Source organism: Rhizobium sp. BR 249 (assembly GCF_047445895.1).
Taxonomy (GTDB): domain Bacteria; phylum Pseudomonadota; class Alphaproteobacteria; order Rhizobiales; family Rhizobiaceae; genus Rhizobium.
The window spans coordinates 171310-228980 of the sequence record NZ_JARWKX010000004.1; the positions used below are offsets into that span (position 1 = coordinate 171310).

43 protein-coding genes and 1 tRNA gene (1 of these 44 running past the window's edge) are annotated in these 57671 nt (G+C 62.6%); 25 read left to right on the plus strand and 19 right to left on the minus strand.

All coding sequences use genetic code 11. The annotated features are described in order from the left end of the window. Positions 1-1226: the 5' portion of a glutamate synthase subunit beta gene (locus tag QD408_RS06070; protein ID WP_414138670.1), read on the minus strand. 229 nt of this gene lie to the left of the window's left edge; only the first 1226 of its 1455 coding nucleotides appear in the window; it begins with the start codon at positions 1224-1226; its stop codon lies off the left edge, out of view. A 226-nt stretch (positions 1227-1452) separates the two neighbouring features. Further along, positions 1453-6174: a glutamate synthase large subunit gene (gltB, locus tag QD408_RS06075; protein WP_088683179.1), complete on the minus strand. Its 4722-nt coding sequence runs from the start codon at positions 6172-6174 to the stop codon at positions 1453-1455. A 540-nt stretch (positions 6175-6714) separates the two neighbouring features. Between gltB and QD408_RS06080 the strand changes: the two genes are divergently transcribed. After that, the gene (locus QD408_RS06080) at positions 6715-7767 is read left to right on the plus strand and encodes a threonine aldolase family protein (protein ID WP_414138671.1); all 1053 of its coding nucleotides are present in this window, start codon (positions 6715-6717) and stop codon (positions 7765-7767) included. Positions 7768-7786: 19 nt separating this feature from the next. Here the strand turns inward: QD408_RS06080 and QD408_RS06085 are convergent, their stop codons facing one another. Beyond that, on the minus strand, positions 7787-8641 hold the full coding sequence (locus tag QD408_RS06085; RefSeq protein WP_414138711.1) for a LysR family transcriptional regulator: 855 nt from the start codon (positions 8639-8641) through the stop codon (positions 7787-7789). An 88-nt stretch (positions 8642-8729) separates the two neighbouring features. Between QD408_RS06085 and QD408_RS06090 the strand changes: the two genes are divergently transcribed. Further along, positions 8730-9734, plus strand: a complete 1005-nt coding sequence (locus QD408_RS06090) for a bile acid:sodium symporter family protein (RefSeq protein WP_414138672.1) — start codon at positions 8730-8732, stop codon at positions 9732-9734. 61 nt (positions 9735-9795) lie between these two features. Here the strand turns inward: QD408_RS06090 and QD408_RS06095 are convergent, their stop codons facing one another. Next, positions 9796-10266: an Hsp20 family protein gene (locus QD408_RS06095; protein ID WP_097597249.1), complete on the minus strand. Its 471-nt coding sequence runs from the start codon at positions 10264-10266 to the stop codon at positions 9796-9798. A 423-nt stretch (positions 10267-10689) separates the two neighbouring features. Between QD408_RS06095 and QD408_RS06100 the strand changes: the two genes are divergently transcribed. Beyond that, positions 10690-11664 (plus strand): alpha/beta fold hydrolase, encoded by a 975-nt coding sequence (locus QD408_RS06100; RefSeq protein ID WP_414138673.1) that lies wholly within the window; start codon positions 10690-10692, stop codon positions 11662-11664. A gap of 49 nt (positions 11665-11713) precedes the next feature. Here the strand turns inward: QD408_RS06100 and hisN are convergent, their stop codons facing one another. After that, the gene (gene hisN / locus QD408_RS06105) at positions 11714-12487 is read right to left on the minus strand and encodes a histidinol-phosphatase (RefSeq protein WP_414138674.1); all 774 of its coding nucleotides are present in this window, start codon (positions 12485-12487) and stop codon (positions 11714-11716) included. Between the two features lie 283 nt (positions 12488-12770). Then, positions 12771-13652 carry an N-formylglutamate amidohydrolase gene (locus QD408_RS06110; RefSeq protein WP_414138675.1) on the minus strand — a complete coding sequence of 294 codons (882 nt, stop codon included), beginning with the start codon at positions 13650-13652 and terminating at the stop codon, positions 12771-12773. Between the two features lie 188 nt (positions 13653-13840). Between QD408_RS06110 and cpdR1 the strand changes: the two genes are divergently transcribed. The 5 genes from cpdR1 (at position 13841) to QD408_RS06135 (ending at position 17411) form a co-directional block, all read left to right on the plus strand. Continuing rightward, positions 13841-14203, plus strand: coding sequence for a response regulator CpdR1 (gene cpdR1 / locus QD408_RS06115; protein WP_003542883.1), 363 nt, complete (start codon positions 13841-13843; stop codon positions 14201-14203). Between the two features lie 84 nt (positions 14204-14287). Beyond that, positions 14288-14362: transfer RNA gene (locus tag QD408_RS06120), tRNA-Val, on the plus strand. Between the two features lie 99 nt (positions 14363-14461). After that, a complete protein-coding gene (locus QD408_RS06125) occupies positions 14462-14743 on the plus strand; it encodes a hypothetical protein (protein WP_414138676.1) in 282 nt (93 codons plus the stop codon). Positions 14744-15454: 711 nt separating this feature from the next. Beyond that, on the plus strand, positions 15455-16498 hold the full coding sequence (locus QD408_RS06130) for a porin (RefSeq protein ID WP_414138677.1): 1044 nt from the start codon (positions 15455-15457) through the stop codon (positions 16496-16498). Between the two features lie 418 nt (positions 16499-16916). Then, positions 16917-17411, plus strand: coding sequence for a hypothetical protein (locus QD408_RS06135; protein WP_414138678.1), 495 nt, complete (start codon positions 16917-16919; stop codon positions 17409-17411). A 6-nt stretch (positions 17412-17417) separates the two neighbouring features. Here the strand turns inward: QD408_RS06135 and QD408_RS06140 are convergent, their stop codons facing one another. Continuing rightward, positions 17418-18140: a hypothetical protein gene (locus QD408_RS06140; protein WP_414138679.1), complete on the minus strand. Its 723-nt coding sequence runs from the start codon at positions 18138-18140 to the stop codon at positions 17418-17420. Between the two features lie 185 nt (positions 18141-18325). On the opposite strand from QD408_RS06140, the gene QD408_RS06145 reads away from it, so the two are divergent. After that, entirely contained in the window at positions 18326-18838 is a 513-nt protein-coding gene (locus tag QD408_RS06145; RefSeq protein WP_414138680.1) for an MgtC/SapB family protein, read from the plus strand. Between the two features lie 55 nt (positions 18839-18893). Here QD408_RS06145 and QD408_RS06150 read toward each other — a convergent pair whose 3' ends face one another. Then, the gene (locus QD408_RS06150) at positions 18894-19073 is read right to left on the minus strand and encodes a hypothetical protein (protein WP_414138681.1); all 180 of its coding nucleotides are present in this window, start codon (positions 19071-19073) and stop codon (positions 18894-18896) included. 60 nt (positions 19074-19133) lie between these two features. Then, positions 19134-19352, minus strand: coding sequence for a hypothetical protein (locus tag QD408_RS06155; protein ID WP_414138682.1), 219 nt, complete (start codon positions 19350-19352; stop codon positions 19134-19136). Positions 19353-19701: 349 nt separating this feature from the next. Here QD408_RS06155 and QD408_RS06160 point away from each other — a divergent pair, with 349 nt between their 5' ends. Beyond that, on the plus strand, positions 19702-20793 hold the full coding sequence (locus QD408_RS06160; protein WP_414138683.1) for a DUF475 domain-containing protein: 1092 nt from the start codon (positions 19702-19704) through the stop codon (positions 20791-20793). 117 nt (positions 20794-20910) lie between these two features. Here the strand turns inward: QD408_RS06160 and QD408_RS06165 are convergent, their stop codons facing one another. From QD408_RS06165 to QD408_RS06180, 4 genes are all read right to left on the minus strand, one after another. After that, positions 20911-21081: a hypothetical protein gene (locus QD408_RS06165; protein ID WP_088681722.1), complete on the minus strand. Its 171-nt coding sequence runs from the start codon at positions 21079-21081 to the stop codon at positions 20911-20913. 157 nt (positions 21082-21238) lie between these two features. Then, positions 21239-22756, minus strand: coding sequence for a tripartite tricarboxylate transporter permease (locus QD408_RS06170; protein WP_088681721.1), 1518 nt, complete (start codon positions 22754-22756; stop codon positions 21239-21241). An 87-nt stretch (positions 22757-22843) separates the two neighbouring features. Further along, the gene (locus tag QD408_RS06175) at positions 22844-23335 is read right to left on the minus strand and encodes a tripartite tricarboxylate transporter TctB family protein (protein ID WP_414138684.1); all 492 of its coding nucleotides are present in this window, start codon (positions 23333-23335) and stop codon (positions 22844-22846) included. Continuing rightward, positions 23332-24276, minus strand: a complete 945-nt coding sequence (locus QD408_RS06180) for a Bug family tripartite tricarboxylate transporter substrate binding protein (RefSeq protein WP_088681719.1) — start codon at positions 24274-24276, stop codon at positions 23332-23334. The genes QD408_RS06175 and QD408_RS06180 overlap by 4 nt, the downstream gene beginning before the upstream one ends. Positions 24277-24780: 504 nt before the next feature. Between QD408_RS06180 and QD408_RS06185 the strand changes: the two genes are divergently transcribed. Continuing rightward, positions 24781-26349, plus strand: a complete 1569-nt coding sequence (locus QD408_RS06185; RefSeq protein ID WP_414138685.1) for a right-handed parallel beta-helix repeat-containing protein — start codon at positions 24781-24783, stop codon at positions 26347-26349. Between the two features lie 6 nt (positions 26350-26355). Here QD408_RS06185 and QD408_RS06190 read toward each other — a convergent pair whose 3' ends face one another. Then, positions 26356-27402: an ABC transporter substrate-binding protein gene (locus tag QD408_RS06190; protein WP_088681717.1), complete on the minus strand. Its 1047-nt coding sequence runs from the start codon at positions 27400-27402 to the stop codon at positions 26356-26358. 372 nt (positions 27403-27774) lie between these two features. On the opposite strand from QD408_RS06190, the gene QD408_RS06195 reads away from it, so the two are divergent. The 14 genes from QD408_RS06195 (at position 27775) to QD408_RS06260 (ending at position 51792) form a co-directional block, all read left to right on the plus strand. After that, entirely contained in the window at positions 27775-29643 is a 1869-nt protein-coding gene (locus tag QD408_RS06195) for a TPR end-of-group domain-containing protein (RefSeq protein WP_414138686.1), read from the plus strand. Between the two features lie 96 nt (positions 29644-29739). Continuing rightward, a complete protein-coding gene (locus QD408_RS06200; protein WP_088681715.1) occupies positions 29740-30417 on the plus strand; it encodes a response regulator transcription factor in 678 nt (225 codons plus the stop codon). After that, entirely contained in the window at positions 30414-31796 is a 1383-nt protein-coding gene (locus QD408_RS06205) for a sensor histidine kinase N-terminal domain-containing protein (RefSeq protein WP_414138687.1), read from the plus strand. Before QD408_RS06200 ends, QD408_RS06205 begins: the two co-directional genes overlap by 4 nt. A gap of 110 nt (positions 31797-31906) precedes the next feature. Beyond that, positions 31907-35230: a DUF2126 domain-containing protein gene (locus tag QD408_RS06210; protein ID WP_414138688.1), complete on the plus strand. Its 3324-nt coding sequence runs from the start codon at positions 31907-31909 to the stop codon at positions 35228-35230. Between the two features lie 37 nt (positions 35231-35267). After that, the gene (locus QD408_RS06215; RefSeq protein WP_414138689.1) at positions 35268-37685 is read left to right on the plus strand and encodes a circularly permuted type 2 ATP-grasp protein; all 2418 of its coding nucleotides are present in this window, start codon (positions 35268-35270) and stop codon (positions 37683-37685) included. Then, positions 37682-38569 (plus strand): transglutaminase family protein, encoded by an 888-nt coding sequence (locus QD408_RS06220; RefSeq protein ID WP_414138690.1) that lies wholly within the window; start codon positions 37682-37684, stop codon positions 38567-38569. Before QD408_RS06215 ends, QD408_RS06220 begins: the two co-directional genes overlap by 4 nt. A gap of 114 nt (positions 38570-38683) precedes the next feature. After that, positions 38684-39916, plus strand: coding sequence for a TadE/TadG family type IV pilus assembly protein (locus QD408_RS06225; RefSeq protein WP_414138691.1), 1233 nt, complete (start codon positions 38684-38686; stop codon positions 39914-39916). A 277-nt stretch (positions 39917-40193) separates the two neighbouring features. Continuing rightward, complete coding sequence (locus tag QD408_RS06230; protein WP_088681709.1) at positions 40194-42656, plus strand: glycogen/starch/alpha-glucan phosphorylase; 2463 nt, start codon at positions 40194-40196, stop codon at positions 42654-42656. Next, positions 42653-44860, plus strand: coding sequence for a 1,4-alpha-glucan branching protein GlgB (gene glgB, locus QD408_RS06235; RefSeq protein WP_414138692.1), 2208 nt, complete (start codon positions 42653-42655; stop codon positions 44858-44860). Before QD408_RS06230 ends, glgB begins: the two co-directional genes overlap by 4 nt. An 18-nt stretch (positions 44861-44878) precedes the next feature. Beyond that, on the plus strand, positions 44879-46141 hold the full coding sequence (gene glgC / locus QD408_RS06240) for a glucose-1-phosphate adenylyltransferase (RefSeq protein WP_414138693.1): 1263 nt from the start codon (positions 44879-44881) through the stop codon (positions 46139-46141). A 3-nt stretch (positions 46142-46144) separates the two neighbouring features. Next, the gene (gene glgA / locus QD408_RS06245) at positions 46145-47587 is read left to right on the plus strand and encodes a glycogen synthase GlgA (protein WP_414138694.1); all 1443 of its coding nucleotides are present in this window, start codon (positions 46145-46147) and stop codon (positions 47585-47587) included. 6 nt (positions 47588-47593) lie between these two features. After that, positions 47594-49225 carry an alpha-D-glucose phosphate-specific phosphoglucomutase gene (locus tag QD408_RS06250; RefSeq protein WP_414138695.1) on the plus strand — a complete coding sequence of 544 codons (1632 nt, stop codon included), beginning with the start codon at positions 47594-47596 and terminating at the stop codon, positions 49223-49225. Positions 49226-49237: 12 nt separating this feature from the next. Then, a complete protein-coding gene (glgX, locus tag QD408_RS06255; RefSeq protein WP_414138696.1) occupies positions 49238-51214 on the plus strand; it encodes a glycogen debranching protein GlgX in 1977 nt (658 codons plus the stop codon). Between the two features lie 89 nt (positions 51215-51303). After that, positions 51304-51792 (plus strand): MaoC family dehydratase, encoded by a 489-nt coding sequence (locus QD408_RS06260; protein WP_088681728.1) that lies wholly within the window; start codon positions 51304-51306, stop codon positions 51790-51792. Between the two features lie 13 nt (positions 51793-51805). Here QD408_RS06260 and QD408_RS06265 read toward each other — a convergent pair whose 3' ends face one another. The 5 genes from QD408_RS06265 to QD408_RS06285 all read right to left on the minus strand — a co-directional run bounded on the left by QD408_RS06265 (position 51806) and on the right by QD408_RS06285 (position 57481). Continuing rightward, the gene (locus QD408_RS06265; RefSeq protein WP_088681703.1) at positions 51806-52204 is read right to left on the minus strand and encodes a VOC family protein; all 399 of its coding nucleotides are present in this window, start codon (positions 52202-52204) and stop codon (positions 51806-51808) included. A gap of 47 nt (positions 52205-52251) precedes the next feature. Continuing rightward, positions 52252-52800, minus strand: coding sequence for a sarcosine oxidase subunit gamma (locus QD408_RS06270; protein ID WP_088681702.1), 549 nt, complete (start codon positions 52798-52800; stop codon positions 52252-52254). After that, positions 52793-55786, minus strand: a complete 2994-nt coding sequence (locus tag QD408_RS06275) for a sarcosine oxidase subunit alpha (protein WP_414138697.1) — start codon at positions 55784-55786, stop codon at positions 52793-52795. Before QD408_RS06275 ends, QD408_RS06270 begins: the two co-directional genes overlap by 8 nt. After that, positions 55783-56124 carry a sarcosine oxidase subunit delta gene (locus QD408_RS06280; protein WP_088681700.1) on the minus strand — a complete coding sequence of 114 codons (342 nt, stop codon included), beginning with the start codon at positions 56122-56124 and terminating at the stop codon, positions 55783-55785. Before QD408_RS06280 ends, QD408_RS06275 begins: the two co-directional genes overlap by 4 nt. Before the next feature lie 103 nt (positions 56125-56227). Then, the gene (locus QD408_RS06285) at positions 56228-57481 is read right to left on the minus strand and encodes a sarcosine oxidase subunit beta family protein (protein ID WP_088681699.1); all 1254 of its coding nucleotides are present in this window, start codon (positions 57479-57481) and stop codon (positions 56228-56230) included. Between the last annotated feature and the right edge of the window lie 190 nt (positions 57482-57671).

Below are 57671 nucleotides of genomic sequence, written 5' to 3' on the forward strand. Positions count from 1 at the left end.
GTCGTGAACGGGCCGCGAAAACCGATGGCGATGAAGGCGAGATCGGCACGGATGACGAATTCCGTGCCGGCAACCGGCCGCCGGCGCTCGTCGACCTCGCAGCATTTGACACCCGTCAGCACGCCGTCTTCGCCGACGAATTCGAGCGTCGCCACCTGGAATTCACGCACGGCGCCCTCGGCCTGCGAGGAGGAGGTGCGCATCTTCGTCGCCCAGAAGGGCCAGACGGCGAGCTTGTCTTCCTTCTCAGGCGGCTGCGGCCGGATGTCGAGCTGAGTAACCTTGACGGCCCCCTGGCGGAACGCCGTGCCGACGCAGTCCGAAGCCGTATCGCCGCCGCCGACGACGACGACATGCTTGGCTCCGGCCAGGATCGGATCAGACGGCCAGCCGACGCTGTCGATGTTTTCGCGCCCGACGCGGCGGTTCTGCTGCACGAGATAGGGCATCGCATCATGCACGCCGGCAAGATCCGTGCCCGGAATGCCCGCCTCGCGCGGTGTCTCGGAGCCGCCGCAGTAAAGAACCGCATCGTGATCGGCGAGCAGCTGCTCGACCTTGACGTCGACGCCGACATTGACGCCGCAATGGAAGGTGACGCCCTCGCCCTTCATCTGCTCGACGCGGCGATCGATGAAGTTCTTCTCCATCTTGAAATCGGGGATACCGTAGCGCAGCAGCCCGCCCGGCTTGGTCTCGCGCTCGTAGACATGCACCTCATGGCCGGCGCGGCCGAGCTGCTGGGCAGCCGCCATGCCGGCGGGACCGGAGCCGATGACGGCGACCTTCTTGCCCGTATGAACGGTGGCCGGCTGCGGCCTGATGAAGCCGAGCTCATAAGCCTTGTCGGCGATCGCCTGCTCGACCGTCTTGATCGCGACCGGCGCATCTTCGAGATTCAGCGTACAGGCTTCCTCGCAAGGCGCGGGGCAGACGCGGCCGGTAAACTCCGGGAAGTTGTTGGTCGAATGCAGGTTCTGGATCGCCGCTTCCCAGTTGTTGTTGTAGACGAGGTCGTTCCAATCCGGAATCTGGTTGTGAACCGGGCAGCCGGTGGGGCCGTGACAATAGGGGATGCCACAGTCCATGCAGCGCGCGGCCTGTTTCTGCACTTCCGGGTCCGACATCGGGATCGTGAACTCGCGGAAATGCCGGATGCGATCCGACGCCGGCTGGTACTTCGCCACCTGCCGGTCGATTTCCAGAAATCCTGTAACCTTACCCATTTCTTCGTCCCTTACCCTCATGACCGCCTCACCGCGGCCAGTTGTCTGTCGTCAGTCCCCGGTAGTCCGGGCGGGTTGCTTGTCTTGACCGTCATTGGAACGGATCTCCTGAAGGACACCGGGCGATCCGGACGGCCCATCGCCGTCGTCATGATCGTTCGAGTCATCGAGATGTTTCCGTCATCCGCCACCTGCGATCGGCAAGTGGCGGATGCTCCGGTTCAAATCATTCCGCGGCGATGCCCATCCGGCTGCGCTCCATTTCCTCAAGGGCACGTCGGTATTCCACAGGCATGACCTTGCGGAATTTCGGACGGTAGTCGGCCCAGTTGTCGAGGATCTGCTTGGCGCGGACCGAGCCCGTATAATGCAGATGGTTGGAGATCAGCTGGTAGAGGCGCTCCTCGTCGTGACGGGTCATGTCACCGGAGACGTCGACGCGTCCCTTGTGCATGAGATCGCCACCATGATGATGCAGCTTCTCCAGCATGTCGTCCTCTTCCGGCACCGGCTCGAGCTCGACCATCGCCATGTTGCAGCGGCTGGCGAAATCGCCGGTTTCATCGAGCACGTAAGCAACGCCGCCGGACATGCCGGCCGCGAAGTTGCGGCCCGTGGCGCCGAGCACGACGACGACACCGCCGGTCATATATTCGCAGCCATGGTCGCCGACACCCTCGACGATGGCGATCGCACCTGAGTTGCGCACGGCGAAACGCTCGCCCGCCACGCCGCGGAAGTAGCATTCACCCTCGGTCGCGCCGTAAAGCACGGTGTTGCCGACGATGATCGAATTTTCAGCCACGATCCTGGAATTCTCCGGCGGCCGGATGATGATCTTGCCGCCCGAAAGCCCCTTGCCGACATAGTCGTTGCCGTCGCCGATCAGGTTGAAGGTGACGCCGCGCGCGAGGAATGCGCCGAAGCTTTGGCCCGCCGTGCCGCGAAGCGTCACGTTGATCGTGTCTTCCTTCAGCCCGCGATGGCCGAAACGCTTGGCGACCTCGCCGGAGAGCATCGCACCGGCCGAACGGTCGACGTTCTTGATGCCGACTTCGAAGGCGACGGGTGTCTTGGCGGTCAGCGCCTGTTGTGCCTGCTCGATCAGCGCGCGGTCGAGAATATCGTCGATCGGGTGCTGCTGCCGGCTCGTCCAGAAGGTCTGTTCCTTCGCAGCCTCGACCTTGTGGAAGATGCGGCTGAAATCGAGGCCCTTCGCCTTCCAGTGCGCCAGCATCTCGTCCTTCTCCAGCAGCTCCGAGGCGCCGATGATATCGTCGAGCCGGGTGAACCCCAGCGAGGCGAGGATCTCGCGCACTTCGTTGGCGACGAAGAAGAAGTAGTTGATGACGTGCTCAGGCGTGCCCTTGAAGCGCTTGCGCAGCACCGGGTCCTGCGTCGCCACGCCCACCGGACAGGTGTTGAGATGGCACTTGCGCATCATGATGCAGCCGGCCGCGATCAGCGGCGCGGTGGCAAAGCCGAACTCATCTGCTCCGAGCAGCGCCCCGATGATGACGTCGCGGCCGGTCTTGAGGCCGCCGTCCACCTGCAGCGCGATGCGCGAACGCAACCCGTTCAGCACCAGCGTCTGCTGGGTCTCGGCAAGGCCGATCTCCCAGGGGCTGCCGGCATGCTTGAGCGAGGTCAGCGGCGATGCACCCGTGCCGCCGTCGAAACCGGCGACCGTGATGTGGTCGGCGCGCGCCTTGGCCACACCGGCGGCAACCGTGCCGACGCCGACTTCGGAGACGAGCTTGACCGAAACGTCTGACGTCGGGTTGACGTTCTTCAGGTCGTAGATCAGCTGCGCCAGATCCTCGATCGAATAGATGTCGTGATGCGGCGGCGGCGAGATCAGGCCGACACCCGGCGTCGAGTGACGGGTCTTGGCAACGGTCGCATCGACCTTGTGTCCGGGCAGCTGTCCGCCTTCGCCGGGCTTGGCGCCCTGCGCCACCTTGATCTGCAGCACGTCGGCATTGACGAGATATTCGGTGGTGACGCCGAAGCGGCCCGAGGCGATCTGCTTGATCGCCGACCGTTCCGGGTTCATCGAACCGTCAGAGAGCGGCATGTAGCGGTCGGACTCCTCGCCGCCCTCGCCGGTGTTCGACTTGCCGCCGATCCGGTTCATGGCGATCGCCAGCGTCGTATGCGCCTCGCGGGAAATCGAGCCGAAGGACATCGCCCCCGTCGAGAACCGCTTGACGATATCCGCCGCCGGCTCGACCTCGTCGACCGACACCGGCTTGCGGCCGAGCGCTTCGGCGCTCTTGATGGTGAAAAGCCCGCGGATGGTGTTCATGCGCAGCGCCGAATTGTTCACCATCTCGGCGAATTCGCGGTAGCGATCCTCGGCATTGCCGCGCACGGCATGCTGAAGGGCGGCAACCGCATCCGGCGTCCAGGCATGGCTTTCGCCGCGCATGCGGTAGGCATATTCGCCGCCGATATCGAGCGTGGTGGCCAGCAGCGGGTCCTTGCCAAAGGCCGCCGTGTGGCGGGCGACGGTTTCTTCGGCGATCGCCTCGAGGCCGATGCCTTCGATCATCGTCGCGGTTCCGAAGAAATACTTGTCGACCAGTTCCGACGACAGGCCGATCGCATCGAAGATCTGCGCGCCGCAATAGGACTGATAGGTCGAGATGCCCATCTTCGACATGACCTTGAGGATGCCTTTGCCGACCGCCTTGATGTAGCGGTAGACGATTTCGGAAGCATCGACTTCCTTCGGGAATTCACCCTTGGCATGCATGTCGAGCAGCGTGTCGAAGGCGAGATAGGGGTTGATCGCCTCGGCGCCGTAGCCGGCGAGCAGGCAGAAATGATGCACTTCGCGCGGTTCACCGGTCTCGACGACGAGGCCGACCGAGGTGCGAAGCCCCTTGCGGATCAGATGATGGTGCACGGCCGCCGTGGCGAGCAGCGCCGGAATGGCGATTCTATCAGGCCCGATCTGACGGTCGGAGAGCACGATGATGTTGTAGCCGCCCTTGACGGCCGCTTCCGCGCGCTCGCAGAGCCGGTCGAGCATTTCGGGCATACCGGCAGCACCGCGTTCGATATCATAGGTGAAATCGAGCGTCTTGGTGTCGAAACGGTCTTCCGTATGGCCGATCGAGCGGATCTTTTCGAGATCGCCATTGGTCAGGATCGGCTGGCGCACTTCAAGGCGCTTGGCGTTCGCCATGCCTTCGTGATCGAGGATGTTCGGGCGCGGGCCGATGAAGGAGACGAGGCTCATGACGAGCTCTTCGCGGATCGGATCGATCGGCGGGTTCGTCACCTGCGCGAAGTTCTGCTTGAAATAGGTATAAAGCAGCTTCGGCTTTTCCGACATCGCCGAGATCGGCGTATCCGTGCCCATCGAGCCGATCGCCTCTTGGCCGGTCGTGGCCATCGGCGACATCAGGATACGGGTGTCCTCGGTCGTATAGCCGAAGGCCTGCTGACGGTCGAGCAGCGACACGTCGCGGCGCAGCGCCCGCGGCTCCACCGGCTTCAACTCTTCAAGGATGAGCTGGGTGCGATCGAGCCAGTTGCGATAGGGATGCGCCGTCGCAAGCTGCGACTTCACCTCGTCGTCGGAGATGATGCGGCCTTCTACCATATCGATCAGCAGCATCTTGCCCGGCTGCAGGCGCCACTTCTGAATAATCTTCTCTTCCGGAACCGGCAGAACGCCGGCCTCGGAGGCCATGATGACGCGGTCATCGTCGGTCACGAGATAACGCGCCGGCCTGAGGCCGTTGCGGTCGAGCGTGGCGCCGATCTGCTTGCCGTCGGTGAAGGCGACGGCAGCCGGCCCGTCCCACGGCTCCATCAGCGCGGCATGATATTCGTAGAAAGCCTTGCGTTCGGCCGCCATGGACTGGTTGCCGGCCCAGGCCTCCGGGATCAGCATCATGACGGCATGCGCCATCGAGTAGCCGCCGCGCACCAGGAATTCCAGGGCATTGTCGAAGCAGGCCGTGTCCGACTGCCCCTCGTAGGAGATCGGCCAGAGCTTGGAGATATCCTCGCCGAACAGCGGCGAAGAAACCGAAGCCTGGCGCGCCGCCATCCAGTTGACGTTGCCGCGCAGCGTGTTGATCTCGCCGTTATGGGCGACCATGCGATAGGGATGGGCAAGCTTCCACGACGGGAAGGTGTTGGTCGAGAAACGCTGGTGCACGAGGGCGACCGCGCTTTCGAAACGCGGGTCCGCCAGGTCCTTATAATAGGCGCCGACCTGATAGGCCAGGAACATGCCCTTGTAGACCACCGTCGCCGAGGACAGCGACACCGGATAGAAATTGCTCTCCTCGCCGTCGAACTCGTCATAGATACGGTTGGAGATCACCTTGCGCAGCGTGAACAGCCGGCGCTCGAACTCGTCGTTGTTTTCGGCATCCTCGCCGGCGCCGATGAACACCTGCACGTGATGCGGCTCGGTCGCGGCGATATCAGGCGCCTTGGAGAGCGAGGAATTGTCGACCGGCACGTCGCGGAAGCCGATGAAGACCTGGCCTTCCTCGACGATGACGTCCTTGATCACCTTCTTGAAGTGCTCGATCTGCTTTTCGTCGCGCGGCATGAAGATATGGCCGACGCCATATTCGCCGGCCGGCGGCAGGGTGATGCCCTGCGCGGCCATCTCCTCGCGGAAGAAGCGGTCTGGGATCTGCACCAGAATGCCGGCGCCGTCGCCCATCAGCGGGTCGGCGCCGACGGCGCCGCGATGCGTCAGGTTTTCGAGGATGAACAGGCCGTCCTTGACGATCTGGTGCGACTTCTCGCCCTTCAGATGCGCGACGAAGCCGACGCCGCAGGCATCATGCTCGTTGGCAGGATCGTAAAGCCCCTGCTTCTTCGGCAGGCCGGAAGCGGATTTGGACGTCTTGGCCGTCGCGCGCGCCTCTGCAGCGGCAAACCGGTCAAGTTCCATGGATGGCGTCTTCGTCATCGTCTTTCCTCCTGTCGAAGCCCGCGGGGCTGCGGGCGGCTTTTCGTCTTGCGCCGCAACCCGAAAATAGGTCCGTCGCATGACAGCGCTGTTGCATTGTGAAGATCGGCCGCAGACATCTGCTTCTCGAGGAAAGCAAACCGTCGCGTTCCGCGCCCGCCATTCGCCTCCGCGCGCCTCCTGGGGCTTGACGCTCGGAAGAACTATAGCGTGAAAGCCCGTCGCTGCCAGGGTTTTCGGCACCTCTTCGGCCGCAAGGGCCAAAATAGGACAGCAACACTGCCCTAATTCATCAGTTCCATGCCAGAAACGATCTCGGTCCGCAAGAGCGTCACGTCAAAAATCGTGATTTTGCGACGTAAGATTGCCAGATAATCCACGATGGCGAAATAAAATTACGCATTCAAGCCTTATTCTTTTTATTGATTGCGCAATTCAATTTTCGTGATGTGTCGGGGGCGATAACCTTGATCCCGTGAAGCTTTGGCGTAAAGTCCGCTGCGAACCTCCCAGCTCCTTCCACTCCCCACGGTCTCCGCCATGTTCTTTGCTTCCGATAATTGGGCTGGCGCCCACCGATCCATTGCCGAACGCCTGCTCGCGGAATCGGCCGGCTTCGCTCCTGCCTATGGCGCCGGCGATCTCGACAAAAAGGTCGAGGCCCGCTTCTCAGAGATCTTCGAGCGTGAGGTTTCCGTCTTCTTCGTCGCCACCGGCACGGCCGCCAACTCGCTGGCGCTGGCGAGCGTCCAGCGGCCCGGCGGGATTACCTTTTGCCATTCGGAAGCCCATGTGATCGAAGATGAATGCGGCGCGCCGGAATTCTTCTCCGGCTCCGCCCGCCTGATCGCCGTCGAAGGCGAAGCGGGCAAGATCGATCCGGCCAGTCTCTCGGCGAAGATCGCGCACTTCCCCGAGGATGCCCTCCGTCATGGCCGCGCCAGCGCCGTGACCATCACCCAGGCGACCGAGATCGGCACCGTCTATTCGCTGCCGGAGATCGGTGAGATCGCCGCCATATCGAGGAAGCGCAACCTGCCGCTCCACATGGATGGCGCCCGCTTCGCCAATGCACTGGTGGCCCTCGGCGCCACCCCAGCCGAAATGACCTGGAAGCGTGGCGTCGACATGCTGTCCTTCGGCGGCACCAAGAACGGCTGCTGGTGCGCGGAAGCGATCGTCTTCTTCAACCCGGACCAGGCAAAGGAGATGCCTTTCATCCGCAAACGCGCCGCCCAGCATTTCTCCAAGTCGCGCTTCATCGCGGCCCAGTTCGATGCCTATTTCGAAAACGGCCTCTGGCTCGATCTCGCCCGCCATTCGAACACCATGGCCGACCGCTTGCGCGCCGGCATCGGCGCCAGCGGCGCCGCACGCCTGGCCTGGCCGACCGCATCCAACGAAGTCTTTGCCGTCATCAGCAAAAGAGCAGCCAAAACCGCCGAGGAAAAGGGCGCGAAATTCTACGAATGGCCTGTCCCCACGACAACGCCCGATCTCGTTTCCGAAAGCGAGACCCTGATCCGCCTCGTCACCAGCTTCGCGACGACCGAGGCAGACGTCGATGGCTTCCTCAAGTGTCTGGCGGCCTGATCGCCCGGACGGCGATGTCTTACGCCGACTTCAGCCTTCTCACCTTTTGCAGAATATCGTCCGAAAGTGCGGCGACCAGCGCCTGATCCGCTCCCTTGCGCGGCACCAGCACGAATTCCACATCCTCCAGCACCGGCAGCCGTCCCGCGGCAATTTCCTTCAGCCCTGAAGGAGCCATGCTGCGCGGCTGCACCAAGACACCCATTCCGGCCCGCGCCGCCGCCGTCAGGCCGCTGAGGCTGCCGCAGGTGCAGACGATCCGCCATGCCACGCCGTTTCGCCCAAGCGCCTCCAGCGCGATCGCCCGCGTGACGCTCGGCGGCGGAAAAGCGATCAGCGGCAAGAGGCCGGAGGCGAGCACATGCTCGGGATCGCGCGCCAGCCAGACGAGCGGCTCGCGATAGACCAGTTTCCCCCGCGCGTCGCCGAGCCGGCGCTTGGCGAGCACCAGATCGATCTCGCCATTGTCCTGCATCTCGTAAAGGACGCCCGATAGCGCCACTGTCAGTTCCAGGTCGACGGATGGATGCGAGCGAACGAAATCCTCCAGCACCGCCGGCAGCTGGCTGGTGACGAAATCCTCCGAAACCCCGAGCCGCAGGCTGCCGCGCAGGCTGTTGCTCCTAAACAGCGACTGCACCTGCCCCTCGATCGAGAGCATGGCGCGCGCATGCGAAAGCAGCGCCTCGCCATCGCCGGTCAGCATTACCTTGTGCGTGTCGCGCGCCAGCAGCTTGCGCCCGAGCGTGGCTTCAAGCCGCTGTATGTGCTGGCTGACTGTGGATTGGCCGAGACCCAGCCTTTCCGCGGCAAGCGTGAAGCTGCCCATCTGTTCGACGGCAACGAAACTGCGCAATTGCGAGAGGTCGATCAAATCCTGATCCTCGATAACTGTTATTTCTTGCATCCTGGATCATAATGGACGACAGAACAATGACTATTCTTATTGCTGCGAGACCGCCATGCGCCGTTTTCTGCCCGATACGTTCACGATCCTGCTCGTCTGCACCGTCATCCTCGCCTCCCTGTTTCCGGCGAGCGGCAGCTTCGCGCATTATTTCGGCATCGCGACCGACCTTGCCATCGCGGCGCTGTTTTTCCTGCATGGCGCGCGCCTTTCCCGTGATGTCGTCATATCGGGCCTCCTGCACTGGCGCCTGCATCTCGTCATCCTGCTGACGACCTTCGGCGTCTTCCCGCTGCTCGGTCTGGCACTCGGCTTCATCCCCGATACGATCCTGCCGCAGCCGCTTTATCTCGGCATCCTCTTCCTCTGCGTGCTGCCGTCGACGGTGCAGTCGTCGATCGCCTTCACCTCGATGGCCGGCGGCAACGTGCCCGCCGCGATCTGCTCGGCTTCTGCTTCCAACATTTTCGGCATGTTCCTGACGCCGCTGCTCGTCGGCCTGCTCTTTTCCGTGGGCGGCCATCGCGGCTTCTCCTTCGACGCGCTTCAGCAAATCCTGCTGCAACTGCTTGCGCCCTTCATCGTCGGCCAGATCCTGCAGCCCTGGATCGGTGATTGGATTCGCGCCAAGAAGAAGATCCTGATGCCCGTCGACCGCGGCTCGATCCTGATGGTCGTCTATCTCGCCTTCTCGACGGCGGTCGTCGAAGGACTGTGGCGCACCTTCTCGATCGCCGACATCGCGGTCGTCATCGTCGCCGACATCGTGCTTCTGGCGTTTGTCCTGGTTTTGACGATGTTCGGCAGCCGCCGGCTGGGCTTCAACAAGGCCGACGAAATCACCATCACTTTCTGCGGCTCGAAGAAGAGCCTGGCCAGCGGCGTGCCGATGGCGAATGTCATCTTCGCCGGCCAGTCGATCGGCGCGATCGTTCTGCCCTTGATGCTGTTCCACCAGATCCAGCTCATGGCCTGCGCCGTCATCGCCCAGAAATACGCCGCCGCTGCGGCCCGCCGCGCAACGGAACAGCAGATCAAGGATGCCGCCAGCCCTGCCTGAGCGGCAAATGAAAACGGCGCCCCGTGGGAGCGCCGTCCGCTTCCTCGCAAGGGAAGAATGATCAGCCGTTGATGACCTGCGCCTCGATGGCCTTCGGAGCCTCGACCGGCTCGGCGGCAATCGCGATCTTGCGAGGCTTCATGGCCTCGGGAATGTTGCGCAGAAGGTCGATGTGCAGCAGGCCGTTCTTCAGCGAAGCGGCTGACACCTCGACGTGATCGGCAAGCTGGAAGCGGCGCTCGAAGGCGCGCTTGGCAATGCCGCGATAGAGGAATTCGCCGCCTTCGGCGGTTTCCTCGTTCTTTTCGCCCTTCACCGACAGCACATGGGCATGGGCCTCGATCGAAAGCTCGGTTTCGTCGAAACCGGCGACGGCCATGGTGATGCGATAGGTGTTTTCACCGGTGCGCTCGATATTGTAGGGCGGATAGGTCTGGGCCTGCTCCGGCTGGGCAAGGCTGTCGAGCATGGTGAAGAGACGGTCGAAACCGACGGTCGAGCGATAGAGGGGAGAGAAGTCTACGTGACGCATGATGTCCTCCTGCGGAAGCGACGTGTTGCGATAAAATGCCCCTGAAACCCCATCTTTGGCGGCCTCGGGACGGTTGCGCGGGCCCTGTCCGGCACCCGCAGGATGGAGATGGTGATGGGATTTACGGAGTTCAAGACCTTTCCGGAATCACCTCGATCGGCCGTGAACCTGGCATGAACGGCTGGTTCGGAACGCGTTCAGGCACCACCGCCTAGGAATCGCAGGTCGGGTAAATCTGGTCCCGATGGCTGAAGTGCATCGTCCCTTCTTCTTCGGCCTCAACTTCGGCCGGCTGCGAGCACCCTCATGCTCCTGCCGGCCCTTTTACCCCCGCCTGCCTTGCCGGCGCACCGCTTTCCAAGCCGCATGCCATGCGCTATCCCTGATAGGCGAAGCAGTCAGCAGCGGCGCATTGGCAAGGTCATGGATCAGGTTCTCTATTCGACGCCCGACAATCCCGCCCCGGAAAACCGGACCGAAGGGTTCTTCGAAACCCATGACGGCCACCGGCTGCGTTACGCCGTTTTTCGCGCCAATGCCCAGGTCGCCAAGGGCACGGTCGTCATCATGCATGGCCGCAACGAGTATATCGAAAAATATTTCGAGACGATCCGCGACCTGACGGCCAGGGGTCTCTGGGTCGCGACCTTCGATCTGCGCGGCCAGGGCGGTTCGTCGCGGCTCTTGAAACGCCGCAATCACGGCCATATCAGACGCTTCGCCGATTACGAGCGCGATCTCGATACCTTCCTCGAAAAAGTCGTGCTGCCGGATACGCGCCTGCCCTTCTACCTGCTCGGCCATTCCACCGGCGGGCTGATCGCGCTGTCGGCTGCCCCCTATCTCAACACCCGTATCGATCGCATGGTGCTATCGGCGCCCTTCATCGGGCTGACCGGCCAATCCGCCTCGCCCCGCGTCATCCGCACCCTTGCCGGCGCGCTGACCGCCGTCGGCCTCGGCTTCATGCCGCTGACCTCGAAACTGAAGGAGCCGGATTTCCGCGACAATCCCCTGACCTCGGACGAAACCCGCTTCGAGCGCAATGTCGCGATGATGAAGGCGCATCCGGAATTGACGCTCGGGCCGCCGACGGCCCGCTGGCTGACCGAAGCCTTCCGCACCATGGACCGGGTCACCTCGCCCAATCATCTCTTCTCGATCACCATCCCCACCATCGTCATTGCCCCGACACGCGACGGCGTCGTGCCCTACACGGCGCAGGAGCGGCTCTCGCGTTACTTCCGCGCCGGCCAGTTGGTGCCGATCAACGGCGCCCGCCACGAGATCTTCCAGGAAAGGGATATCTACCGCGCCGCAGCGCTCGCCGCCTTCCACGCCTTCATCCCCGGCAGTGATGCCGAGGAGAACCAGGACGTCGCCGCCCTCGGCACGTGAGGGCATCGGCTTCGCCGAGCCCGGGGGCATCGGCTTCGCCGAGCCCGGATTAACGCTGCAGGATGGCGATTGCCTGCTCGTAGACGGCGCGGCTGCCGGCGGCGATGATCGAGCCGCCATTTTCCGGCCGTCCGCCGTCCCAGGTGGTGATGATGCCGCCCGCCCCCTCGATGACGGGAATGAGGCCGCCGACGTCATAAGGCTTCAGACCGTTTTCGACGACGAGATCGATATGACCCGCGGCAAGCAGCGCATAGGCATAACAATCGCACCCATAGCGGAAGAGCCGTACCTGGCTCTCGATCTCCCGGTATTTCTCCATCTCCTCGCCGGCGAAGAGATGCGGCGAGGTGGTGAACAGGATGGCGTTCGAAAGCGCCTCGCACCGGCGCGTCGCCAGCCGCCGCTCACCTTCCGGGCCGATATAGATCGAGCCGTTCTGGTCGGCGAAATAGCGCTCGCCGGTAAACGGCTGTTCGATCATGCCCATGATCGCCCGGCCTTGTTTCTGCAGGCCGATCAGCGTCCCCCATACCGGCAGGCCGGAGATGAACGCGCGCGTACCGTCGATCGGATCGATCACCCAGACATAGTCGCGGTCGAGCCCGATATTGCCGTGCTCCTCGCCGAGGATGCCATGATCGGGAAAACTCTCCTCGATCAGCGCCCGGATGGCGAGTTCGGCCGCCCGGTCTCCCTCCGTCACCGGATCGAAACCGGAGGAAAGCTTGTTCGTGACATCGAGGCCGGAGCGGAAACGCGGCAGCGTCTCGGCCTTGGCGGCCTCCGCCAGGCGATTGAAGAACGAGCGGTCAGGAAGCATGATGGCACCGTTTGGCTGGCGGGATTGGCGCTTTTCATAGCGAAAAGCAACGGGAATGCAAACGCGGCAGGCAATTTCCGTTTGATTGCCCAAAGATATCGCAATGCAATATATTGCTTGACATTTGTGCAATGCAAAAGTAGTGTCTTCAGTACAGTCTTCTGACTGTAAATACCCTCCTTGGGTGTTTCCTCCCTAGACTTAGCCGCGCTCACGAGCGCGGTTCTTTTTTGGCCTTTGACAAAAGACCAAGCTCCTGAAGATCCCTGAAATCGACAAAAGTTTATTCGGCGGCCAGAGCCCGGTCGCCGGCGAATTTCTCGACGTAATCCGCCATCTGCCGCATGAACGCCTCTACGGCGTCGGCCACCACCGCAAAATCCTCGCGTTTCTCCAGCGTCACCTCGTCGACATAGATCGCCCGGTTCACTTCGATCTGCAGCGCATGCAGCCCGCGCGAAGGCCGGCCGTAATGTTCGGTGATGAAGCCGCCGGCATAGGGCTTGTTGCGGATCGCCGCAAAACCCATCTCTTCGAGGATCGCGATCGCCGCACGCGAAAGCTCGGCCGAGGCGCTGGTGCCGTAGCGATCGCCGATGATGAAATCGGGCCGCCCGGTGCAGCCCGCCACCCGCACATTGCCCGGCATCGAGTGGCAGTCGATCAGCACGCCGAAGCCGAACTGCACGTGGGTTCGGGCAATCAGCCGGCGCAGTGCCGCATGATAGGGCTTGTAGACCGCCTCGACCCGATCGAGCCCTTCCTGCACCGGCAGACGCCGCGCATAGATTTCCATATTTTCGGCGACGATGCGCGGGATGGTGCCGAGCCCGCCGGCGACACGCAGCGAATTGACATTTGCATAGGGCGGCAACAGCCCGTCGAACATGCGCGGATCGAGTTCGTAGGGCTCGCGATTGACGTCGAGATAGGCGCGCGGAAAGTTGGCGACGAGCAGCGGCGCGCCGAGGGCGACGGCCGAAGCGAAGAGCTCGTCGACGTAATGATCCTCCGAGCGGCGGATGGCGATGCCTTCCAGCCTCGACTGGGCGATGAATTCCGGTGGATAAACCCGGCCGCTATGGGGGGAGTTGTAGACGAAAGGAATGGTCTGCGACACGGGCTCAAGAACCTCAAAAAGCTCGTATTCGCCTATTTCCGGCACTTCTGGCCCTCTTTACCATGTCATGAACTGACTGCTTCGCCCATGTTGCCAGTTGCCCGGCCTCAAGTCCATACTATGTAGAAGGGATGGCGGTCGCGCATAGGCAATTCACCGGTTGTTTACCGGGCAAAGACTAGTGTAAACGGCTGGCAGCCCACCCAAAACCTATTGATTAGCGGTCTGGATTGATGACTCAGAAGATACTTCTCGCCGAAGACGACAATGATATGCGCCGTTTCCTGGTGAAAGCGCTCGAAAAGGCCGGCTACAAGGTCCTTTCTTACGACAATGGCGCGAGCGCCTATGACCGGCTGCGCGAGGAGCCGTTTTCCCTGCTCCTGACCGATATCGTCATGCCCGAAATGGACGGCATCGAGCTGGCGCGCCGCGCCACCGAACTCGATCCCGACCTGAAGGTGATGTTCATCACCGGTTTTGCCGCCGTGGCGCTGAACCCCGATTCGAAGGCGCCGAAGGATGCGAAGGTCCTTTCCAAGCCTTTCCACCTGCGCGACCTCGTCGACGAGGTCAACAAAATGCTTGCCGCGTAAGGCTTATCGGGCGGCGCGTCACAAAACTGAAAAAAGCCTATTGACGGCTCCGAAGGTTTTGTGATCTATGCGCCGCCATCGGATGGGCGTGTAGCTCAGCGGGAGAGCACTACGTTGACATCGTAGGGGTCACAGGTTCAATCCCTGTCACGCCCACCATCCTAATTCGCTGAAAAGCAAGGCCTTTCGAGAAATCGAGAGGCCTTTTTACATAATGGCCCCGCAGGTTCGATAAACCTGCCAATAGGAGTTCTCAGCGTGGCGCAGGTTATTAAACGACGCAAAACTCTTGTGGTTTCCAGCGACAAGATTTCCCTCGCAAAGGGCATCAGCCTCCCGCAGGGACGCTATCCCGTCACTGCCGAATATGTCGTGTCACATATGCGCGGCAGGCCGGTCGAGCAGGCCGGCCGGGTGATGCTTCACCTGACGCGGCAGAATCTCCTGGACCATGGCGTCGATCTCACAGGCAGCGCGATGTTGGGCAGCGACATCGATGTAAGCGGCAACGTGGCGCGCAAGGAAGCCACTCTGGAGTGATTTGCAGGGCATGGATGGTTGAGCACCGTCCTGCCCGGCAGGATGCGCGCCTCGAGAGGGCTCAAGCCAAATTCGGTCATGGAACCATGTGATTTTTTGCTGATCCGGCGCGCGGTGGGTTCGCCCGTCGCAAGCGGATGGGATTTAAAGGCGGAGAATTAGATTCTCGGTCGGTAGCGCCACAATTTTTCCGCCGCCTCGCCTTGCCGGCTTCCACAGCACCAACGGCTACGAAGGGCTGCAAGAACAAACTTGCAAATCGTCACCCGGCCACGGCCTGACTTCCATCCTCACCGGAGGCGAACCGGTGGAAAAGACAAGCAACATGTCCTGGCGATTCACGATGGCCGTCCGGTTTTACCCGAGTCATGCGGATGGCGTTTGCGGCATGCCCGCATATGAGAACCTGCTCACGCCAGCGACAATTGTATAGTGACGCCGACAGCTCAACCCCTCGTTGCCGAACCTCGTTTTTGTGACGGAGAGATGACAGGTTTGTGACAAAACGCGTGTTATTTCAGCAACATAGCTGACACGCCCTGTTGTCATGATCGACAATGACGTTGCAGCGCAACATGCCCTGTGTAACTTCCGCGGCGAGGCAGGCACCGAGCCAAAAAGGGGCCGCTTCGGTCACACGGGATGAAGATACGTAGGGACTGCCGATGGCAACGGTCTTCATCCTCTTGCATCTGAACTGGAGGTTATTCCATGAACATCAAGAGCCTTCTTCTCGGCTCCGCTGCTGCTCTCGCAGCAGTATCCGGCGCTCAGGCTGCTGACGCTATCGTCGCTGCTGAGCCGGAACCGGTTGAATATGTCCGCGTCTGCGACGCTTACGGCACCGGCTACTTCTACATCCCGGGCACCGAAACCTGCCTGAAGATCAACGGCTACGTCCGTTTCCAGGTTGACGTCGCTCCGAACGCCAGCTCGATTGGCGCTGGCGGCGGCGGTTCCGTCGCCAACGACTCCGATTGGGACGCCCGTACGCGCGGTCAGGTTCAGTTCACGGCCAAGAGCGACACCGAGTACGGTCCGCTGACCGGCGTCATTGTCATGCAGTTCAATGCTGACAACGCTTCGGCCCAGAAGGCCCAGCTCGACTCCGCTTACATCGACATCGCAGGCTTCCGCGCTGGTCTGTTCTACAGCTGGTGGGACGACGGCCTCTCCGGCGAGACCGACGACATCGGTTCTCCGGTAACGCTGCATAACTCCATCCGTTATCAGTACGAAACCGACGCCTTCTACGCCGGCATCAGCGTCGACGAGCTGGAAGACAGCCCGTTCTACGATGGAGAAACCGCCAACAACGTCGGCGTTGCCGTCGGTCTCGGCGGCAAGGCTGGTATCTTCAGCTACCAGGTCACTGCCGGTTACGACACCGACAACGAAGAAGGCGCCGTCCGCGCCATGGGTACGGTTGCCGTCGGCCCGGGCACGCTCGGCCTCGCAGTCGTCTACGCATCCAACCCGAACGCCTACTACAACAAGGCTGAATGGGCGATCGCTGCTGAATACGCCATCAAGGCGACTGACAAGCTGAAGATCACCCCGGCTGTTCAGTACTACGACAACTACGGCATCACCGCTGGCGAGTTCAACGATGACGTCAACGCCTGGAAGGCCGGCGTAACGATCGACTACCAGATCGTCGACAACTTCTCGGCAAAGGTTTCGGTTCAGTACCTCGATCCGGACAATGCCGACGACGTAACCTCGGGCTACTTCCGCCTGCAGCGCGCGTTCTAACAAAGGGCTGCCGGCTAAACCGGCAGCTGCATATTCCTGATCCGACTGACCTCCGATCGGGAAAGAATGGGCCTGGACTTCCCTGCCTGGGCCCATTCCCCTTGAGCAGACACGCATCCAAGACGGCAGGCGCTTGATGAGCGCCTTGCCACCGTCGTGTCACATCGATTCATTGTCGATACCAGGCAGCCTTTGCCAAGCTGGATCTCGTAGCCAGCAAGCTCAACCAACTTTTCATTCATCTGCCGCCGATCGCCGAAACCGAGCCGGCGGACGACGGAATCTTTGTACCGCAGGAATAATCCAGCCAAATTCGGACACAGAACCATGCCATGGCGAACCGAGGATGAGGCAGTGATTCGCCTTGCCGGAATACGAGGCCGGGATTTGGGCCTAGGACATGGGGTTTGAGATCGAAATGAAATTATCCGCGCTTGCCGCCGCCGCTCTTTTTTCCACCGCCCTCGCCTTGCCGGCCTCTGCCGCGCCGGCTCCCGCCCCCGAGACCTTTCCCGGGGCGCCCGGCGTCATTACGCTTTCCGGCAAATGCGCCAAGCTCGTCGTCGCCAAGTTCGACGCCACGAAAGGCTGCAAGAACGAACTTGCCAGCGTCACGCTCGCCAATGGCACCGTGACCTTCATCTTCACCTCGGATGGCAAGGCGCTCGGCTTCCAGGGCGACGGCAGCGGCATCAAGCCCGCCTCCAACGGCAATGCCCGCCTGCCGCTCAGCCTCGTGACGACAGGTGTCGGCAACAAGATGACCGGTCAGGTCAAGGTCGCCGGCTTCTGCACCTTCGGCAATCCCTATGCCGGCAAGCCGATCGCGATCGAATGCACGGCCGAAAGCAAGGATTCCTCCTTCACCGGCAGCTTCCGCACCGGCGGCAAGCTGGTGAAGAAGGGCAAGTAACTCCCATCAGGCGGCACACCAGGGGCCGCCTGCAGTCCCCGGCTTGCGCGCCAATCCCTCGTTGATCAGCTGCGTACCGAAAGAACGCCCGTCGCGCGAGACGACGCGCGGCGCGCCAGAAGTTTCGGTCTTGCCAGCCGCGTTCATCGTGAAGGGTCCGGCGTTCAGAAGCGCCAGCAGACGCGCCTTGGCGGTAAAGGCTACCCTGCGCTCGTCATCGCAGCGCGCCCGGTCGGCGATCGGGCTTGTCATGTCGGCGATCACGATCTTTTCGCCCTTGTACCAGAAGACGCCGCCGTCGCCGACACAGTTGATGTGCGCGCCCTGCCCGCAATAGCCGAAGGCGGCCGTCCCGGTTTCCGGGGTCGCTGGAGAAGAAGCGGACGGCGTTGCCTTTACCGGCTGAGCGGTCGGCGTGGGGATGGCTGCCGGCGGCAACGGCTGCGCGGGCGACGGCGCCGCTTTCGGCGTCGGTGCGGCGAGCGCCACCTGCTTCGGCGGCGTGTCCTTCCTGACGGCCGGCTTCGCCTCCGTCATCTCCCGCATCGTCGCAGCCGGCTCCTTGCCGAGCATCGGCTTGATGCTCTTCCAATTGTCATAGGCGGCGATGCCGGCGATTGCGGCAATGCCGATCACCGTCCAGGGCAGCAGTCCGCCACCGCCGCTGCGCGCCTTGCTCTTTCCTCTGGCCGGCGCCTTGCGGCGGCCGCGTGTCCCTGTCTTGGCCATCTGTCCGATTCCCGTGAGGCCGGGATTATCGCCGCCCAATCCTTTCCGAAAGGTTGGCGCGGCGAAAGGATGATGCATCCTTCCCCGAACGGCCGCGCCAGACCGCGAAAGCCAGTGCGAAAACCGAACAAATCCAGCGCCCAGACGTTAGCCAGCGAAAAATGCCGCAGCCCGAGGAAATTTTCATGGATCTCATCTTCGCCGACATGATACCGGCATCGCGCATCCACTATCCCGTCATCTTTGCCCGCCTGCTCGGCGCCATCGTCTTCGGCGGCCTCATCGGCTTCGAGCGCGAGGCGCGTGACCGCCCTGCCGGCTTCCGCACGCATATTCTGATCAGCCTTGCCGCCGCCCTCTTCGCCATCATTTCGATCGAGGCCGTGCATATGCCGGGTTTTGCCGATGTCGAGCAGGTTCGAATCGATCCGCTGCGCGTCATCGAAGCCGTGACCGCAGGCGTCGCATTCCTGGCGGCAGGTATGATCGTCTTTGCCAGAGGTCGGATCCACGGGCTGACGACGGGCGCCGGCATGTGGCTCTCCGGCGCGATCGGCCTCGCCATGGGCTTCGGCTATTGGCCCGTTGCCTTCTTCGCGACGCTTGCCGCAATTTGCGTCCTCTTTGCCTTCGGCAAGCTCGAACAGCGGCTCGGCTATAATTCCGGACAGCGTGTCGATCGGGACGAGCGTCGATAGACAGCAAACGCCCGGCATCATGCCGGGCGCTCATGCTGACACCATTGTCTTCAGGTCATTCGGATGGTGCGGCCGAAGGATCGCTTTTCCCGACCGATGCCGGGTGAATGATCGGCGCGGCGAGCGGCTTCTGACGCTTGCCGATATCGATGCGTTCGTCGGCTGTCTCCCGGACTGCCTTCCATTCACTTTCGTGCCGGATGAAGATGTCGCGGGGCACAAAGTTCTCGGTCATATGCTTCACATCCTGTTTCGAATTGCCGTCGAAATGCCAAGAGGGCTTCCGGAAAGCCGGTTATTTCCTGCCCTTGATGTCGGGACCGCCCTTGGAGAGATCCGCGCCGCTCACATGGGCCGGCACATGAATGTCGTGGATGACGCCAGGCGTGAGAGTCAGGTCGACATGATGCGGCGGCAGCACCTGCGCCTTCTGCATGCGGTTCGGTCTTGCCCGCTTCATGCGGTCGGACGCTTCCGTGCGTTTGTCGGGGATATGGGTCGAAGTGTGCATCATCGGCCTCCTTTAAGCTCAACCAGGGTTTAACGAGCGGCGTGCCGGATGGTTCCCAAAAAATTGCCGATCTCTATGGCGCGTTTGGCCTTGACTGGTTTGGGAAGTAGATTACCTAGGGCCTATCCCGCAGCCTTCCAGACATCGGCTGCGGGGAACATTGGTGCCGGGCCCCTCTGGCGAGAGTTTTTACGGCGCTCTCGTGATGTCGGTACCGCCTGCAGCTCAAGCCGGCGGATTTTTCATCGATGAAAAAACTCACCATGCCTCGTCAGCATGCCCGTTGTGGCATGCCGCGTTTTTATAATATCTCCACCCTCTCCAACACGCTTTGCGGCCGCGAGGTGCGGCCATGAACCAGCCCCAGACCACTAAATCCTCGCTCGGCTATTTTCGCTGGGCTTTCATCGTCACGGCCCTCGGCCTTGTTCTCGGCGCCGTGCTTGGTTGGCAGACGACCGGCACGATCGGCGGGATGGCGACCGTCTTCTTCATCTGCACCGTGCTTGCGGTGCTGGAGATCTCGCTCTCCTTCGACAATGCCATCGTTAACGCCAACAAGCTGAAGGAGATGACGCCGGTCTGGCAGAAACGATTCCTTACCTGGGGCATCATCATCGCCGTCTTCGGGATGCGCATCGTCTTTCCGCTGGCGATCGTCGCCATCGCGGCACGGATCGGCCCCTGGGATGCTCTGGTGTTGGCCGCCCGCGAACCTGAGGAATATGCCCGCATCATGAACGATGCGCATCTGCCGATCGCAGCCTTCGGCGGCACCTTCCTGATGATGGTCGGCCTCAGCTATTTCTTCGATCATGAGAAGAAGATCCATTGGCTTCGCGGCCTGGAAAAGGTGATGGCGCGCTCGGCCACCATCAGGGGCATCGAGATCGCCTTCGTGCTGGCGCTAATGCTCGTCTTCTCCTGGCTGATCGGCGGCGAGGAAGCCAGCGTCTTCGTCCATTGCGCCATTTACGGCCTGCTCACCTTCCTCGCGGTCGAGGTCGTGGGCGAACTGCTCGATGCTTCACAGCAGACGATGAGCGCTGCCGCCAAGGGCGGTCTCGGCGCCTTCATCTATCTGGAGGTGCTGGACGCCAGCTTCTCCTTCGACGGCGTCATCGGCGCCTTTGCGCTCACCCAGAACCTCTTCGTCATCGCGATCGGCCTTGGCATCGGCGCCATGTATGTGCGCTCGATGACGATCATGCTGGTGGAGAAGGGAACGCTCGCCGAATACCGCTATCTCGAACATGGCGCCTTCTACGCCATCCTGATCCTTTCGGTGATCATGTATGCGCAGACCCTGGTGCACATTCCCGAGGTGATCACCGGCCTCGGCGGCGCGGTCCTGATCGGCCTGTCGCTCTGGTCGTCCATCCGCTACAACAGGCGCGAACGGGTGGAAGACCACGCCGGCCGGCGGGATGAACTGCACGCCTGACGCGGCAGACGATTTGAGGTCGCAACGCGCGTCAGCGTTGCGGCTATCATTAGGACAAAATAAAGCCCGCGACCATCCGGTTGCGGGCTGTTTCATTCATGCATGCCTTGAAAGAACTTAGCGGATGACGCGGCCGAAGGATGCCGGGTCGATGCCAAGTTCATTGAGGTCGCGGGCGCGCGGCCGGCGGCCGGCTTCGACAGCGGCGCTGACGGCATTTGCGGCGCTCAGCACAGCGAATGCGCGGCCCAGGAAGCCGGAGTGGACTGAATTGCGGATGGCGGACATTGTCCTGTTCCTCTTGCTCTATGATTGACCACTCATAGATGGCAGTGCGCGCGCGCATCCACAATGCACGTAAATTCACCTCAGCCATGCAAAAAGAAGAGGCCGGCGCATGTTTCCATGGCCGGCCTCCAGGGAGGGGTAAGGTTGTCTTTTTCTTTTAATCTTCGTTTGCCGCCAGCTGAGACAGCACCTGGCCCCTGCCGCGAATGCGCAGGATCAGCGGAATGAGGAAGGCGGCCGCCGCAACGATGAGAAGGCCTGCCGCAATCGGCGACATCACCAGCGTCGTCACGTCGCCCTGGCTGATCGCCAGCGCGCGGCGCAGTTGCTGCTCGGCAAGCGGCCCGAGGATGAGGCCGACGACGGCGGGTGCGATCGGATAGCCGAAGAGCCGCATCACATAGCCGAGCAGGCCGAAGGCAAGCAGCATGCCGAGTTCGAAGACGGAGGGGTTGGCGCCGATCGTTCCGAGCGTCGCAAACAGCAGGATGCCGGCATAGAGCCACGGCTTCGGAATGGTCAGCAGCCGCACCCAGAGCCCGATCATCGGCAGGTTCAGGACGAGCAGCATCGCATTGGCGATGAGCAGGCTGGCGATCAGACCCCAGACGAGCTGCGGATTGGTGGCAAACAGGAGCGGCCCTGGCTGCAGCCCGTATTGCTGGAAGCCGGCGAGCATGATCGCCGCCGTCGCCGTCGTCGGCAGGCCGAGGGTCAGGAGCGGCACCAGCGTGCCGGCGGCGGACGCGTTGTTCGCCGCCTCGGGGCCGGCCACACCTTCGATCGCGCCATGGCCGAACTCTTCCGGGTTCTTTGCCAGCCGCTTTTCGGTCGAATAGGAGAGGAAGGTGCCGATTTCAGCGCCGCCCGCCGGCATCGCGCCGATCGGGAAACCGATCAGCGTGCCGCGAAGCCAGGGCTTCCAGGAGCGCGACCAGTCCTGCGCGTTCATCCAGAGCGAACCCTTGACCGCTTCCACCTGTTCCGCGACCCGGTTGCCTTGCGCTGCGATATAGAGCGTCTCGCCGATCGCGAACATCGCCACGGCAAGCGTCGTCACCTCGACGCCGTCGAGCAGGTCGGGGATGCCGAAGGAAAGCCTGGCCTGCCCCGTCTGCTGGTCGATGCCGATCATGGCAAGCGCGAAACCGATGAACAGCGCGGTCAGGCCTCGCAGCGCCGAATCTCCGAAGGCGGAGGAAACGGTGACGAAGGCGAGCACCATCAGCGCGAAATATTCGCGCGGCCCGAAAACCAGCGCCAGCTTGACGATATAAGGCGCGATGAAGGCGAGCCCGAGCGTGGCGATGAGGCCGGCGACGAAGGAGCCGATCGCCGCCGTCGCCAGCGCCGGTCCGCCGCGCCCGGCCCGCGCCATCTTGTTGCCCTCGAGCGCGGTGACGATCGAGGCGCTTTCACCTGGCGTATTGAGCAGGATCGACGTCGTCGAACCGCCGTACATGCCGCCGTAGTAGATGCCGGCGAACATGATCAGCGAGCCGCCCGGATCGAGCTTGTAGGTGGCCGGCAAAAGCAGCGCCACGGTGAGCGCCGGGCCGATGCCGGGCAATACGCCGACGGCTGTGCCGAGCGTCACGCCGACCAGCGCATAAACCAGGTTCATCGGCTGCATCGCAACCAGGATACCCTGCCATAGGAATTCGAATGTGCTCATCTTGGTGTCCCAGGCGGCGTTCCCGTCCGTGCGTTAGCAATCGGTCGCCGCGAAAAATCAAAAGAGCTGACAGCGCGTCCCGCGCGGTCAGAAGAACAGATGTTCGAGCGGGCCGGCCGGCAGCGTCAGCTGCAGGAGCTGCGAGAAGATCGCCCAGACGACGAAGCTGAAAACGATGCCGATCGGCAGCGAGATCCAGAGCTTGCGTTTGCCGAAGCCGCGTGCCGTCAGCGCAAACAATATACCGGTCGCAATCGAGAAGCCGGCAACGCGCAGAAGCAGCATCTGGCAGACAAGACCGGCGACGATCCAAATGACGGGCGCCACTTCTTGCTTGTCTCGTTCCGGAAACTCGCCGCGCCAGGCTTCGGCCGCGGTCCAGATGCCAAGACAGAAGAGCCCGAACGCCACCACCTCAGGCACTGTTGCCGGACCAATGCGGGCGTATTGTGCGATCGTTTTCAGATGCGTTGCATCCCAGGCCATCACACCCGCGATGGCGAAGAGGAAAACGGCAATGATGAACGCCGCCCGATCAGGGCGGCGCTCGGTTGCCGAGGAGGTCTTATCCTCGCTCATTGAACAAGTCCGATCTCTTTAAGAATGCCCTCGGTGGCGGAGACGTCCTTTTCGAGCTGGGCCTTGAAGGCGTCGCCGGAAAGATAGGTGTCGGCCCAGCCCTTGGTCTTCAGGGTTTCCTGCCAGGTGGCAGAGCCGTGCAGCTTTTCGAAATCGGCGGTGATCGCAGCGACTTCGTCGGCCGACAGGCCGGGGGCTGCGGCGACCATGCGCCAGTTCTGGATGCTGACGTCGGTGCCGGCTTCCTTCAGCGTCGGGGCGTCGACGCCGTCGATACGCTTGTCGCTGGAGACGGCGAGGAGACGAAGCATGCCTGCTTTCACCTGCGATTCGAACTCGCTGTAGCTCGAAACGCCGGCTGTGACCTGGTTGCCGAGAATGGCGGCGAGCGCTTCACCGCCGCCGGAGAAGGCGACGTAGTTGATCTTCGTCGGGTCGACGCCGGAAGCCTTGGCGATCAGGCCTGCGGTGATGTGGTCCGTGCCGCCGGCCGAGCCGCCGCCCCAGGAAACCGAACCCGGATCCTTCTTCAGCGCCGCGACCAGATCGGCCATGGTCTTGATCTCGGACGAGGCGGGAACAACGATAGCCTCATATTCGCCGGTCAGACGGGCGATCGGCGTCACGTCCTTGAGCGTCACCGGCGACTTGTTGGTGAGGATGGCGCCGACCATGACATAGCCGCCGACGATCAGCGAATTCGGATTGCCCGCAGCCTGGCTGCTGAACTGCGCGAGGCCGATGGTGCCGCCGGCGCCGGGAACGTTCTGGACCTGCACGTTGCCGGAGATCTTCTCCTGCTGCAGCGCGGCCTGCAGCGAACGGGCCGTCTGGTCCCAGCCGCCGCCGGGAGCCGCCGGCGCGATGATGGTGTAGTCGGCCGCATAGGCCGGCAGCGCGATGGCGGCTGCGAAAAGGGTTGCAATGAATGTATGCTTCACGATGTCCTCCGTGGGCGGCTGAGCGACCGCCTGTTGTTCTCTGGGAATCGGGAAGGATGGCCGGCCAGCGGACGTGATTGTCCTGAGTGACGAGCGAAATTCCTCCCAAGGCTTCAGCTCTCCGCCTCCACGGAGAAGAAGTAGCCAAAGCCACCACAACAACCTGTCATCTAGCTGACATCGGCAAGATATCCAGAAGGAGAAGCCACTTTTTTGCCGTAATTGGCACACGCCGGTCTAAATCCGGTCCTTCGCTCCCGTTTGAAGTGCGCATTGTTGCTCGCGGGAGGCGAAATCCTTCAATCGGGCTCTCAACGCCGACGTCACCCGGAAATACTGAGGATATAGTCCCTTGCGCACGCGAGCCTCGATCCATTACATCTTGATCAATCCACGGTTTTGTTTTCCATTATCTCGATTTCCACAGCCCTTTATTTCGCTGATACCTAAGGGAACGACATGTCACGCTGCCTGACCACGAATCCCGGCCGGATATACGACGACATGCGATCGCTGCGTCCAGATACGATACTGACGCTCGAAGACGGGCGATATGCAGTGCCGCTCGTGCTCTCCTCGGTCAGCGGTTCTCAGCAGCAGCCGATCGTCATTCGCGGCAGCGGCGCTGTCATCGATGGCGGCAGAACCTACGAAGGCTATCGCGAAACTGCCAACCGCCTCTCCGCCGTGCAGGAAGCCAATGGCCGTTTCCCCGGCATTTATTACCTTGCCGACAACGCAGCGCTCGTGCTGCGGAATTGCCAGTGGGTCGTCATCGAGGACCTCATCTTCGAAGGCTGCTGGCCCACGGCGATCTACCTCGACAACTGCCAGCACATCACGCTCCGCGGCCTGCACATCCGCGGCAGTACGATTGCCATCGGGGCGGCCGGACCTTACACGCGCCATCTGCTGATCGAAGGATGCGACTGGATACAGGATGTCCAGTCTCACGGCGAGGCGGACCTTGCCGCGATCCGAAAGACCAAAGCCGTCAATGCAACGCTCGATCCCGACGATTGCAGGCTCTGGCGAAAAACCTCATGGGGCCAGGTCCACGGCAATATCGACGACACAGACAGCCGCGTGAATGTCGAGAAGGACGAGCGTGGTTTCGACGGCGACTTCTTCCGGGCATGCACCATCGCCGGCTATGTCGTCCTGCGCGACAACGTCATTCTCGATGCCTTCAATGGCATCCATTTTTTCAACGACGCATCCGACTCCACCGTGGAGGACTTCTGCCGCAACATCGTCATCGAAAACAACTGGTTCGTCCGCATCCGCGACAACGCCATCGAGGCGGAGGACTACGCCTGGAACTGGACCGTGCGCGGCAACAGATTCGTCGATTGCTACATGCCCTTTTCACTGGAGATGCGACGCTCCGGCTATTTTTACATTTATGGCAATCTCGGCTGGAACCTGCATCGGCCCGGCCCCGATGACGACGACCGTAATTTCGGCCAGCTTTTCAAGTTTCCCAAGAAACACGAAGCGGTCGGTCCGCATTACGTCTTCAACAATTCGTGGATGCTGAGAGGCCCGATCAGCAAGCGCTACCGCTTCAGCCAGTTTCACCATCTGAACAATGCGATCGGCTATTACGGCGCGGCAGGCCTGTCGACACTGCAGGCATCCGCTCCCTTTGGCGCAGGATGGCAGAGCGTACCAAAGGAAGGACAGGATGAAAGCTCACTTGAACGCGAACATTTCACCAGGCTTTGGCGGGACCTCGATATCCGCTTCGATGGCGACCTGATCGATCACCTGTATTTCCCTGACCTGCTGCGCCAGGCGGGGTATCCTATCAGCGCGCATGCGCATTCCGGGCCGGTCCCCTTCCGCTCGCCCGACTTCGGCCTACCTGAAGGGCTGAAGCTGACGGCGGAGGTTCCGGCAGTCCCTTTCGAGATGAAACTTCCCGACGGTCGAAAACAGAGCGTCGCTGGCCCGAACTATACCGTCGGCGCCTGGCAGGGCGAACATCCCTTCACGGTGAAAAAGCCGATGTTCTACGATTATTGGCTCTACGCCGAAGCTTGCGGAAAAGACGAACCGGCCAAAAGCTGACGCGCTTTACTGCGCCCGGAGAACCTCGTTCCAGTGCGCGATCAGCCGCGCCCGCTTCACCTGGTCGAGATAGACCATCAGCCCGGGACTGACCGGCACCGGCCGAAGTTGGGCGCCGAGCAGTTCCTGCAGCGTATTGGCGGTATTTTCCCCCGCCACCTCGGGGCTGACGGCAGGGATCTGCAGTTCCCGCGCCATGATCGTCTGGCCCTCCTTCGACATGAAGAAGGCGAGGTAGCGCCGCCCGAGCTCCGGCTCGGCCGCTGCCTGCGGCACCAGCCCGATCCGCGACATCACCACCGTATAATCCTTCGGCAGCACGATGCCGACATCGGGATGCCGAGAAGCCCAGTCGGCCGCATAGGAGCCGAGAATATTGTAGCCGAGCACGAAGCGCCCGTCGGCGACGCGTTCGAGGATCGCCGAACTCGTCGAATAAAGCTTGACGCCGGCCGCCCCCATCGCTCCGATCACCGACCAGATGTCGCCGAACTGCTCCTGATCGCGCGCCATGAAGAGAAAGCCGACCCCGGAGCGCTCGATATCGTAGGTGCTGATCCGGCCATAGACCGCGTTGCCCTTGCGCTTGAGGTAGTCGACGAGTTCCGCCCGCGAACTCGGCACCGGCTCGTGCGCGAAGCTCGGCTTGTGATAGACGAAGACCGCCGGCTCGAAGGTCAGCGCATAGGCGGTATTGCGCCAGTTCGCCCATTTCGGCCATGCCGCGCTCATCGGCAGGTTGCTGACCTGCGCATATCCGTCGTTGGAAAGCTTCACCTGCAGGTCCATGGCCGAAGAGAAGGCAAAATCCGCCGTCCTCTTGCCGGCATCCGTCTCCCTGACGATCCGGTCGTAGATATCGCCGGTCAGCATGTCCTCATATCTGACTGCGACATCGGGATTGGCCTCCTGGAAACCCCGGATCATCGGCTGCGCCAACGGCTCGTCGAGCGAGGAATAAACCGTCAGCACCGGCGCATCGGCATTTCCCGACTTCGCCGGATAAAAGGCCTGATCGGCAAGCGTAAAGCCCGGCCAGAACGCCAGCAGCAAGATGAAAATTCTCCTCATGCCGCAACAATGCCCGAGCGGACGGAGAGGAGCAAGGGTGCCGAATTCATGAGGCGAGCAGACCGCACGGCAGTGCCTCGCTGCGGCCAAAACGATCGGCCTGATACCGGACGTGAAAAACCATCTGAACAGAGCAAAAATATTCCGCTTGCCCCGCCGGAGACCGTTTTTCACCATAAAGGATTATGGTTTGGCGCCATCCTTCGCCCCTTTAGAGTATTGATGAAGATTGGCGACGTTATAGGGTGCGCTGCTGCGTCAGACGACCGCCCGGATTTCCATTCGGGGGAAGGATCTACGCGGAAAAAACTCTGAAAAAACTGGATTGACCTGGGAAGATCCATGGGAGGGGTCATGGAACGACGACTGAGCGCTATTCTCGCTGCGGATGTCGTCGGCTACAGCCGGCTGATGGGCATCGATGAATCAGGCACGCTGCAGGCGCTGAACCGCCATCGCTGCGAACTGGTCGACATTCGTATCTCGGACTACAAGGGCCGGATCGTCAAACTCACCGGCGACGGCATCCTGGCCGAATTCCAGAGCGTGGTGAATGCGGTCGCCTGCGCCGCCGAAATCCAGCGCAGCATGTCGGCCCGCAACGAGAACGTCCCGAAGGACGAGCGCGTCGAATTCCGCATCGGGATCAGTCTCGGCGATGTCGTGGTCGAGAACGGCGACATATTCGGCGACGGCGTCAATCTCGCCGCGAGGCTCGAGCGGATCGCCGCGCCGGGCGGCATCGCCGTCTCGGCCTCGGTGCGCGATCAGGTCGGTTCGCGCCTCAATCTCGGCTTCGAATCCATCGGCGAGCACACGCTGAAGAACATCCGGCAGCCCGTTCAGGTCTACACCGTCACCCTGGCGCCGCCCTCCTCCACCAAGCTGGTCGCGCAGAACCGCAACACCTGCTTCATCGCCGTGCTGCCCTTCACCAATATGAGCGGCGATGCCGACCAGGATTATTTCTCCGACGGCATAACCGAAGACATCATCACCGATCTGTCGAAGATCTCCAGCCTGCATGTCGTGCCGCGCAACACCATTTTCACCTACAAGGGCACCTCGGTGAAGGTGAAGCCGCTTGCCCAGGAACTCGGCGTGCGCTACGTGCTCGAGGGAAGTGTCCGCATCGTCGGCAAGCGCGTGCGCATCTCCGGCCAGCTGATCGACACCGCCAATGGCGACCATCTCTGGGCCGAGCGCTACGACCGCGACCTGACCGACATCTTCGCGATCCAGGACGAGATCACCCATGCGATCGTCGGCCAGTTGAAGGTGCGCCTGTTGCCCGAAGAGAAGAAAGCGATCGCCAATGAGCCGACCGCCAATGTCGAAGCTTACACCTATTACCTCAGGGGCCGCCAGCTTTCCCACACCTGGACGAAGTCATATCTGAAGCTCGCAAGGCGCATGTTCTGCAAGGCGGTCGAGCTCGATCCGGACTATGCCCGCGCCTATGCGGGCATTGCCGATTGCGACGCGACGATCCGTGATTGGGGGCCGGAAGACGTGCCGCTGCGGCGTATCCTCGACATGAGCGCCCGTGCCCTCGAACTCGACCCCGACCTGCCCGAGGCCCATGCCTCCCGCGGTCTTGCTCTGCATCAGAGCGGCCAGGACGAGAAAGCAGCCGCCGCTTTCGAACGAGCCTTGGCGCTCGATCCGAACCTGTTCGAGGCGAATTTCCATTACGCCCGGTTTTTCTTCATGCGCGGCAACTTTGCCGAATCCGTTCAGTATTTTGCCCGCGCCGCCGAGATCCGCCCCGACGATTACGTCTCGCCGATCCATCTGATGGCCGCCTACCGTTCGCTTGGCCGCGTGGTCGATACGGAGCATTGGGCCCGGCTCGGCCTTGAACGCGCCGAACGCGCGCTGAACTGCAATCCGGAAAATTCCGGCCCGGCCCATCGCGGCGCGCTGGCGCTCGCCCATCTCGGCGATCAGGCGAGAGCACGCGACTGGGCCGCGCGCGCGATCGCCATCGACCCCGATGACATCGTCGCCCAGTATAATCTCGCCTGCGTCCATTCCATCCTCGGCGACGCCGACAAGGCGATCGACCTCCTGGAGAGGCTGCTTCCGCATAGCTCCGCCTATCATATCAAATGGTTCAACAATGATTCCGATCTCGACAACATCCGCCACACATCCCGGTTCCGGAATCTGCTGGCCGCCGCAATGATGCAGCACGAACGGATGGAGAAGACCGGGAGTTGAAGCCGGCCTTTCCCCCGCTGTTCACCGAACCGATAAAATCGCTGTGACAAGCTCGCGCCGCCCCTGTAATCTCCTTTGAAAAACAAGGGGACATCCGTGCGCATCCTGCTCACCGAAGACAATATCGCGCTGGCCGACGGCCTGTCGGCGATCTTGCGCGGCACGGGTCATGCCGTCGATGTCGTGCATGACGGGGCGTCGGCCAATGCCGTCATCGCGGCGGAAAATTTCGATCTTGTCATTCTCGACCTCAACCTGCCGGAGATGGACGGGCTCGACGTGCTGCGCGCCATGCGCGCCCGGCAGAACCAGGCGGCCGTCCTCATTCTGACGGCACGCGGCACGCCGGAAGAACGCGTGAAGGGTCTCGATCTCGGCGCCGACGATTATCTGATCAAACCCTTCGACATCGCCGAGTTCGAGGCCCGCGTTCGAGTGCTTCTGCGCCGCCAGGCCGGCTTGCGCTCGGCGACCGTCAGCTTCGGCGGCATTTCCTTCGATCTCAACTCCCGCACCTTTTCATCGGGCGCCACGCCGCTCGATATTCCCGCCCGCGAGCTCGGCCTGCTCGAAATCCTCTTCATGCGGGCCGGCAAGGTCGTCGCCAAGGAGGCGATCATCCAGTCGCTGACAGCCTTCGACGACGACATTTCCTCCAATGCCATCGAGCAATATGTCAGCCGCTTGAGGAAACGCCTCTCGCCTTACGGGCTGACGGTCAAGACCGCACGCGGCATCGGCTATTATCTCGACAAGCTGCCAGAGGCCTCATGACATCAGCCTATTCCCTCAGGCGCCGGCTGCTCTTCTGGCTGCTTGTTTCCACCGCCGTCATCGGCACGCTGGCGCTCGCCGATACCTATAGCGAGGCGGTGCAGACCTCCAATATCGTCTCCGACCGCGTGCTCGCCGGCTCGGCGCTTGCGATCGCCGAGCGCGTCGTCGTCGCAGAAGACGGCACGCTGCAGGTCGATATCCCCTATGTCGCGCTGGAGATGCTGACATCCGCCGCGCAGGACCGCGTCTTCTACCGCGTCGACGGCCCGCCGGGTGAATTCATCACCGGCTATCAATCCCTGCCGGTCCTGAAGAAGGCGCCGGGCGATGCGGCCGCCTTTGCCGACGACATCTTCCGCGGCGAGCCGATCCGGGTCGCGACGCTCGAACGTTCCGCCTCGACGGGCATCCGCTCCGTACCCTTCGTCGTGACGGTTGCCGAAACCACCATCGCCCGGCGGCAATTGACGCGAGCGATCCTCGTCCGCTCGGCGCTGCGCCTCGCCTTCATGATCGCAGGTGCTGCCGTCATCGTCTGGATCTCGGTCACCGTCGCCCTGCGCCCGCTCCACAAGCTCGGCGACGCCATCGGCGAACGCAGCCCCGACGATCTTCATCCGATCGAAGAGACCGTGCCGAGCGAGGTCGAGCCGCTGGTCGATACGGTGAATTCCTTCATGGTGCGCCTGCAGTCGGCCCTCGATGCGCTGCGCAATTTCACTGGCAATGCCAGCCACCAATTGCGCACGCCGCTCGCCATCATCCGCACCCAGCTTGCCCTTTCCGCCCGCGCCGGCTCGCTTGACGAAGCCCAGGCGGCGGCGCTGAAGGGCGATCAGGCCGTGGCGCATGCCGAACGCATCCTTGCCCAGCTTCTCCTGATGGCGAAGATCGACGCCGCCACCGCCAAGGAGGCGCTGACCGCCTCCGCCATCGATCTTGCGGCCATCGCCCAGGAAATCACCGGCGAGCAGATCCCGGCGGCCGCCGTCGCCGGCATCGATCTCGGCTTCGAGGGCGAGAGCCCGGCCATGATCCGCGCCGAGCCGCTGCTCATCGGCGAAATGCTGCGCAACCTTGCCGGCAACGCCATCGCCTATGCCGGCAAGGGAGCCGAAGTCACCGTCCGCATCATCGCCGCTGCTGAGACGATCCGCCTCGAAGTCGAGGACAACGGCCCCGGCATTCCCGGCGAGAAGCTGGAGGCGGTGCGCCGGCGTTTTTCGCGCGGCAATGATTCCGGCGCGCCGGGCGCCGGCCTCGGCCTTCCCATCGTCGAAGAAATCGCCAATCTTTTCAATGCCGCCCTGACGCTGGAGCCGGGCGCGGGCGGCAAGGGCCTGAAGGCGGCGGTCACCTTCGCCAAGGCGGCGTAAAAGCCGCCGTGTCCTCAGCCTTCCGCCCTTGCTTTCTTTCGCTGCATTGCACACACTGACTTCGGGAACAGCAAGCCGCACAACGATGCGCGCCGGACAAAAAGAGCAATATGTCGATCAAAGCCAGCATCTATCATCTGACGCACTATACCTATGACAAGCCGGTCCGCCTCGGCCCACAAATCATCCGGTTGAAACCGGCCTCGCATTCGAAGACACGGGTACTCAGCCACTCGCTGAAGGTCACGCCCTCCAACCACTTCGTCAACCTGCAGCAGGACCCCTACGGCAATTACCTCGCCCGCTACGTCTTCCCCGACCCCGTGACGGAGTTCAAGATCGAGGTCGACCTCGTCGCCGACATGACGGTCTATAATCCCTTCGACTTCTTCGTCGAGGAGGAGGCGACCAAATGGCCGTTCGATTATCCTGAAACCATCCGCGAGGATCTGTCGATCTACATGACGCCGGAGCCAGCCGGCCCGCGCCTCAAGGCGCTGCTGCCGACGCTCGACTGGTCGCCCGGCCAGGCGACGATCGATATGGTCGTCGGCCTGAACGCCCGCCTGCAGCGGCAGATCGGCTATGTCATCCGCATGGAGGCCGGCGTTCAGACGCCGGAAGAGACGCTGGAAAGCGCCAAGGGCTCCTGCCGCGACACCAGCTGGCTGCTCGTCCAGATCCTGCGCCATCTCGGCCTTGCCGCCCGCTTCGTCTCCGGCTACCTCATCCAGCTGACGCCCGACCTGAAGGCGCTCGACGGCCCCTCCGGCACAGAAGTCGATTTCACCGACCTGCATGCCTGGGCGGAGGTCTATCTGCCCGGTGCCGGCTGGGTCGGCCTCGATCCGACCTCCGGCCTCCTGACCGGCGAAAGCCATATCCCGCTTGCGGCAACGCCGCATTACCGCAACGCCGCCCCGATTTCCGGCGGCTATTTCGGCGAGGCCGAAACCGAATTCGCCTTCGACATGAAGGTCTCGCGCGTCGCCGAACATCCGCGCATCACCAAGCCCTTCTCCGATGACAGCTGGAACGATCTCAACGAACTCGGCGAAAAGGTCGACCGCATCCTCGAAGCCGAGGATGTGCGCCTCACCATGGGCGGCGAGCCGACCTTCGTCTCGATCGACGATTTCCAGTCGGCCGAATGGAACACCGACGCCGTCGGCCCGACCAAGCGCGAAAAGGCGGACGCGCTCATCCGCCGGCTTCGCACCCGCTTCGCGCCGAACGGTTTCCTGCATTACGGCCAGGGCAAATGGTATCCGGGCGAAAGTCTGCCGCGCTGGACCTTCTCGCTCTACTGGCGCAAGGATGGCCTGCCGATCTGGTCCGACGACGATCTCGTCGCCGCCGAGGGCCGCAACTACGAGGCAACGGAGGACGATGCCGGCCGGCTGCTGACGGCGATTGCCGGCGAGCTGGATATTTCCCCCGAATATGTCGCGCCCGCTTTCGAGGATCCCGCCGAATGGCTGGTCAAAGAAGCAAGCCTGCCGGAAAATGTCGATCCTGCCAATTCCAAGCTCAAGGATGCCGAGGAGCGCAGCCGCATCGCCCGTGTCTTCGATCGCGGGCTGACCCGCCCGACCGGCTACGTCCTGCCCGTTCAGGCCTGGAATGCGCGCGCCAGCGGTCGCACCTGGACGAGCGAGAAATGGTCGACGCGGCGCGGCCGCATCTTCCTCACGCCGGGCGACAGCCCGGTCGGCTATCGCCTGCCGCTCAATTCGCTCGCCTATATCCCGCCCTCGCAATATCCCTATATCAACCCGCTCGACCCCTTCGTGCAGCGCCCCGAACTGCCGGATTTCGCGGGGGATAACGGGCGTCCGCAGCAGGCCGCACACTTCCAGCCCTTCACCGGCCAGCGGCCGGCCACGCCGCAATCGTTGAACGAGATCGGCGGCCACGTCCGCACCGCGCTCTCCGTCGAACCGCGCGACGGCCGCCTCTGCGTCTTCATGCCGCCGACGGAAACGCTGGAGGATTATCTCGATCTCATCGCCTCGACCGAGCGCGCGGCCGCGGCCCTCGGCCTTGCCGTCCATATCGAAGGTTATCCGCCGCCGCAGGACGAGCGCATCAACGTCATCCGCGTCGCGCCCGACCCCGGTGTCATCGAGGTCAACATCCATCCGTCCTCGACGTGGAAGGAAACGGTGGACATCACCACCGCCATTTATGAAGAGGCGCGCAAGAGCCGCCTTGGCGCCGACAAGTTCATGATCGACGGCCGCCATACCGGCACCGGCGGCGGCAACCATGTCGTCGTCGGCGGCAGCAATCCGAACAACAGCCCCTTCCTGCGCCGCCCTGACCTGTTGAAGAGCCTCGTGCTGCACTGGCAGCGCCACCCCTCGCTCTCCTATCTCTTCTCCGGCCTGTTCATCGGTCCGACCAGCCAGGCGCCGCGCATCGACGAGGCCCGCCACGACAGCCTCTACGAGCTGGAGATCGCCATGGCGCAGATCGCGCCGCCCGGCCGCGGCCAGCAGCCTCTACCCTGGCTCGTCGATCGCCTGTTCCGCAACCTCTTGATCGACGTGACCGGCAATACCCACCGCGCCGAAATCTGCATCGACAAGCTTTTCTCCCCCGATGGCCCGACCGGCCGCCTCGGGCTCGTCGAATTCCGCGGTTTCGAAATGCCGCCGAATGCCCGCATGTCGCTCGCCCAGCAATTGCTGGTGCGTGCACTGATCGCCCGCTTCTGGGCAAACCCGGCCGAAGGCAAGTTCGTGCGCTGGGGAACCTCGCTGCACGACCGCTTCATGCTGCCGCATTATGTCTGGGCCGATTTCCTCGACGTGCTGGCGGACCTGCGTCAAAACGGCTTCGATCTCAGCCCCGAATGGTTCAAGGCGCAACTCGAATTCCGCTTCCCCTTCTGCGGCGAGGTCGAATACGAGGGCTCGAAGCTGGAGCTTCGCCAGGCGCTGGAACCCTGGCATGTCATGGGCGAGCAGGGCGCGATCGGCGGTACGGTGCGCTATGTCGATTCATCCGTCGAGCGCCTGCAGGTCCGCCTCGAAACCAGCAACGCCTCGCGCTACACCGTGACCTGCAACGGCCGCACCCTGCCGCTGACGCCGACCGGCGCTTCGGGCGTCGCCGTCGCCGGCGTGCGCTTCAAGGCCTGGCAGCCGGCCTCCGGCCTGCATCCCGTTCTGCCGATCAACACACCTTTGACTTTTGACATTTATGATACATGGTCGAAGCGTTCGATTGGCGGCTGCATCTATCATGTTGCCCATCCGGGCGGCCGGACCTATGACACCTTCCCGGTCAACGGCAACGAGGCGGAAGCAAGGCGGCTCGCCCGCTTCGAGCCGTGGGGACATACGGCAGGCGGATATATTCCGCGCGCCGAGACGGGCTCGCCGGAATTCCCGCTGACGCTGGATCTGAGGCGGCCCGCCGGAATTTGAGGCCGGGGGCAAAGGCCGAGGGTTGAAGTTGGGATTGATGGGTAAGAGACCGGCAGTGGAGCGCAGGCAAGAGGCTGAGGGCAGCATCGGCAAGGATGCGGCCTTCGATTATGCGCCGCTTCCCGGCACCGCCGACGAAATGGTGGACAACAAGGGTGCCGTCCGGCCCGTCTGGCAGCGTTTCCTCTCGCATCTCGGCGTGATGCCGGAAAAGGATCTCGCCGAGCGTTTCGCCCGCGCCGACCGCTATCTCAGAGACGCCGGCGTTTTCTACCGTGCCTATGGCAGCAAAGGCACCGGCGAACGCGCCTGGCCAATCTCGCATATCCCGGTGCTGATTGATGAGCGCGAATGGCAGGCGCTGTCGGCAGGCCTCGTCCAGCGCGCCGACCTTTTGGAGGCGATCATTGCCGATATCTACGGCGAGAACCGGCTGGTGGAAGAAGGCCTCTTGCCGCCGGCGCTGATCGCCGCCAATCCCGAATTCCAGCGCCCGCTCGCCGGCATCCGGCCGGCATCCGGCCATTATCTGCACTTCTGCGCTTTCGAGATCGGCCGCGGCCCCGACGGCAACTGGTGGGTGCTGGCCGACCGGACGCAGGCGCCATCAGGCGCCGGCTTCGCCCTGGAAAACCGCGTCGCGACAACCCGGGCCTTCTCGGATATCTACGCCGAAACCCCGGTCCATCGCCTCGCGTCCTTCTTCGGCGCCTTCCGTGACGCCTTGCAGGACATGAAGCATTCGGGCGACGACCGCATCGCGGTGCTGACACCAGGCCCCGCCAACGAGACCTATTACGAGCACGCCTACATCGCCCGCTATCTCGGCTTCATGCTTCTCGAGGGCGAGGACCTCACCGTCGTCAAAGGCCGTGTCATGGTGCGAACGGTCGCCGGCCTCAAGCCGATCGGCGTGCTCTGGCGCCGCCTCGATTCGGCTTTCGCCGATCCGCTGGAACTGAACCAGAATTCGCATATCGGCACGCCCGGCCTCGTCGAAGCGTTGCGCGCCGAAAGCGTCACCATCGTCAACGCGCTCGGCACCGGCATTCTCGAAACCCGTGCGCTTCTCGCCTTCATGCCGACCATCTGTCGGCATCTCATGGGGCAGGATCTGCAACTGCCTTCGATCGCTACCTGGTGGTGCGGCCAGCAGGAGGAGCGCGAGCACGTCGCCAAGAATATCGAGAAGATGGTGATAGGCCCGGCCTATTCCCGCGCGCCCTTCTTCGACGACAACGGCGAGTCCGTGCTTGGCTCGTCGCTGCGCGCGACCGCCAAGGATTCCATTACCGACTGGCTGAATTCGGACGGGCCAAAGCTCGTCGGCCAGGAGGTCGTGACGCTGTCGACGACGCCGGCCTGGGTGGATGGCAAACTCGTGCCGCGGCCGATGTCCCTGCGCGTCTTCGCCGCCCGCACGGCAAACGGCTGGCAGATCATGCCCGGCGGTTTTGCCCGCATCGGCTCCGGCGCCGACGTCTCGGCGATCGCCATGCAGTCCGGCGGAGCCGCCGCCGACGTCTGGATCGTCAGCGACAAGCCGGTCGAGCGTCACACGCTGCTTCCGGCCGAAGGCAGCTTCACCCGCAACATGCCGGGCAGCCTGCCGAGCCGGGCGGCCGACAACCTGTTCTGGCTCGGCCGCTACATCGAACGCGCCGAAGGGGCGCTGCGCATCCTGCGCGCCTGGCACGCCCGTTTTGCCGAAGCCGCCGATCCGAGCCAGCCGCTGCTCGCCGACGTCTCCGACTATCTCGCGGCTGTCGATATCGATACCGCCGAGCCCGTGCCCGAAAGGTTGCTGCGCAACATCGACAGCGCCGTCTATTCCGCAAGCAACATCCGCGACCGCTTCTCGCCCGACGGCTGGCTCGCCCTCAACGATCTTGCCAAGACCGCGCGGCGCTTTCACGCCACCGTCACTGCCGGCGATGACGCCAGCCATGCGATGACGATCCTGCTGCGCAAGCTCGCGGGCTTTGCCGGCCTCGTGCACGAGAACATGTACCGCTTCACCGGCTGGCGCTTCCTTTCGCTCGGCCGCTATATCGAGCGCGGCCTGCACATGACCCGCCTGCTCGGTCACATGTCCGGCCCGGAAGCGCCCGATGGCGCCCTCGACATGCTGCTGGAGATCGGCGACAGCGTCATGACCCATCGCCGCCGCTACAATGTCAACACGGCGCGGCTGACCGTCACCGACCTGCTGGCGCTCGATCCCCTCAACCCGCGTTCGGTCCTCTTCCAGGTGAACGAGATCCACCACGAGGTCGAGCAACTGCCGAATGCCCTGATCAACGGCCAGATGTCGCCCTTTTACCGCGAGGCGATGCGCCTCCATTCCGGCCTGGCGGTGATGACGCCGGAGGGCATGGGCGTCGATGTCTATCAGCGGCTCGAACGCGAATTGGAGCAGCTTTCCGATCTGCTCGCCCAGACCTATCTCGGGTGACGGCTGTGCTCTACGATCTCTCGCTCCGCATGGGTTACAGCTACGACGTGCCGGCCTCCGGCGCCCGCCACATCATGCGCCTGATGCCGCTGTCGCTGACCAACCGGCAACGCTTGGTCGCCGGCTCGATCACCATCTCGCCGACGCCGGACGAGCAGTCGCATTTCGTCGATTTCTTCAATCATCCCGCCACATCCTTCATGCTGCGCGCGCCGCACGAGACGCTCGATATCCGCATGCAGGCCCGCGTGCAGGTGGAAAGCCTGCCGATTGCCGCCGATTTCTCGCCGCTACTCGCCGACCTGCCGGAGGAAATATCCGGCGTCTGGTCCTTAGCGCCGGATTCGCCGCATCACTTCCTCGGCGACAGCCCGCGCCTGACGCAAGCGCGCGAGATCGCCGACTATGCGCGAAGCTGCATCACCCCCGCTCTGACGGCGATGCAGATCGCCCATGCGCTCTGCGCCCGCATCAACAAGGACTTCACCTACGATCCCGATGCGACGTCGGTGGACACGACACCGCTCGAGGCGTTCAAGCTGAAACGCGGCGTCTGCCAGGATTTCACCCATATCATGATCCTGGCGCTTCGAAGCCTCGGCATCCCGGCCGGCTACGTCTCCGGTTTCCTGCGCACCATCCCGCCGCCCGGCAAGGAACGGCTGGAAGGGGCTGATGCCATGCATGCCTGGGTGCGGATCTGGTGCGGCGAGACGATCGGCTGGATCGAACTCGACCCGACCAACGACATCCCTGCCGGCACCGATCACATCGTCGTCGCCTACGGCCGGGATTATTCGGACGTCGTTCCCGTCATCGGCGTGTTGAAAAGCTATGGCGGCCAGCGTGCCGTCCAGGCGGTCGACGTCATCCCGCTGAAATAATCCCAAAACTGGAAAAATCCGCCGATTCGTTAAAATTGTATTGACGCCGTAAGGACAGCGTAAAGAAGCAGCGTGCGTAAATCACCTCACAGGGTTTCCAGTTAGGTGAACATGATGAGCACCTTCTTTTCGCATCCCTGCCTGCGACGCATGTTCAGCGATCGAGGCGGTAATTTCGGTATCATGACGGCGATCATGGCGCCCGTTCTGCTCGGCGCAGCCGGCATGGCGATCCAGGTCGGAGATATGCTGCTCTCCAAGCAGCAGTTGCAGGAGGCGGCCGATTCCGCCGCGCTCGCAACAGCCACGGCGCTGGCAAACGGTACGATCCAAACCTCCGAGGCCCAAGCCTACGCGCGGAATTTCGTGGCCGGGCAAATGGCGAATTACCTGCAGAGCAGCGTCGATATCAAGAGTGCGACGGGCGTCAATGTCCAGACAAGCACGTCGGGCAAATCGACATCCTACCAGGTCACGGTTTCACCGGGCTATGATCTCACGGTCAATCCGCTCATGCAGGTGGTCGGCTTCAGCACACAGCATCTTTCGACCTCGGCCACGACGACCAGCGGCCATTCGCAAACGCAAGGCTCGATATCCATGTTCCTTGCACTCGATAAATCGGGGTCGATGGGAGAGGATACTGCCACTGTCAATGAGGAAGACCCGACGGAATCCTACACCTATGACTGCAACGGCCACTACAACAAGAAGGGCAAGTGGGTGTACGACACCTGCACCGGCAGCCGCTCGAATTACTATACGAAGATAGAGGCGTTGAAGATCGCCGCTGGCAACCTCTTCGGCCAGCTCGATAGTGCCGATCCCAATGCCGAATATGTCCGTACCGGCGCGGTATCCTACGATATCGTCCAATACTCACCCAGCAATCTCGCCTGGGGGACCGCCGGTGTCGCGAGCTATGTCAATGCGCTTCAGGCGAATGGCGGCACGAATTCGAGCGGCGCGATGAGCACAGCCTACTCGTCTCTGACAGCGAAGAATGCCGCCGGGAACGACGCCGAGGACTCCGCGCACAAGCTGAAGACCGGGCAGGTGCCCAAGAAATACATCGTCTTCATGACGGACGGCGACAATAACAACGACAGCAGCGGCGGCCGTTCATACGACACCTTGACCAAGGCAACGTGTGATACCGCCAAGTCCAAGGGCATAGAAATCTATACGATCGCCTTCATGGCACCGGCGGGCGGCCAGGCGCTGCTGCATTATTGCGCCTCCGATGATGCGCATTATTTCCAGGCGGAAAAAATGGAGGACCTCCTTGCCGCGTTCGAGGCCATCGGAGCGAAGGCCTCCGCACAGGTGACACGCCTGACGAACTAACGATACCGCCAGGAGAAAAAGCCGAAGGAAAAGCCGCGCCGGAACAAACCGGCGCGGCTTTTCGTTATCGCTGTCCCACGCATCAGATCGAGAAAAGCGATTGAAATCAATCCCCTTGATCCGCGTGATTATGAAGGTTTCGCAAATTTTTCGTTTGTCCAAATCCTTTGTTGCAAGTGCTTCCTAACGATGCATAAATTGTCGCTGACGCAGACGACAAATCGATTAGATCAGGCTTAACAGCCTGAAACCAAATTAAAATTGGCGAGATCTGACCATGAATACCGTTTCCAAGCCGGTTATCCCCTCTCCCGCTCCCCGCAGTTCCAAGCCGGAAATTCTCGCCGAAGAAATCATCGAACGTCTCACCTACCGCATCGGCAAGGACGCCAAGGTGGCAAAGCCGCATGACTGGCTGACCGCGACGATCCTCGTGGTGCGCGACCGCATCATCGACAAGTGGATGGCTTCCACGCGTGAGGTATATGCGACCGGCGCCAAGCGCGTCTATTATCTTTCCCTCGAATTCCTCATCGGCCGCCTGATGCGCGACGCCGTCTCGAACCTCGGCCTGATGGAAGAGGTGCACGATGCGCTCGCCTCGCTCGGTGTCGACGTCAACGTCATCGCCGGCCTGGAGCCGGATGCGGCACTCGGCAACGGCGGCCTCGGCCGTCTGGCCGCCTGTTTCATGGAGAGCATGGCGACGGTCGACGTTCCGGCCTATGGCTACGGCATCCGCTATGTCCACGGCCTCTTCCGCCAGCAGATGGCCGACGGCTGGCAGGTGGAACTGCCCGAAAACTGGCTCGCCCACGGCAACCCCTGGGAGTTCGAGCGCCGCGAGAGCGCCTATGAAATCGGCTTCGGCGGCGCCGTCGAATTCATCACCACCCATGACGACCAGCCGCGCTACGTCTGGAAGCCGGCCGAACGCGTCATCGCCGCCGCCTTCGACACGCCGGTCGTCGGCTGGCGGGGAAAACGCGTCAACACGCTGCGCCTCTGGTCGGCGCAGCCGATCGACCCGATCCTGCTCGATGCCTTCAACGCCGGCGACCACATCGGCGCGCTGCGCGAAAGCAACAAGGCCGAAAGCCTGACCCGCGTCCTCTATCCCGCCGACGCCACGCCTGCCGGGCAGGAACTGCGCCTGCGCCAGGAATTCTTCTTCTCGTCGGCCTCGCTGCAGGACATCCTGCGCCGCCACCTGCAGCAATATGACGACTTCACCTCGCTGCCCGACAAGGTGGCCATCCAGCTGAACGATACCCACCCGGCCGTCTCGGTCGCCGAACTGGTGCGCCTGCTCTGCGACGTGCACGGCCTGGATTTCGAGCAGGCCTGGGACATCACCCGCCGCACCTTCTCCTACACCAACCACACGCTTCTGCCCGAAGCGCTGGAAAGCTGGCCGGTTCCGCTCTTCGAGCGCCTGCTGCCGCGCCACATGCAGATCGTCTACGCGATCAACGCCAAGATCCTGCTCGAAGCCCGCAAGGGCAAGAACTTCTCCGACAGCGAAATCCGCTCGATCTCGCTGATCGAGGAAAGCGGCGACCGCCGCGTGCGCATGGGCAACCTCGCCTTCATCGGCTCGCACTCGATCAACGGCGTCTCGGCACTGCACACCGACCTGATGAAGGTCACGGTCTTTGCCGACCTGCACAAGCTCTATCCCGACCGCATCAACAACAAGACCAACGGCATTACGCCGCGCCGCTGGCTGCAGCAGTGCAATCCCGGCCTCACCGGCCTGATCCGCGAAGCGATCGGCGACGAATTCCTGGACGATGCCGAAAAGCTGCGCCCGCTCGAGGCACATGCTTCCGATCCGACCTTCCAGCAGAAGTTCGCCGCGGTGAAACGGGCCAACAAGGTGGCGCTTTCCAATCTCGTCGCCAGCCGCATGGGCGTGAAGCTCGACCCGTCGGCGATGTTCGACATCCAGATCAAGCGCATCCACGAATACAAGCGCCAGCTTCTCAACATCATCGAAGCCGTCGCCCTCTACGACCAGATCCGCTCGCATCCGGAACTGGACTGGGTGCCGCGCGTCAAACTCTTCGCCGGCAAGGCGGCGCCGAGCTACTACAACGCCAAGCTCATCATCAAGCTCATCAACGACGTCGCCCGCACCATCAACAACGACCCATCGGTGCGCGGCCTGCTCAAGGTCGTCTTCGTGCCGAACTACAACGTCTCGCTCGCCGAGGTCATGGTTCCCGCCGCCGACCTCTCCGAGCAGATCTCGACGGCCGGCATGGAAGCATCCGGCACCGGCAACATGAAGTTCGGCCTCAATGGAGCGCTGACGATCGGCACGCTCGACGGCGCCAATGTCGAGATGCGTGACAATGTCGGCGAGGACAATATCGTCATCTTCGGCCTCAGGGCCGACGAGGTCGCAAAGGTCCGCAGCGACGGCCACAATCCCCGCGCCATCATCGAAGGATCACGCGAGCTGTCGCAGGCGCTTTCGGCCATCGGCTCGGGCGTCTTCTCGCCGGATGACCGCAACCGCTACTCCTCGCTGATCGACGGCATCTATTCGCACGACTGGTTCATGGTCGCCGCCGATTTCGACGCCTATGCCCAGGCCCAGCGCGACGTCGACCAGATATGGACCAACCAGTCCGCCTGGTACACCAAGACGATCAACAATACGGCGCGGATGGGCTGGTTCTCCTCCGACCGCACGATCAGACAATATGCAGACGAGATCTGGAGAGCCGGATGAAAACGCCGAAAAAAGTCCCTGAAGTACAGCTTACCTGGGAAATTTCGGCAGATGAAATCACGGCGATCCTCGCGGGCTCGCATTCCAATCCCTTTGCCGTCCTAGGTGTGCACCAGGCCGGCGACGCTTTCGTCGCCCGGTGCTTCATTCCGGGCGCGGAGGAAGTCACCGCCATGACGCTCGACGGCAGCGTCATCGGCGAACTGAAACAGCTTCATGGCGACGGCTTCTTCGCCGGCCCGGTTTCGCTGACCAAGCTCCAGCCGGTGCGCTACCGCGCCCGGCGCGGCGATGCCGAATGGGCGGTGACGGACCCCTACAGTTTCGGTCCGGTGCTCGGGCCGATGGACGACTATTACGCCCGCGAAGGCTCGCATCTGCGCCTGTTCGACAAGATGGGCGCTCACCGCATCAAGCATGACGGGGCGCAGGGCATGCATTTCGCCGTCTGGGCGCCGAATGCGCAGCGCGTCTCCGTCGTCGGCGATTTCAACAATTGGGACGGCCGCCGCCACGTCATGCGCTTCCGCGCCGACAGCGGCATCTGGGAGATCTTCGCTCCTGACGTCCCGATCGGCGTTGCCTATAAATTCGAGATTCGCGGCCAGGACGGCGTATTGCTGCCGCTGAAGGCCGATCCCTTCGCCCGCCGCAGCGAACTCCGGCCGAAGACCGCCTCCGTCGCCGCCGCCGAGCTGGAGCAGGTCTGGGAGGACGAAGCCCATCTGAAGCACTGGCGCGAGACCGACAAGCGCCGCCAGCCGATCTCGATCTACGAAGTGCATGCCGGTTCCTGGCAGCGCCGCCAGGACGGCACCATGCTCTCCTGGGACGAGCTCGCCTCCAGCCTCATTCCCTACTGCGTCGACATGGGCTTCACCCATATCGAATTCCTGCCGATCACCGAGCATCCCTACGACCCCTCCTGGGGTTACCAGACGACCGGCCTCTACGCGCCGACGGCCCGCTTCGGCGAGCCCGAGGGTTTTGCCCGTTTCGTCAACGGCTGCCACAAGGTCGGCATCGGCGTCATCCTCGACTGGGTGCCGGCGCATTTCCCGACCGACGAGCACGGCCTCGGCTGGTTCGACGGCACGGCGCTCTACGAGCATGAAGACCCGCGCAAGGGCTTCCACCCCGACTGGAACACCGCGATCTACAATTTCGGCCGCACCGAGGTCGTCTCCTATCTCGTCAACAACGCCCTCTACTGGGCCGAGAAGTTCCATCTCGACGGCCTGCGCGTCGATGCCGTCGCCTCGATGCTCTATCTCGATTATTCCCGCAAGCACGGCGAATGGATCCCGAACGAATATGGCGGCAACGAGAACCTCGAAGCCGTCCGCTTCCTGCAGGATCTCAATATCCGCATCTACGGCCAGCATCCCAACGTCATGACCATCGCCGAGGAATCGACCTCCTGGCCAAAGGTCTCGCAGCCCGTGCATGAAGGCGGCCTCGGCTTCGGCTTCAAGTGGAACATGGGCTTCATGCACGACACGCTGAGCTACATGAGCCGCGATCCGGTGCATCGCAAGCACCATCACAACGAGCTTACCTTCGGCCTGCTCTATGCCTATTCGGAGAATTTCGTCCTGCCGCTGTCGCATGACGAGGTCGTCCACGGAAAGGGCTCGCTGATCGCCAAGATGCCGGGCGACGACTGGCAGAAATTCGCCAATCTGCGCGCCTACTACGCATATATGTGGGGCTATCCCGGCAAGAAGCTGTTGTTCATGGGCCAGGAATTCGCCCAGTGGGCCGAGTGGAGCGAGAACAAGTCGCTCGACTGGAACCTGCTTCAGTACCGCATGCACGAGGGCATGCGCCGCCTGGTGCGCGATCTCAATTTCACCTATCGCAGCAAACCGGCCCTGCATGCGCGCGACTGCGAGGGCGACGGTTTCGAATGGCTGGTGGCCGATGACGGCGAAAATTCCGTCTTCGCCTGGCTGCGCAAGGCGCCTGGGGAGAAACCGGTCGCCGTCATCACCAATTTCACTCCCGTCTATCGCGAAAACTATTCGATACGCCTGCCCTCCGAGGGTCGCTGGCGGGAAATTCTGAACACCGATGCCGATATCTACGGCGGCAGCGGCAAGGGCAATGGCGGGCGCGTGCAGGCCGTCAATGCCGGCGGCGACATCACCTGCTCGATTACGCTGCCGCCTTTGGCAACGATCATGCTTGAACCTGAAAATTAAGACTGGTGGGAGGAGAAAATGGTAGAAAAGCGTATTCAGCCACTTGCCCGCGATGCAATGGCCTATGTTCTGGCAGGCGGCAGGGGGAGCCGTCTCAAGGAACTCACCGACCGGCGCGCCAAGCCCGCCGTCTATTTCGGCGGTAAGGCCCGCATCATCGATTTCGCGCTGTCGAACGCGCTGAATTCGGGCATTCGCCGCATCGGCGTCGCGACGCAGTACAAGGCGCATTCACTGATCCGCCACATGCAGCGCGGCTGGAACTTCTTCCGCCCGGAACGAAACGAAAGCTTCGACATCCTGCCCGCCTCGCAACGCGTTTCCGAAACGCAATGGTATGAAGGCACCGCCGACGCCGTTTATCAGAACATCGATATCATCGAGGACTACGGCGTCGAATACATGGTCATCCTCGCCGGCGACCATGTCTACAAGATGGACTATGAATACATGCTCCAGCAGCATGTCGATTCCGGCGCGGACGTGACGATCGGCTGCCTGGAAGTGCCGCGCATGGAAGCGGTGGGCTTCGGCGTCATGCATGTCAACGAGAAGGACGAGATCAAGGCCTTCGTCGAAAAGCCGGCCAACCCGCCCGGTATTCCCGACAAGCCGGATTTTGCGCTCGCTTCGATGGGCATCTACGTCTTCCGCACGAAATTCCTGCTCGACGCGCTGCGCCGCGATGCAGCCGACCCGAATTCGAGCCGCGACTTCGGCAAGGACATCATCCCCCATATCGTCCAGCACGGTAAGGCGGTCGCCCACCGCTTCGCCAAGTCCTGCGTCCGCTCCGATTTCGAGCACGAGCCCTACTGGCGCGACGTCGGAACGATCGATGCCTACTGGCAGGCCAATATCGACCTCACGGCGATCGTGCCGGAGCTCGATATCTACGACAAGTCCTGGCCGATCTGGACCTATGCGGAGATCACGCCGCCGGCAAAATTCGTCCACGACGACGAGGACCGCCGCGGCTCGGCCACCTCCTCCGTCGTGTCAGGCGACTGCATCATCTCAGGCGCCATGCTCAACAAGAGCCTGCTCTTCACCGGTGTCAGGGCCAACTCCTTTTCCAAGCTGGAAGGGGCGGTCATCCTGCCGAACGTGAAGATCGGGCGGCGCGCGCAGCTCAAGAACGTGGTGATCGACCATGGTGTCGTCATTCCCGAAGGCTTGGTCGTCGGCGAGGATCCGGAACTCGACGCCAAGCGCTTCCGGCGGACGGAAAGCGGCATCTGCCTGATCACGCAACCGATGATCGACAAGCTGGATATCTGACTTATGAAAGTTCTTTCGGTTTCGTCCGAAGTCTTCCCTCTGATCAAGACAGGGGGCCTGGCCGATGTGTCAGGCGCCCTGCCCATTGCCCTGAAAGCCTTCGGGGTCGAGACCAAGACCCTTCTGCCCGGCTATCCCGCCGTCATGAAGGTCATTCGTGATCCCGTCGCCAGGCTCGAATTCCCGGACCTCCTCGGCGAGCGGGCGACCGTGCTGGAAGTTCAGCACGAGGGCCTGGATCTGCTGGTCCTCGATGCGCCGGCCTATTACGACAGGCCGGGCGGCCCCTATCTCGATCCGCTCGGCAAGGATTATCCCGACAACTGGCGCCGTTTCGCCGCCCTGTCGCTCGCCGCTTCCGAAATCGCCGCCGGTCTTCTGCCCGGCTGGCGGCCGGATCTCGTCCACACCCATGACTGGCAGGCGGCGCTGACCTCGGTCTATATGCGCTATTACCCGACGCCGGAACTGCCGAGTGTGCTGACCATCCACAACATCGCCTTCCAGGGCCAGTTCGGCCCCGAGATCTTCCCCGGCCTGCGCTTGCCGGCCCATGCCTTCGCCGTCGACGGCATCGAATATTACGGCACTATCGGCTTCCTCAAAGGCGGACTGCAGACCGCCCATGCGATCACCACCGTCAGCCCCTCCTATGCCGATGAAATCCTGACGCCCGAATTCGGCATGGGGCTCGAAGGCGTCATCGCCAGCCACATCGACAATCTCTCCGGCATCGTCAACGGCATCGACACCGATATCTGGAACCCGGCGACCGATCCCGTCGTCCACACCCATTACGGCCCGACGACGCTGAAGAACCGCGAGGAGAACCGCCGCTCGATCGCCGAATTCTTCCACCTCGACGATGACGAGGCCCCGATCTTCTGCGTCATCAGCCGTCTCACCTGGCAGAAAGGCATGGATCTCGTCGCCAACGTCGCCGACGAAATCGTCGCCATGGGCGGCAAGCTTGTGGTGCTCGGTTCCGGCGAAGCGGCGCTCGAAGGCGCGCTGCTCGCCTCCGCCAGCCGCCATCCCGGACGTATCGGCGTCTCGATCGGCTATAACGAACCGATGTCGCACCTGATGCAGGCCGGCTGCGACGCGATCATCATCCCCTCGCGCTTCGAGCCCTGCGGCCTGACCCAGCTTTACGGCCTGCGTTACGGCTGCGTGCCGATCGTCGCCCGCACCGGCGGACTGAACGACACCGTGATCGACGCCAATCACGCCGCACTTGCAGCGAAAGTGGCAACCGGCATACAATTTGCGCCCATAACCGAAACAGGCATGCTACAGGCAATCCGCCGTGCGATGCATCTCTATGCGGACCGAAAACTCTGGACCCAATTGCAAAAGCAAGGCATGAAATCGGATGTCTCCTGGGAGAAGAGCGCCGAACGCTACGCTGCCCTCTATTCAAGCCTCGTCTCGAAAGGCATGTGACCTAAAATGATCAAGTCCGTACCCACCACGCCCTATCTGGACCAGAAACCCGGCACCTCGGGCCTGCGCAAGAAGGTCCCGGTCTTCCAGCAGCAGAACTATGCGGAGAACTTCATCCAGTCGATCTTCGATTCGCTGGAAGGCTATCAGGGCAAGTGCCTGGTCATCGGCGGCGACGGACGCTACTACAACCGTGAGGTCATCCAGAAGGCGATCAAGATGGCCGCCGCCAACGGCTTCGGCAAGGTCATGGTCGGCAAGGGCGGCATTCTGTCGACGCCGGCCGCCTCTCACATCATCCGCAAATACAAGGCCTTCGGCGGCATCATTCTGTCGGCCAGCCACAATCCCGGCGGCCCCACCGAAGATTTCGGCATCAAGTACAATATCAACAATGGCGGCCCGGCGCCGGAGAAGATCACCGACGCGATCTATGCGCGCTCCAAGACGATCGACAGCTACAAGATCGCCGATTTCGCCGACGTCAATCTCGACCGCATCGGCAAGGACGAGCTTCCGGGCGGCATGATCCTCTCGGTCATCGACCCGGTCGAAGACTATGCCGCGCTGATGGAAGAGCTGTTCGATTTCGGCGCCATCCGCAATCTGATCAGCCTCGGCTTCCGCATCGCCTTCGATGGGATGAGCGCCGTTACCGGCCCTTACGCCAAGGAAATCTTCGAAAACCGTCTCGGCGCCCCGTTGGGGTCGGTGCGCAATTTCATGCCGCTGCCGGATTTCGGCGGTCATCATCCCGATCCGAACCCGGTTCACTGCAAGGAACTCTTCGATGAGATGATGGGCGAGGATGCGCCCGATTTCGGTGCAGCCTCCGATGGCGACGGCGATCGCAACCTCATCGTCGGCCGCGGCATCTTCGTGACCCCCTCCGACAGCCTGGCAATCCTTGCCGCCAACGCCAACCTCGTTCCCGGCTATTCCGGCGGCCTCGCCGGCATCGCCCGCTCGATGCCGACATCGGGTGCGGCCGACCGCGTCGCCGAAAAACGCGGCATCGGAATGTATGAGACGCCGACCGGCTGGAAATTCTTCGGCAACCTGCTCGACGCCGGCATGGCGACGATCTGCGGCGAGGAAAGCTCCGGCACAGGCTCCAATCACGTCCGCGAAAAGGACGGCCTCTGGGCCGTGCTGCTGTGGCTGAACATCCTTGCCGTGCGCGGCGAGAGCGTTGCCGACATCGTCACCCAGCACTGGCAAACCTACGGCCGCAACTACTATTCGCGCCACGATTACGAAGGCCTCGACACCGATGCCGCGAACGGCCTGATGGACAATCTGCGCAGCCAGCTCTCCACCCTGCCCGGCAAGAGCTTCGGCAGCGTGAAGGTCGAGAAGGCCGACGACTTCGCCTATCACGATCCGATCGACAAATCGGTCAGCGAGCATCAAGGCATCCGCGTGCTCCTCGAGGGCGGCTCCCGCGTCGTCTTCCGCCTGTCCGGCACCGGCACGTCTGGCGCAACCTTGCGTGTCTATATCGAGCGCTACGAGCCGGATTCGACTCGCCACAACATCGAAACGCAGGAAGCGCTTGCCGATCTAATCGCGGCCGCCGAAAGCATTGCCAGCATTCGTGAGCGCACGGGACGCGACGAGCCAACCGTGATCACCTGATCCGGGGGGAGCATGCAGGGGAATAGTTCGGCGCAGGGCGCAATCGTCTTCGAAACCGGCGTCGAATTTTCCGTGTGGTCGCATCACGCCGCGCAAATCGAACTCTGCCTCTACGAGGACGACGGCAACAGGGAATTCGCGCGCCTGCCGATGGCGCGTGACAGTAACCACATCCACCGCCTCTTTGTCGACGGCCTCAGGCAAGGCGCGCGCTACGGCTATCGCGCCGACGGCATCTACGCGCCCGACAACGGCCTCTGGTTCGATCGCTCCAAACTGCTGCTCGACCCTTACGCCAAAGAGATCGACCGGCCGTTCCGCTATGATCCCCGCCTCGGCATCTATGGCGAGGACAGCCAGGATCTGATGCCGAAGGCGATCGTCACCATCGATATCCCCGCCGCAATCGGCAAGCCGCTCTTCAAACCGGGCGGCTTCATTTATGAAGTCGCGGTGCGGCCCTTCACCATTCTTCACCCCGACGTGCCGGAGGCCGAGCGCGGCACGGTCGCCGCCCTTGCCCATCCCTCGGTGATCGCGCATCTGAAGCGGATCGGCGTCGATGCCGTCGAACTGATGCCGATCACCGCCTGGGTCGACGAGCGCCACCTTCCGCCGCTCGGCCTCACCAACGGCTGGGGCTACAATCCCGTCGGCCTGATGACACTCGATCCCAGGATCGTCCCCGGCGGCATGGCGGAGCTGCGCAAGACGGTCGACGCTCTCCATGCCGAAGGCATCGCCGTCATCCTCGATCTGGTCTTCAACCATACCGGCGAGAGCGACCGCTATGGCGCGACGCTGTCGCTGCGCGGCCTCGACAACCTGCATTATTACCGCCACGCTCAAAACAGCCCTGGCGAACTCATCAACGACACCGGCACCGGGAACACCATCGCCTGCGATCATCCCGAGGTCAGGCGCCTTATCATCGACAGCCTGCGCCATTTCGTGCTCAACGCCGGTGTCGACGGCTTCCGCTTCGATCTCGCCCCGGTACTTGGCCGCACCAGCAACGGCTTCCAGCGCGATGGGGGAACGCTTGCGGCGATCCTCGCCGACGACGTGCTTGCCGACCGCGTCATGATCGCAGAACCCTGGGATATCGGACCTGGCGGCTATCAGCTCGGCAATTTCCCGCCCCCCTTCCTCGAATGGAACGACAGGGTTCGCGACGATCTGCGCTGCTACTGGCGCGGCGACCAATGGAAGACCGGTTCGCTCGCAACCGCACTCGCCGGCTCCTCCGACATCTTCTCCCGCAACGACGGCAAGGAGACGCGCAGCGTCAATTTCCTCGCCGCCCATGACGGCTTCACCCTGATCGACCTCGTCTCCTATGCCGGCAAGCATAACGACGCCAATGGCGAGCACAATCGGGACGGCCACAACGAGAACCATTCCTGGAACAACGGCGTCGAAGGCGAAACCCTCTACCCCACGATCCGCAAGCGCCGGATAAACGACGTGATGGCGCTGATTTCGACACTCTTTGCCGGCCGCGGCAGCATCATGCTGACGGCAGGCGACGAGGGTGGCCGCAGCCAGCGCGGCAACAACAATGCCTATTGCCAGGACAACGAGATCACCTGGCTGGACTGGAAGGCGCTGAACGAGGATCTCGTCGCCCATACCGCCTTCGTCGCCGGGCTGCGCCGCCGCTTCACCGTCTTTTCCGAAACAAGCTTCCTTTCCGGCAACGGCGATGTCGAATGGATCTCGCTCTCCGGCGAACCGATGACCGTTGCGGAATGGGAGACGCCGTCGCTCTCCACCCTCGGCATGCTGCTCACGACAGGCGACCGCTCCTTGCGCGGCAAACAAACCCGGCTTGCCGTGCTCTTCAATCGCTCGGAGAGCCGCCAGCTCTTTGCGCTTCCTGCTGAGGGCGAATCGGGCTGGCGCCAGTTGACGCCGGAAGGCATGGGGAAAGCCGATGCCCGCGTGGCCGTCGAGCCACGCTCCGTCGCCTTTTTCGTAGAAAAATGATCGCCTCCCCACACTCACGCAAATCCTTGTCGCAATCGTCATAAATGCACGATAAGGCTTGGCTCGGCGGCTTTTCTCACGAGGAATTCATGGTCACGGAAATTTCACTCTCCGACGTGCGGGGATTGATCGGCATGGAAACCGGCCTTTCGGATTGGATCACTGTCGATCAGACGATGATCGACGCCTTTGCGGGGGCAACCGACGACCACCAGTTCATTCATGTCGATCCCGAGCGCGCAGCGGCTGAAAGCCCCTTCGGCGGCACGATTGCTCATGGCTTCCTGACGCTGTCTCTCCTGTCGGCGATGAACTACAACTGCCTGCCCAGAGTGCGCGAGCAGACCATGGGCATCAATTACGGCTTCGATCGCGTCCGCTTCATGACGCCGGTCAAGAGCGGCGCCCGCGTGCGTGGCCGCTTCCTGCTCTCCGATGCCCGCTTCCGCGGCGGCGGCATGCTGATGACCACCTATGACGTGACGATCGAAATCGAAAACGAGAAGAAGCCGGCCCTGACGGCAAGATGGATCACCATCATCCAGTTCGATCCGAAGGACCGCCCGGAAGACGCGTAACAAACGCTGCCTGTCACTCGGCCGAATTGAAGACGGCTTCGAGAGCGTGCCCATCAGGATCGATTACGAAGGCCGCGTAATAGTGCTCGCCGTAGTGGGGCCGCAGGCCGGGATGGCCGTTATCACGGCCGCCATGCGCGATCGCCGCCGCATGAAACCGATCGACCGCCTGCCGGCTCGAAGCCGCAAAGGCCAAATGAAAACCCGGACCGGGCGGACGCTGACCCTCAGGACGATGCTTGATCGCCAGCTTGTCCCCGCCGCCCGGAAGACCGTAGCCGATTGCCTGTCCTGTTTCTCCAGGCCTGAGATCGTCCCAGACCCTGACATAACCAAGCGCGGCGAAGGCGGCATCGTAAAATGCCGCCGACCGTTCGATATCAGAAACACCGAGGGAGACATGGTGCAGCATTCGCCTATCTCCTGAACAAGAACTATGCAGTCGCGATCAGCCCGGTTTCAATGCCCGGCATCTTCCGCCGCTTCGGCCAAGAGACCGAAGACGAAATCCGAAAACGACCGCCAGCACTCCACCCGGAACGTCTCTTCATCCGTGCGGAGAAGCACGATTTCCGCCTTGCCGAAGATCGTGCGCGAGGCGGCGCCGACCGGGAAGGACGAAAGCGACAGATCCTGCGGGCAGCCGGCAGCAAGCGTGGCCTCCGCGCCCGGTCCGGAAACGATGATTGCCAGATTACGGTGGGAAACGTCGGTCGCCGAATGCAGCGCACCGGCGCCGGAAAGCGCCGCCATCAGATCGGCGCCGGCCTCGTCGATGACAAGCCACTCGTCAGGTCCGATCCAGAGCACCGATCGCGCACCTGCCCGAGCAGATGTCTTCGGGGCGGTCGGCACGGACAGGCCGAGCGCCGAAGAAAGCGCGGAAAGCGATTTCGCCGGCGCCCGCAGCGCCACACGGCTTGCGGGCGGCGCGACGGCCAGGCGCACGGTTGCGGAGCCGCCGAGACGGCCGGCCAGCGCCGGCTTGCGAATTGCGACATCAGCCATGGATGCGGCCTCCTTCCTTGTCAAAGAACACCATATCCGTCACTTCGACGGCAATCGTCCGGTCCGGCATCGGCACGTACAGCGTCTCGCCCATCCGTGCCCGGCCGCCGGCGACCAGCGCGAAGGCAACCGAACGACCGCAATTTTCCGACCAATAGGCTGAGGTGACGTGACCGAGCATGGTCATCGGCTTCGGTTCGTTCGGGCTCGCGACGATCTGCGCGCCTTCTTCGAGCACCAGCTTCGGATCCTTGGTGACAAGGCCGACGAGCTGCTTGCGCCCGTCCTTGACCAGATCCGTCCGCTTCAGACCGCGAATGCCGACGAAGTCCTTCTTTTTCTTCGAAACCGCCCAGGAAAGTCCGGCGTCGTCGGGGGTCACGGTCCCGTCGGTATCCTGGCCGACGATGATGTAGCCCTTCTCGGCGCGAAGCACGTGCATCGTCTCCGTGCCGTAAACGCAGGCGCCGAGCGGCTCGGCATTGGCCCAGATCGCTTCGAGCACCGACTGGCCGTAATCGGCCGGCACGTTGATTTCGAAACCGATTTCACCGGTGAAGGAGACGCGGAAGAGCCGCGCCGGCACGCCGCAGACCGTACACTCGGCAACGCTCATATGCGGGAAGGCCTCGTTCGAAAGATCGAGCCCTTCGACGAGAGGCTCGACGATCTCGCGCGCCTTCGGCCCCTGCACGGCGATGACAGCCCATTGTTCTGTCACCGAGGTCAGCCACACCTTCATGTGCGGGAATTCGGTCTGCAGGTAATCTTCCATATGATGGAGAACGCGCGGCGCGCCGCCGGTTGTCGTCGTCACATGGAAACGGTCTTCCGCCAGGCGCCCGACGACACCGTCGTCATAAACGAAGCCGTCCTCGCGCGTCATGATGCCGTAGCGGGCCTTGCCGGGCTTCAGCGTATCCCAGGCATTGGTGTAGATGAGGTTGAGGAATTCGGCCGCATCCGGACCGACCACCTCGATCTTGCCGAGCGTCGAAGCGTCGAAGATGCCTGCCGACTCGCGTGCCGTCCGGCATTCGCGCGCGACGGCCTGATGCATGTTCTCGCCCGAACGCGGATAGAACCAGGCGCGCTTCCAGTTGCCGACATCCTCGAAGACAGCGCCATGCGCTTCTTCCCAGTCGTGGAGCGGCGTCTTGCGCGTCGGATCGAACAGCTTTCCGCGCGAATGGCCGATCAGCGTACCGTAAGTCACCGGCGTATAAGGGGCGCGGAAGGTGGTGAGACCGACCCGCGGGATTTCCTTGCCAAGCATTTCCGCGGCAATCGCCAGGCCATGCATGTTGGAAAGCTTGCCCTGGTCCGAGGCCATGCCGTTGGTCGTGAACCGCTTGATATGCTCGATCGAGTGCATGCCTTCGCGCACGGCAAGGCGGATGTCCTTGGCGCAGACGTCGTGCTGGAAATCGATGAAGGCCTTGGCGTTCGTCTTCGGCCCGGCGCCTTCGGCAGCGCCGATCATCCCGCCCGTCCAGTCATAGGGCTGCTCGGCCGAGATCGTGATTTTCCCGCCGCCGCTCTTGCCGGCGGCCTGCGCCATCAGTTCGCCGGCGGCAAGCGATTCCTCGACTGTCTGCTGCAGGTCGTCAGTGCCGTTGCAGGCGCCGACGGAAAGGCAATCCTGCGCATAGGTGCCGGGCAGGAAGCGCTGGCTTTCCGGTTCGAAGGCCACATTGCCGCGCGACTGCGAGAACAGATGGACCGACGGCGTCCAGCCGGCCGAAACCAAGAGCGCATCGACCGCGATCTTGCGCGGCGAACCGCCGCCGTTGCGCGCCACCGTCATCGATGAGATGCGCAGCCGCCCCGCCGTGTTGACGACCGACTGGCCCGTGAGAACATCGATGCCGAGCGAACGCGCCTCCGCCAGCACCGCCGCTCCCGGCGCCTGCCTGCAATCGACGATGGCGGCGATCGAAACACCGGCCCGTTTCAGATCGAAAGCCGCCTCATAGGCGGAGTCGTGCGCCGTATAGACGCCGACATTGCTTCCGACGGCAACGCCGTAATGATTGAGATACATCCGCCCCGCCGAAGCCAGCATGATGCCGGGCCGGTCGTTGTTCGGAAATACCATGTGCCGCTCGATCGCGCCGTTGGCGAGGATCACCCGCTTGGCGCGGACCTGCCACAGCCGTTCGCGCGGCAGATCGCTCGATGGTTTGGCGATATGATCGGTGACGCGTTCGGCAAGGCCGACGAAATTGTGGTTGTAGTAACCGAAGGCGGTCGTGCGGATGAGCACGTCGACATTGTCCATCGCCTTCAGCCGCGCCACGGTTTTCTGCGCCCAGGTGTAACCGTCCTGCCCGTCGATCGTCACGCCGGCATCATAGCGCAGCGCACCGCCGGCTTCCGCCTGCTCGTCGCAGAGGATCACCTTCGCGCCGGTTTCGGCCGCAGCCAGCGCCGCCGAAAGCCCGGCAACACCGGCGCCGACCACCAGCACGTCGCAATGGGCGTAGCGGCTGGCATAATGGTCCGGATCCTCTTCCGTCGGTGCGACGCCGAGGCCGGCGGCACGGCGGATGAACGGTTCATAGACATGTTTCCAGGCGGAGCGCGGCCACATGAAGGTCTTGTAGTAGAAGCCGGCGGCGAAGAACGGCGACATCAGATTGTTGACCGCACCGACGTCGTAGGCCAGCGACGGCCAGCGGTTCTGCGACTGGACGATCATGCCGTCGAAGACTTCCTGCACCGTGGCGCGCACGTTCGGCTGCTTGCGCGCCTTGTCGCGGGCAACGTCGATCAGTGCGTTCGGCTCCTCGGCCCCTGCCGACAGAATGCCGCGAGCCCGGTGATATTTAAACGAACGTCCCAGAAGATGAATGCCGTTGGCGATCAGCGCCGAGGCGACGGTATCGCCTTCCAGTGCCGTATAGCTCTTGCCGTCGAAGCTGAAACGCGCGGTCTTGGCCGGCGTCAGACGCCCCTTCCCGGCGATACGATTAGCACCGCTCATTGCGCCTCTCCTTCCACGGCTTCATATGTCTCGACAGGGCTATGCTGTTCGGCCTCGGCGCCGATCCGCGGCCTTGGCTCGCCTGCCTTGTAGGTCATGATGAACTTGTCGCTCACCGTATCGCGCGCAGCGTTGAAGAAGCGCCCGCAACCGTGAATATGCCGCCAGCGTTCGAAGATCAGCCCCTTCGGGTTGTCGCGCAGAAAGAAATACTCTTCGAATTCCTCGTCCGAGATCGAGGCGATGTCGGCCGGCCGCACGATATGCGCGTCACCCGCGCCGCGGAATTCGAGTTCGGAACGCTCTTCCTGACAATAAGGGCAATGGATCAGCAGCATGTGAGATTTCCTTCTCCTCCCCTTCTCCCCAGCGGAGAGAAGGTGCCTGCAAGGCGGGTGAGGGGGTGAGCGACGAAAGCGGGCTTCCAGACAACAATCATCATCAGTGCGCCACCGCCGCTGCCGCCGCTTCGTCGATCAGCCGGCCGCTGCGGAAGCGTTCCAGCGTCAGGCCGGCATTGAACTTGTGCGGTTCGTCGCGCGCGATCAGGTGCGCGAAGAGATTGGCCGAACCCGGCGTCGCCTTGAAGCCGCCGGTGCCCCAGCCGCAATTGACGTAAAGGCCGGGAACCGGGGTCTTCGACTGGATCGCCGAACGGTCCGGCGTATTGTCGACGATGCCGCCCCATTGCCGCATCATCTTGACGCGCCGGAACATCGGGAAGAGTTCGCAGATGGCATCCAGCGTATGGGTAATGATCTGCAGCCCGCCGGTCTGGGAATAGGAATTGTACTGGTCCGTACCGGCGCCGATGACGAGCTCTCCCTTGTCGGACTGGGAGATGTAGGCGTGCACCGTGTTCGACATGACGACGCACGGGAAGATCGGCTTCAGCGGCTCGGAAACCAGCGCCTGCAGCGGGCTCGACTGCAGCGGCACGCGCACGTCAGCCATCTTCATGACCGTCGTCGTATGGCCGGCCGCCGACACGCCGATCTTTTTGGCGCCGATGAAGCCGCGCGACGTCTCGACCCCGGTTACCCGTCCGTCAGGACCGCGCCGGATACCGGTCACTTCGCAATTCTGGATGATGTGAACGCCGCGGTCCGATGCCGCACGCGCATAACCCCAGGCGACCGCATCGTGGCGCGCCGTGCCGCCGCGCCGTTGCAGCGCTGCACCGTTGATCGGGTAGCGGGCGCTCGCCGAGATGTCGAGCGGCGGACAATAGGCCTTCGCCTGCTCCGGCGTCAGCCATTCATTGTCGATGCCATAGAGCCGGTTGGCATGGATATGCCGCTTGAACGACTGCTGGTCGTGAATATTGTGCGAGAGCATCATCACGCCGCGCGGCGAATACATCACATTGTAGTTGAGCTCCTGAGAAAGCCCTTCCCAGAGCTTCATCGAATGCTCGTAGATCTGCATGCTCTCTTCATAGAGATAGTTCGAGCGGATGATGGTGGTGTTGCGGCCGGTATTGCCGCCGCCGAGCCAGCCCTTCTCGATCACGGCGACATTGGTGATGCCGTGCTCCTTGGCAAGATAATAGGCAGCGCCCAGGCCATGGCCGCCGGCGCCGATGATGACGACATCGTATTCAGCGCGCGGCTCCGGCGAAGTCCACTGCTTCTCCCAGCCTCTATGGCCACGCAGGGCCTCCCGCGCCACGGCAAAAACCGAATATTTCCGCATCCGCCTTCTTCTCCTTCGGGCAAGGACTGATCTCCGCGCCCATACAAATCGCAAATCCAAATGCGGCACAACGGCTCTTTTGCGACAGGAGAGAGCTTTGGTTTTGACACTGTGCGACATGATGCCGAAAGTGCGCGGTTTTCGCGCGTTCTGCAGATCTCGGGCAGCGGTTCCGAAGATGACCCCAAAA

Excerpts from the sequence above, each read along its gene's own strand:
- QD408_RS06140 (WP_414138679.1), bottom strand. The coding sequence starts at position 18,140 with ATGGCCAAGACAGGGACACGCGGCCGCCGCAAGGCGCCGGCCAGAGGA.
- QD408_RS06280 (WP_088681700.1), bottom strand. The coding sequence starts at position 56,124 with ATGCTGCTGATCCATTGCCCTTATTGTCAGGAAGAGCGTTCCGAACTC.
- QD408_RS06225 (WP_414138691.1), top strand. The coding sequence starts at position 38,684 with ATGAGCACCTTCTTTTCGCATCCCTGCCTGCGACGCATGTTCAGCGAT.
- QD408_RS06270 (WP_088681702.1), bottom strand. The coding sequence starts at position 52,800 with ATGGCTGATGTCGCAATTCGCAAGCCGGCGCTGGCCGGCCGTCTCGGC.
- gltB (WP_088683179.1), bottom strand. The coding sequence starts at position 6,174 with ATGACGAAGACGCCATCCATGGAACTTGACCGGTTTGCCGCTGCAGAG.
- QD408_RS06130 (WP_414138677.1), top strand. The coding sequence starts at position 15,455 with ATGAACATCAAGAGCCTTCTTCTCGGCTCCGCTGCTGCTCTCGCAGCA.
- QD408_RS06215 (WP_414138689.1), top strand. The coding sequence starts at position 35,268 with ATGGGTAAGAGACCGGCAGTGGAGCGCAGGCAAGAGGCTGAGGGCAGC.
- hisN (WP_414138674.1), bottom strand. The coding sequence starts at position 12,487 with ATGCTTCCTGACCGCTCGTTCTTCAATCGCCTGGCGGAGGCCGCCAAG.
- QD408_RS06165 (WP_088681722.1), bottom strand. The coding sequence starts at position 21,081 with ATGTCCGCCATCCGCAATTCAGTCCACTCCGGCTTCCTGGGCCGCGCA.
- QD408_RS06265 (WP_088681703.1), bottom strand. The coding sequence starts at position 52,204 with ATGCTGCACCATGTCTCCCTCGGTGTTTCTGATATCGAACGGTCGGCG.
- QD408_RS06100 (WP_414138673.1), top strand. The coding sequence starts at position 10,690 with ATGGATCAGGTTCTCTATTCGACGCCCGACAATCCCGCCCCGGAAAAC.
- QD408_RS06260 (WP_088681728.1), top strand. The coding sequence starts at position 51,304 with ATGGTCACGGAAATTTCACTCTCCGACGTGCGGGGATTGATCGGCATG.
- QD408_RS06090 (WP_414138672.1), top strand. The coding sequence starts at position 8,730 with ATGCGCCGTTTTCTGCCCGATACGTTCACGATCCTGCTCGTCTGCACC.
- QD408_RS06230 (WP_088681709.1), top strand. The coding sequence starts at position 40,194 with ATGAATACCGTTTCCAAGCCGGTTATCCCCTCTCCCGCTCCCCGCAGT.
- QD408_RS06185 (WP_414138685.1), top strand. The coding sequence starts at position 24,781 with ATGCGATCGCTGCGTCCAGATACGATACTGACGCTCGAAGACGGGCGA.
- glgC (WP_414138693.1), top strand. The coding sequence starts at position 44,879 with ATGGTAGAAAAGCGTATTCAGCCACTTGCCCGCGATGCAATGGCCTAT.
- QD408_RS06285 (WP_088681699.1), bottom strand. The coding sequence starts at position 57,481 with ATGCGGAAATATTCGGTTTTTGCCGTGGCGCGGGAGGCCCTGCGTGGC.
- QD408_RS06080 (WP_414138671.1), top strand. The coding sequence starts at position 6,715 with ATGTTCTTTGCTTCCGATAATTGGGCTGGCGCCCACCGATCCATTGCC.
- QD408_RS06095 (WP_097597249.1), bottom strand. The coding sequence starts at position 10,266 with ATGCGTCACGTAGACTTCTCTCCCCTCTATCGCTCGACCGTCGGTTTC.
- QD408_RS06170 (WP_088681721.1), bottom strand. The coding sequence starts at position 22,756 with ATGAGCACATTCGAATTCCTATGGCAGGGTATCCTGGTTGCGATGCAG.
- cpdR1 (WP_003542883.1), top strand. The coding sequence starts at position 13,841 with ATGACTCAGAAGATACTTCTCGCCGAAGACGACAATGATATGCGCCGT.
- QD408_RS06195 (WP_414138686.1), top strand. The coding sequence starts at position 27,775 with ATGGAACGACGACTGAGCGCTATTCTCGCTGCGGATGTCGTCGGCTAC.
- QD408_RS06275 (WP_414138697.1), bottom strand. The coding sequence starts at position 55,786 with ATGAGCGGTGCTAATCGTATCGCCGGGAAGGGGCGTCTGACGCCGGCC.
- QD408_RS06175 (WP_414138684.1), bottom strand. The coding sequence starts at position 23,335 with ATGAGCGAGGATAAGACCTCCTCGGCAACCGAGCGCCGCCCTGATCGG.
- glgB (WP_414138692.1), top strand. The coding sequence starts at position 42,653 with ATGAAAACGCCGAAAAAAGTCCCTGAAGTACAGCTTACCTGGGAAATT.
- QD408_RS06205 (WP_414138687.1), top strand. The coding sequence starts at position 30,414 with ATGACATCAGCCTATTCCCTCAGGCGCCGGCTGCTCTTCTGGCTGCTT.
- QD408_RS06210 (WP_414138688.1), top strand. The coding sequence starts at position 31,907 with ATGTCGATCAAAGCCAGCATCTATCATCTGACGCACTATACCTATGAC.
- QD408_RS06155 (WP_414138682.1), bottom strand. The coding sequence starts at position 19,352 with ATGATGCACACTTCGACCCATATCCCCGACAAACGCACGGAAGCGTCC.
- QD408_RS06250 (WP_414138695.1), top strand. The coding sequence starts at position 47,594 with ATGATCAAGTCCGTACCCACCACGCCCTATCTGGACCAGAAACCCGGC.
- glgA (WP_414138694.1), top strand. The coding sequence starts at position 46,145 with ATGAAAGTTCTTTCGGTTTCGTCCGAAGTCTTCCCTCTGATCAAGACA.
- QD408_RS06160 (WP_414138683.1), top strand. The coding sequence starts at position 19,702 with ATGAACCAGCCCCAGACCACTAAATCCTCGCTCGGCTATTTTCGCTGG.
- QD408_RS06150 (WP_414138681.1), bottom strand. The coding sequence starts at position 19,073 with ATGACCGAGAACTTTGTGCCCCGCGACATCTTCATCCGGCACGAAAGT.
- QD408_RS06145 (WP_414138680.1), top strand. The coding sequence starts at position 18,326 with ATGGATCTCATCTTCGCCGACATGATACCGGCATCGCGCATCCACTAT.
- QD408_RS06135 (WP_414138678.1), top strand. The coding sequence starts at position 16,917 with ATGAAATTATCCGCGCTTGCCGCCGCCGCTCTTTTTTCCACCGCCCTC.
- glgX (WP_414138696.1), top strand. The coding sequence starts at position 49,238 with ATGCAGGGGAATAGTTCGGCGCAGGGCGCAATCGTCTTCGAAACCGGC.